At 62.9% G+C, this 53,838-nt stretch carries 63 protein-coding genes and 1 pseudogene (2 of these 64 running past the window's edge); 33 read left to right on the forward strand and 31 right to left on the reverse strand.

Going from position 1 to position 53,838, the window contains the following annotated elements:
* Positions 1-77, reverse strand: the 5' end (the start) of a protein-coding gene (gene cbiB / locus GBJ34_RS00800; RefSeq protein WP_151717352.1) for an adenosylcobinamide-phosphate synthase CbiB. 835 nt of this gene lie to the left of the window's left edge; 77 of the gene's 912 nt are visible here — the first part of the coding sequence; its start codon is at positions 75-77; the stop codon falls past the left edge of the window.
* Positions 74-1,033 carry an aminotransferase class I/II-fold pyridoxal phosphate-dependent enzyme gene (locus GBJ34_RS00805; RefSeq protein WP_151717353.1) on the reverse strand — a complete coding sequence of 320 codons (960 nt, stop codon included), beginning with the start codon at positions 1,031-1,033 and terminating at the stop codon, positions 74-76. The genes cbiB and GBJ34_RS00805 overlap by 4 nt, the downstream gene beginning before the upstream one ends.
* A 185-nt stretch (positions 1,034-1,218) precedes the next feature.
* Here GBJ34_RS00805 and GBJ34_RS00810 point away from each other — a divergent pair, with 185 nt between their 5' ends.
* Positions 1,219-1,566 (forward strand): hypothetical protein, encoded by a 348-nt coding sequence (locus tag GBJ34_RS00810; protein ID WP_151717354.1) that lies wholly within the window; start codon positions 1,219-1,221, stop codon positions 1,564-1,566.
* Positions 1,567-1,569: 3 nt separating this feature from the next.
* Here GBJ34_RS00810 and GBJ34_RS00815 read toward each other — a convergent pair whose 3' ends face one another.
* Both GBJ34_RS00815 and GBJ34_RS00820 read right to left on the reverse strand, forming a co-directional pair.
* Entirely contained in the window at positions 1,570-2,160 is a 591-nt protein-coding gene (locus tag GBJ34_RS00815) for a L,D-transpeptidase family protein (protein ID WP_151717355.1), read from the reverse strand.
* Positions 2,157-3,338, reverse strand: coding sequence for a MalY/PatB family protein (locus tag GBJ34_RS00820; protein WP_151717356.1), 1,182 nt, complete (start codon positions 3,336-3,338; stop codon positions 2,157-2,159). The genes GBJ34_RS00815 and GBJ34_RS00820 overlap by 4 nt, the downstream gene beginning before the upstream one ends.
* Before the next feature lie 277 nt (positions 3,339-3,615).
* Between GBJ34_RS00820 and def (GBJ34_RS00825) the strand changes: the two genes are divergently transcribed.
* From def (GBJ34_RS00825) to GBJ34_RS00845, 5 genes are all read left to right on the forward strand, one after another.
* Entirely contained in the window at positions 3,616-4,134 is a 519-nt protein-coding gene (def, locus tag GBJ34_RS00825; RefSeq protein WP_151717357.1) for a peptide deformylase, read from the forward strand.
* Between the two features lies 1 nt (position 4,135).
* Complete coding sequence (gene def / locus GBJ34_RS00830) at positions 4,136-4,630, forward strand: peptide deformylase (protein WP_151717358.1); 495 nt, start codon at positions 4,136-4,138, stop codon at positions 4,628-4,630.
* Positions 4,627-5,130 (forward strand): peptide deformylase, encoded by a 504-nt coding sequence (def, locus tag GBJ34_RS00835; RefSeq protein WP_151717359.1) that lies wholly within the window; start codon positions 4,627-4,629, stop codon positions 5,128-5,130. The genes def (GBJ34_RS00830) and def (GBJ34_RS00835) overlap by 4 nt, the downstream gene beginning before the upstream one ends.
* Positions 5,131-5,171: 41 nt before the next feature.
* Positions 5,172-6,068, forward strand: a complete 897-nt coding sequence (gene fmt, locus GBJ34_RS00840; protein WP_151717430.1) for a methionyl-tRNA formyltransferase — start codon at positions 5,172-5,174, stop codon at positions 6,066-6,068.
* A 110-nt stretch (positions 6,069-6,178) separates the two neighbouring features.
* Positions 6,179-6,415 (forward strand): GlsB/YeaQ/YmgE family stress response membrane protein, encoded by a 237-nt coding sequence (locus GBJ34_RS00845; protein ID WP_151717360.1) that lies wholly within the window; start codon positions 6,179-6,181, stop codon positions 6,413-6,415.
* Here GBJ34_RS00845 and GBJ34_RS00850 read toward each other — a convergent pair.
* From GBJ34_RS00850 to GBJ34_RS00880, 7 genes are all read right to left on the reverse strand, one after another.
* On the reverse strand, positions 6,405-6,923 hold the full coding sequence (locus GBJ34_RS00850; protein ID WP_151717361.1) for a TetR family transcriptional regulator: 519 nt from the start codon (positions 6,921-6,923) through the stop codon (positions 6,405-6,407). The two genes, GBJ34_RS00845 and GBJ34_RS00850, sit on opposite strands and share 11 nt — an antisense overlap.
* A gap of 39 nt (positions 6,924-6,962) precedes the next feature.
* The gene (locus tag GBJ34_RS00855; protein ID WP_151717362.1) at positions 6,963-7,589 is read right to left on the reverse strand and encodes a trimeric intracellular cation channel family protein; all 627 of its coding nucleotides are present in this window, start codon (positions 7,587-7,589) and stop codon (positions 6,963-6,965) included.
* On the reverse strand, positions 7,586-8,050 hold the full coding sequence (gene rnhA / locus GBJ34_RS00860; protein ID WP_151717363.1) for a ribonuclease HI: 465 nt from the start codon (positions 8,048-8,050) through the stop codon (positions 7,586-7,588). Before rnhA ends, GBJ34_RS00855 begins: the two co-directional genes overlap by 4 nt.
* Positions 8,051-8,091: 41 nt before the next feature.
* Complete coding sequence (locus GBJ34_RS00865; protein WP_151717364.1) at positions 8,092-8,520, reverse strand: DUF3429 domain-containing protein; 429 nt, start codon at positions 8,518-8,520, stop codon at positions 8,092-8,094.
* Positions 8,521-8,720: 200 nt separating this feature from the next.
* On the reverse strand, positions 8,721-9,674 hold the full coding sequence (ispH, locus tag GBJ34_RS00870; RefSeq protein WP_151717365.1) for a 4-hydroxy-3-methylbut-2-enyl diphosphate reductase: 954 nt from the start codon (positions 9,672-9,674) through the stop codon (positions 8,721-8,723).
* 46 nt (positions 9,675-9,720) lie between these two features.
* Complete coding sequence (locus GBJ34_RS00875; RefSeq protein ID WP_151717366.1) at positions 9,721-10,158, reverse strand: YqaA family protein; 438 nt, start codon at positions 10,156-10,158, stop codon at positions 9,721-9,723.
* 120 nt (positions 10,159-10,278) lie between these two features.
* Positions 10,279-10,857 carry a LabA-like NYN domain-containing protein gene (locus GBJ34_RS00880; protein ID WP_151717367.1) on the reverse strand — a complete coding sequence of 193 codons (579 nt, stop codon included), beginning with the start codon at positions 10,855-10,857 and terminating at the stop codon, positions 10,279-10,281.
* Positions 10,858-10,994: 137 nt separating this feature from the next.
* On the opposite strand from GBJ34_RS00880, the gene folK reads away from it, so the two are divergent.
* From folK to GBJ34_RS00940, 12 genes and pseudogenes are all read left to right on the forward strand, one after another.
* Complete coding sequence (gene folK / locus GBJ34_RS00885; RefSeq protein ID WP_151717368.1) at positions 10,995-11,576, forward strand: 2-amino-4-hydroxy-6-hydroxymethyldihydropteridine diphosphokinase; 582 nt, start codon at positions 10,995-10,997, stop codon at positions 11,574-11,576.
* 98 nt (positions 11,577-11,674) lie between these two features.
* Positions 11,675-12,034, forward strand: a complete 360-nt coding sequence (rpoZ, locus tag GBJ34_RS00890) for a DNA-directed RNA polymerase subunit omega (protein WP_151717369.1) — start codon at positions 11,675-11,677, stop codon at positions 12,032-12,034.
* A gap of 18 nt (positions 12,035-12,052) precedes the next feature.
* Positions 12,053-14,170 (forward strand): RelA/SpoT family protein, encoded by a 2,118-nt coding sequence (locus GBJ34_RS00895; RefSeq protein WP_151717370.1) that lies wholly within the window; start codon positions 12,053-12,055, stop codon positions 14,168-14,170.
* 30 nt (positions 14,171-14,200) lie between these two features.
* Positions 14,201-14,914, forward strand: coding sequence for a DUF2062 domain-containing protein (locus GBJ34_RS00900; RefSeq protein WP_151717371.1), 714 nt, complete (start codon positions 14,201-14,203; stop codon positions 14,912-14,914).
* A 28-nt stretch (positions 14,915-14,942) separates the two neighbouring features.
* The gene (locus GBJ34_RS00905; RefSeq protein WP_151717372.1) at positions 14,943-15,683 is read left to right on the forward strand and encodes a pyridoxine 5'-phosphate synthase; all 741 of its coding nucleotides are present in this window, start codon (positions 14,943-14,945) and stop codon (positions 15,681-15,683) included.
* 10 nt (positions 15,684-15,693) lie between these two features.
* Positions 15,694-16,116 carry a holo-ACP synthase gene (acpS, locus tag GBJ34_RS00910; protein ID WP_151717373.1) on the forward strand — a complete coding sequence of 141 codons (423 nt, stop codon included), beginning with the start codon at positions 15,694-15,696 and terminating at the stop codon, positions 16,114-16,116.
* Positions 16,117-16,167: 51 nt separating this feature from the next.
* Positions 16,168-16,956: a signal peptidase I gene (gene lepB / locus GBJ34_RS00915; protein WP_151717374.1), complete on the forward strand. Its 789-nt coding sequence runs from the start codon at positions 16,168-16,170 to the stop codon at positions 16,954-16,956.
* On the forward strand, positions 16,953-17,642 hold the full coding sequence (gene rnc, locus GBJ34_RS00920; protein WP_151717375.1) for a ribonuclease III: 690 nt from the start codon (positions 16,953-16,955) through the stop codon (positions 17,640-17,642). The genes lepB and rnc overlap by 4 nt, the downstream gene beginning before the upstream one ends.
* A pseudogene (era, locus tag GBJ34_RS00925) lies at positions 17,635-18,542 on the forward strand (GTPase Era). Before rnc ends, era begins: the two are co-directional and overlap by 8 nt.
* A 3-nt stretch (positions 18,543-18,545) precedes the next feature.
* Positions 18,546-18,878, forward strand: a complete 333-nt coding sequence (locus GBJ34_RS00930) for a DUF1491 family protein (RefSeq protein WP_151717376.1) — start codon at positions 18,546-18,548, stop codon at positions 18,876-18,878.
* Between the two features lie 58 nt (positions 18,879-18,936).
* A complete protein-coding gene (recO, locus tag GBJ34_RS00935; protein WP_151717377.1) occupies positions 18,937-19,659 on the forward strand; it encodes a DNA repair protein RecO in 723 nt (240 codons plus the stop codon).
* Between the two features lie 139 nt (positions 19,660-19,798).
* Entirely contained in the window at positions 19,799-21,010 is a 1,212-nt protein-coding gene (locus GBJ34_RS00940) for an MFS transporter (RefSeq protein WP_151717378.1), read from the forward strand.
* Positions 21,011-21,055: 45 nt separating this feature from the next.
* Here the strand turns inward: GBJ34_RS00940 and GBJ34_RS00945 are convergent, their stop codons facing one another.
* The gene (locus GBJ34_RS00945; protein WP_151717379.1) at positions 21,056-22,720 is read right to left on the reverse strand and encodes an acyl-CoA dehydrogenase family protein; all 1,665 of its coding nucleotides are present in this window, start codon (positions 22,718-22,720) and stop codon (positions 21,056-21,058) included.
* 225 nt (positions 22,721-22,945) lie between these two features.
* On the reverse strand, positions 22,946-24,544 hold the full coding sequence (locus tag GBJ34_RS00950; protein WP_151717380.1) for a phosphoenolpyruvate carboxykinase: 1,599 nt from the start codon (positions 24,542-24,544) through the stop codon (positions 22,946-22,948).
* 370 nt (positions 24,545-24,914) lie between these two features.
* On the opposite strand from GBJ34_RS00950, the gene GBJ34_RS00955 reads away from it, so the two are divergent.
* From GBJ34_RS00955 to GBJ34_RS00985, 7 genes are read left to right on the forward strand one after another with little or no spacing between them, the layout of a single operon-like run.
* Positions 24,915-25,616: a response regulator transcription factor gene (locus GBJ34_RS00955; protein WP_151717381.1), complete on the forward strand. Its 702-nt coding sequence runs from the start codon at positions 24,915-24,917 to the stop codon at positions 25,614-25,616.
* A gap of 10 nt (positions 25,617-25,626) precedes the next feature.
* Positions 25,627-27,318 (forward strand): sensor histidine kinase, encoded by a 1,692-nt coding sequence (locus GBJ34_RS00960; protein ID WP_151717382.1) that lies wholly within the window; start codon positions 25,627-25,629, stop codon positions 27,316-27,318.
* Positions 27,315-27,746, forward strand: a complete 432-nt coding sequence (locus GBJ34_RS00965) for an HPr kinase/phosphorylase (RefSeq protein WP_318843215.1) — start codon at positions 27,315-27,317, stop codon at positions 27,744-27,746. Before GBJ34_RS00960 ends, GBJ34_RS00965 begins: the two co-directional genes overlap by 4 nt.
* A 6-nt stretch (positions 27,747-27,752) precedes the next feature.
* Positions 27,753-28,658: an RNase adapter RapZ gene (gene rapZ, locus GBJ34_RS00970; protein WP_151717383.1), complete on the forward strand. Its 906-nt coding sequence runs from the start codon at positions 27,753-27,755 to the stop codon at positions 28,656-28,658.
* A 7-nt stretch (positions 28,659-28,665) separates the two neighbouring features.
* Positions 28,666-29,085: a PTS sugar transporter subunit IIA gene (locus tag GBJ34_RS00975; protein ID WP_151717384.1), complete on the forward strand. Its 420-nt coding sequence runs from the start codon at positions 28,666-28,668 to the stop codon at positions 29,083-29,085.
* Complete coding sequence (locus tag GBJ34_RS00980) at positions 29,082-29,351, forward strand: HPr family phosphocarrier protein (protein ID WP_151717385.1); 270 nt, start codon at positions 29,082-29,084, stop codon at positions 29,349-29,351. Before GBJ34_RS00975 ends, GBJ34_RS00980 begins: the two co-directional genes overlap by 4 nt.
* 49 nt (positions 29,352-29,400) lie before the next feature.
* On the forward strand, positions 29,401-30,210 hold the full coding sequence (locus tag GBJ34_RS00985) for a lysophospholipid acyltransferase family protein (protein WP_151717386.1): 810 nt from the start codon (positions 29,401-29,403) through the stop codon (positions 30,208-30,210).
* On the opposite strand, the gene GBJ34_RS00990 is transcribed toward GBJ34_RS00985, so the two are convergent.
* On the reverse strand, positions 30,207-31,082 hold the full coding sequence (locus GBJ34_RS00990; protein WP_151717387.1) for a 3-hydroxybutyryl-CoA dehydrogenase: 876 nt from the start codon (positions 31,080-31,082) through the stop codon (positions 30,207-30,209). The genes GBJ34_RS00985 and GBJ34_RS00990 overlap by 4 nt on opposite strands.
* 167 nt (positions 31,083-31,249) lie before the next feature.
* On the opposite strand from GBJ34_RS00990, the gene GBJ34_RS00995 reads away from it, so the two are divergent.
* The gene (locus GBJ34_RS00995) at positions 31,250-32,071 is read left to right on the forward strand and encodes a DUF6473 family protein (protein WP_151717388.1); all 822 of its coding nucleotides are present in this window, start codon (positions 31,250-31,252) and stop codon (positions 32,069-32,071) included.
* A gap of 64 nt (positions 32,072-32,135) precedes the next feature.
* On the opposite strand, the gene GBJ34_RS01000 is transcribed toward GBJ34_RS00995, so the two are convergent.
* The 6 genes from GBJ34_RS01000 to GBJ34_RS01025 all read right to left on the reverse strand — a co-directional run bounded on the left by GBJ34_RS01000 (position 32,136) and on the right by GBJ34_RS01025 (position 36,195).
* Entirely contained in the window at positions 32,136-33,047 is a 912-nt protein-coding gene (locus GBJ34_RS01000; protein WP_151717389.1) for an electron transfer flavoprotein subunit alpha/FixB family protein, read from the reverse strand.
* A complete protein-coding gene (locus GBJ34_RS01005; protein ID WP_151717390.1) occupies positions 33,047-33,808 on the reverse strand; it encodes an electron transfer flavoprotein subunit beta/FixA family protein in 762 nt (253 codons plus the stop codon). The genes GBJ34_RS01000 and GBJ34_RS01005 overlap by 1 nt, the downstream gene beginning before the upstream one ends.
* A 140-nt stretch (positions 33,809-33,948) precedes the next feature.
* Positions 33,949-34,527 carry a cob(I)yrinic acid a,c-diamide adenosyltransferase gene (locus tag GBJ34_RS01010; protein WP_151717391.1) on the reverse strand — a complete coding sequence of 193 codons (579 nt, stop codon included), beginning with the start codon at positions 34,525-34,527 and terminating at the stop codon, positions 33,949-33,951.
* Positions 34,527-34,739, reverse strand: coding sequence for a twin transmembrane helix small protein (locus GBJ34_RS01015; protein ID WP_151717392.1), 213 nt, complete (start codon positions 34,737-34,739; stop codon positions 34,527-34,529). The genes GBJ34_RS01010 and GBJ34_RS01015 overlap by 1 nt, the downstream gene beginning before the upstream one ends.
* A gap of 90 nt (positions 34,740-34,829) precedes the next feature.
* The gene (locus GBJ34_RS01020; RefSeq protein ID WP_151717393.1) at positions 34,830-35,663 is read right to left on the reverse strand and encodes an SDR family NAD(P)-dependent oxidoreductase; all 834 of its coding nucleotides are present in this window, start codon (positions 35,661-35,663) and stop codon (positions 34,830-34,832) included.
* A gap of 76 nt (positions 35,664-35,739) precedes the next feature.
* Positions 35,740-36,195 (reverse strand): SH3 domain-containing protein, encoded by a 456-nt coding sequence (locus GBJ34_RS01025; RefSeq protein WP_151717394.1) that lies wholly within the window; start codon positions 36,193-36,195, stop codon positions 35,740-35,742.
* Between the two features lie 147 nt (positions 36,196-36,342).
* Here GBJ34_RS01025 and parC point away from each other — a divergent pair, with 147 nt between their 5' ends.
* Together parC and GBJ34_RS01035 are read left to right on the forward strand one after the other, a co-directional pair.
* Positions 36,343-38,664 (forward strand): DNA topoisomerase IV subunit A, encoded by a 2,322-nt coding sequence (gene parC, locus GBJ34_RS01030; RefSeq protein ID WP_151717395.1) that lies wholly within the window; start codon positions 36,343-36,345, stop codon positions 38,662-38,664.
* Between the two features lie 61 nt (positions 38,665-38,725).
* Positions 38,726-39,667, forward strand: a complete 942-nt coding sequence (locus tag GBJ34_RS01035) for a calcium-binding protein (protein ID WP_151717396.1) — start codon at positions 38,726-38,728, stop codon at positions 39,665-39,667.
* Positions 39,668-39,732: 65 nt separating this feature from the next.
* Here GBJ34_RS01035 and pheS read toward each other — a convergent pair whose 3' ends face one another.
* The 6 genes from pheS to pyk all read right to left on the reverse strand — a co-directional run bounded on the left by pheS (position 39,733) and on the right by pyk (position 44,516).
* Positions 39,733-40,812 (reverse strand): phenylalanine--tRNA ligase subunit alpha, encoded by a 1,080-nt coding sequence (gene pheS / locus GBJ34_RS01040; RefSeq protein WP_151717397.1) that lies wholly within the window; start codon positions 40,810-40,812, stop codon positions 39,733-39,735.
* A 67-nt stretch (positions 40,813-40,879) separates the two neighbouring features.
* Positions 40,880-41,932 (reverse strand): calcium-binding protein, encoded by a 1,053-nt coding sequence (locus GBJ34_RS01045; protein ID WP_192931066.1) that lies wholly within the window; start codon positions 41,930-41,932, stop codon positions 40,880-40,882.
* A gap of 131 nt (positions 41,933-42,063) precedes the next feature.
* Positions 42,064-42,429, reverse strand: coding sequence for a 50S ribosomal protein L20 (gene rplT, locus GBJ34_RS01050; protein ID WP_151717399.1), 366 nt, complete (start codon positions 42,427-42,429; stop codon positions 42,064-42,066).
* A gap of 12 nt (positions 42,430-42,441) precedes the next feature.
* Positions 42,442-42,642: a 50S ribosomal protein L35 gene (gene rpmI, locus GBJ34_RS01055; protein WP_151717400.1), complete on the reverse strand. Its 201-nt coding sequence runs from the start codon at positions 42,640-42,642 to the stop codon at positions 42,442-42,444.
* A gap of 162 nt (positions 42,643-42,804) precedes the next feature.
* The gene (locus GBJ34_RS01060) at positions 42,805-43,038 is read right to left on the reverse strand and encodes a hypothetical protein (protein ID WP_151717401.1); all 234 of its coding nucleotides are present in this window, start codon (positions 43,036-43,038) and stop codon (positions 42,805-42,807) included.
* A 32-nt stretch (positions 43,039-43,070) separates the two neighbouring features.
* On the reverse strand, positions 43,071-44,516 hold the full coding sequence (gene pyk, locus GBJ34_RS01065; RefSeq protein WP_151717402.1) for a pyruvate kinase: 1,446 nt from the start codon (positions 44,514-44,516) through the stop codon (positions 43,071-43,073).
* Between the two features lie 248 nt (positions 44,517-44,764).
* Here pyk and GBJ34_RS01070 point away from each other — a divergent pair, with 248 nt between their 5' ends.
* Complete coding sequence (locus tag GBJ34_RS01070) at positions 44,765-45,544, forward strand: N-formylglutamate amidohydrolase (protein WP_151717403.1); 780 nt, start codon at positions 44,765-44,767, stop codon at positions 45,542-45,544.
* A gap of 78 nt (positions 45,545-45,622) precedes the next feature.
* Here GBJ34_RS01070 and GBJ34_RS01075 read toward each other — a convergent pair whose 3' ends face one another.
* Positions 45,623-46,483, reverse strand: a complete 861-nt coding sequence (locus tag GBJ34_RS01075; protein WP_151717404.1) for a D-amino-acid transaminase — start codon at positions 46,481-46,483, stop codon at positions 45,623-45,625.
* 193 nt (positions 46,484-46,676) lie between these two features.
* Between GBJ34_RS01075 and GBJ34_RS01080 the strand changes: the two genes are divergently transcribed.
* The 3 genes from GBJ34_RS01080 to GBJ34_RS01090 all read left to right on the forward strand — a co-directional run bounded on the left by GBJ34_RS01080 (position 46,677) and on the right by GBJ34_RS01090 (position 49,342).
* Positions 46,677-47,639, forward strand: a complete 963-nt coding sequence (locus GBJ34_RS01080; RefSeq protein ID WP_151717405.1) for an L-malyl-CoA/beta-methylmalyl-CoA lyase — start codon at positions 46,677-46,679, stop codon at positions 47,637-47,639.
* 432 nt (positions 47,640-48,071) lie between these two features.
* Entirely contained in the window at positions 48,072-49,031 is a 960-nt protein-coding gene (locus tag GBJ34_RS01085) for an acetyl-CoA carboxylase carboxyltransferase subunit alpha (RefSeq protein ID WP_151717406.1), read from the forward strand.
* Positions 49,028-49,342, forward strand: a complete 315-nt coding sequence (locus tag GBJ34_RS01090) for a DMT family transporter (RefSeq protein WP_151717407.1) — start codon at positions 49,028-49,030, stop codon at positions 49,340-49,342. Before GBJ34_RS01085 ends, GBJ34_RS01090 begins: the two co-directional genes overlap by 4 nt.
* A gap of 40 nt (positions 49,343-49,382) precedes the next feature.
* Here the strand turns inward: GBJ34_RS01090 and GBJ34_RS01095 are convergent, their stop codons facing one another.
* From GBJ34_RS01095 to GBJ34_RS01105, 3 genes are read right to left on the reverse strand one after another with little or no spacing between them, the layout of a single operon-like run.
* The gene (locus tag GBJ34_RS01095; protein WP_226341001.1) at positions 49,383-50,114 is read right to left on the reverse strand and encodes a lysophospholipid acyltransferase family protein; all 732 of its coding nucleotides are present in this window, start codon (positions 50,112-50,114) and stop codon (positions 49,383-49,385) included.
* On the reverse strand, positions 50,114-51,010 hold the full coding sequence (locus tag GBJ34_RS01100) for a cell division protein FtsX (RefSeq protein ID WP_226341002.1): 897 nt from the start codon (positions 51,008-51,010) through the stop codon (positions 50,114-50,116). Before GBJ34_RS01100 ends, GBJ34_RS01095 begins: the two co-directional genes overlap by 1 nt.
* Before the next feature lie 2 nt (positions 51,011-51,012).
* Positions 51,013-51,684 (reverse strand): cell division ATP-binding protein FtsE, encoded by a 672-nt coding sequence (locus GBJ34_RS01105; protein ID WP_151717409.1) that lies wholly within the window; start codon positions 51,682-51,684, stop codon positions 51,013-51,015.
* A gap of 192 nt (positions 51,685-51,876) precedes the next feature.
* Between GBJ34_RS01105 and GBJ34_RS01110 the strand changes: the two genes are divergently transcribed.
* Positions 51,877-52,716 carry a zinc-ribbon domain-containing protein gene (locus tag GBJ34_RS01110; protein WP_192931067.1) on the forward strand — a complete coding sequence of 280 codons (840 nt, stop codon included), beginning with the start codon at positions 51,877-51,879 and terminating at the stop codon, positions 52,714-52,716.
* Positions 52,717-52,843: 127 nt separating this feature from the next.
* On the opposite strand, the gene GBJ34_RS01115 is transcribed toward GBJ34_RS01110, so the two are convergent.
* Positions 52,844-53,838: the 3' portion of a DUF4175 domain-containing protein gene (locus tag GBJ34_RS01115; RefSeq protein WP_151717411.1), read on the reverse strand. Its footprint extends 1,468 nt past the window's final position; only the last 995 of its 2,463 coding nucleotides appear in the window; its start codon lies off the right edge, out of view; it ends in the stop codon at positions 52,844-52,846.

Below are 53,838 nucleotides of genomic sequence, written 5' to 3' on the forward strand. Positions count from 1 at the left end.
CAACGCGTCCAGAGCCATTTCGGCTCGCCAAGCGCCGCATCCAGCAGCATCGCGGGCAGAAGCAGCGCCGCACTCATGCCAGGCCCTCCAACGCGGTGCTGAGCCGGTTCCAGCCGTGATCCGGTGGCAATCCGAGGCGGATCAGGCTGCCAGACCATGGGAAGGTCCGGCTCCAGATCCGGTGGCGGGCGAGGTGATCCTGCCATGATGAGGCTGAGCCAACCTCATAAAGCCGGAACAGCGTGGTGCCGCCAACTAGACGTGCCCCGCGCGCAGAAGCCAACCCATCCAGCCGCGCGGCAGATGCCGCCAGATTCTGACGTGTGGTTGCAGCCCAATTCCGGTCCTGCAAGGCCACCGCGCCAATCGTCATCGCCGGGCCGGAGACCGCCCATGGGCCCAGCAGATCGCGCAGATGCCCGCTCGGGCCGGTCAATGTCTCACGCAGCCCGATGGCAAAGCCGAGCCTCAGACCGGCCAGCCCCCAGAATTTACCGAAACTTTTCAAGATCACGACCCCCGGCTCTGCTGCGCGCGCGATCTGGCTTGCCTTGGGCATGGTGTCGCAAAAGCTCTCGTCGATCACGGTCAGGCTTTCGCCAGCCGTGGTGACTGGCCAAAGCCGCCCATCGGGGTTGTTGGGATGGACGACCACCCGCACCGGCGCCGAGGCATCCTCGGAAACCGCAAGCCCCGCGGCGCGAAAGGCGCGCGCGTGTTCATTATAGGTCGGGCCGGGGATCGCCGCAGCAGCGGGGCAGAGCGCGGGCATTCGGGCGATCAGGGCCGAGGCACCGGGGGCTGCGACGATCTCGGCCGCATCGGGGACTTGCCAGAAGGCGCGCGCGGCACGCAGCAGGCGATCCAGCGCCGCCTGATCGGGCAGCGCGGTCCAGGCATCGGCGGGGAGGGGCGGGACCGGATAGGGATCCGGGTTGATCCCGGTGGAAAGATCAAGCCAGTCGCCGCGCGCGCCGCCAAAGCGCGCCGCCGCCGCATCGATCCCGCCGCCATGATCCGCCTGGTCCGACATGCCACCCTCCGCCTCTGCGCCGCCAGATTGCCGATCCGTGGCGCAAAGGCAACGCGGCGTGCAGGCCACAGTGCTGTTGCTGTCATGCATCTGTCGTGAAAACGATAGATCCTGTCGCTTGGTTGACTTGATTTTAACCCGTTCTGGCGGAGACTTGGAACAAGCTGGACGAAGGAGGAGCGGCCATGCTGGAACATTTGCCCGAAGAACTGCGCGAGGGGCTGCGCCTTGCCCGGACACGCTCTGCCCGGCGGTCGCGTCTGCGGGTGCAGATCGGCGATGCAGTTTTTCCCGTCGTCGGTCTGACCGACAGTATGCTGAGCTTTGACGCCGAAAAAGCACCGCGTCTGCGCGGGCTGGTGGATGTCTATGATGGCGCACGCCATATCCTGCAGGCGCTGATCGTGGCCAGTCGTGTCGAGGGCGGGCTGCTTTTGTGCAGTTTCAAGCGGGTGACGGTGGTGACCGATCGCCCGGCGCTGGATTATGTGCGCGACCCGGATGCGCCGGTGGGCTACCTGCCCAGGCATTAAGCCTCAGGGACGAACCTCGACGGTGGTGCCGATCTCGACCGCGGCCCAAAGTTCCTGAATTTCGCTATCAGAAACCGCGATGCAGCCGGCGGTCCAGTCCTGCATCAATGTGGGTTGGCCCTTGCGACTGTTGGGCTGGCCATGAATGAAGATATCGCCACCCGGGCTGTAGCCGCCTGCGCGGGCGCGGCTTATATCCTTGGGTTGCGGATAATCGAGGCCAAGCGACAGGTGATAGGCACTGGCCCCGTTGCGCCGGTCGATGCGAAAGCGCCCTTCGGGTGTGCGGCCATCGCCTTCGCGGTCCTTGTCGCCGATGGGGGCAAAGCCAAGCGCAATACGATAGGTTTTCAGTGGATCCCCATCCCGAAACACCGTCATCCGGCGCGCGGATTTCTCGATCAGGATGTGATCGACCTTGCCGTCGAGCGGGCCTTGAGCCATCGGAGGCAGAGGAATGGGCGGCGTGACGGGGGGCAGATCGTGGCGGAGCCAGATCAGCCCCGCCACGATCAGAAAGATCAGCGCCAGCAGGGAAAACGCGCGGGCGAACCGCTGGCCCCGGCGCGGGCGCCTGTCGTCACTTTGCCTCATTGCAGGTCTTTGAACGCCTCTTGCAAACGGCGCACGGCCTCCTGGACCTGGGCGCGGGGCGCGGCCAGATTGAAGCGCAGGCTGTTTTCGCCACCCATGCCGAAGCTCGCGCCGTGGTTCACGGCGATTTTCGCCGTTTTCTGAACGCGATCAATGGCCTCTTGTGCGGGCATTCCCGTGGCCGAAAAATCAACCCAGGCCAGATAGGTCGCCTCCAGCGGCATGGAGCGCAGGCCGGGAATGGCATTCACCCCCTCATCAAACAGACGCCGATTGCCATCCAGATAGGCGACCAGTTGATCGACCCAGGCCGCACCTTCGGGGCTATAGGCGGCGGTTGCCATGAACAGGCCAAAGGAATTGGCCGAAATGCCAAGGGCATTCATCCGCTGGGCAAAACGCGCCCGCAAGGCCGCATCGGGAATGATGACATTGCCGGAATGGCTGCCTGCGATGTTGAAGGTCTTGGTCGTGGCCGTCATCATCACCAGTCGGTCGAGAATGCCAGGCGCGGCCAGCGGCATCACGGTATGTTTGTGGCCGGGGAAGACCAGATCGTGATGGATCTCGTCCGAGACCAGGATCAGGTCATGCTTGCGACAGAACTCGGCAATGGCCCGCAACTCGGCCAGCGACCAGACCCGTCCGCCCGGATTGTGCGGCGAACAGAGGATCAGCATCCGTGTCGTGGGCGTCAGCTTGGCTTCCCAGTCGGCGGTGTCAAAGCTGTAGCGGCCATCGGTCTGCGACAGCGGGCATTCGATCACCTCGCGCCCCGCCGCGCGGATCACGCGGGCAAAGGCGTGATAGACCGGCGTCATCAGAATGACTCCATCCCCCGGCTTGGTGAAACTGTCTACGCAAAGTGCTGTGCCGTTCACCAGCCCATGGGTGGTGAAGATCGCCTCTGGTGCCACATCCCAGCCGTGGCGTGTCTTCATCCACCAGCGAATCGCCGCCAGATATTCTGCCTCGTCGCCGTAATAGCCGTAGAGGCCATGGGCGGCCATTTTCTCGACGGCTGCCTGCACGCAGGCTGGTGGCCGGAATTCCATATCCGCCACCCACATCGCGATCCCGTCTTGCGGCGAGACGCCATAAAGCGTCTCCATCATGTCCCATTTCACCGAATGGGTGCCGATGCGGTCGATCTGTTCGTCAAAATCCGGGCTGGTCATGGTCGTCCTTCCTGTTCGGGCCGAGCCTAGCGCGCTTGGCGGCGGGCGCAAGATCTGGGCAGCAGGCTAGTTTGCCCGCAGTTGCGGTGCAATTTTTTATGCCTGTGAGAAATTTCATCCATTATTTATGTGTTATGTTGGGATCTCATCCCACCATTAAGGAAAGTTTCGGGAGAACATGTCGAACTTCCTGCGCCGCGCTGATGGGGGGTGGCAAGGCTCCACCGGGCTGGTGCTTGGCATTGCGTGAAAAGGCTCAAGCGCGTAAATCAGGGCCATGATACGCCCGATCCTGATCCATCCCGACCCGCGTCTGAAGAAGCTGTGCGACCCCGTGACCGAGATCACGGCAGAGATTGCGCGGCTTGCGGAAGACATGCTGGAAACCATGTATGACGCACCCGGCATTGGCCTGGCCGCGCCGCAGATCGGCGTGATGAAACGGGTGATCGTGCTGGATTGCGCGAAAGAACCCGAGGCGCATCGCCCCATCGCGATGATCAACCCTGAGATCATCTGGTCGTCCGAGGATCTGTCGTCCTATGAGGAGGGCTGCCTGTCGATCCCCGATCAATATGCCGAAGTCGAGCGCCCGGCAGAGGTGCGCGTGCGCTGGCTGGCATTGGATGGACATGCGCAAGAGGAACAGTTTGCGGGCCTTTGGGCGACCTGTATCCAGCACGAGATCGACCATCTGAACGGCAAGCTGTTCATCGATTTTCTGGGGCCGCTGAAGCGGCAGATGATTACCCGCAAGATGGAAAAGCTGAAGCGTGAACGCGCACGGCAGGCCTGATATGGCCGTGCTTCCCGTTCTGCACTGGCCCGATAGTCGCCTGTCGACGCGCTGCGCCGAGGTGACAGAAGTGACCGATGAGCTGCGTCAGCTGGTCGCCGATATGCTGGACACCATGTATGCGGCCCCCGGGCGGGGGTTGGCTGCGCCGCAAGTGGGGGCAATGCTGCGGGTTTTCGTGATGGATTGCGGCTGGAAGACCGGGCCGCGCAATCCGCGCATCTGCCTTAATCCCGATATTCTCTGGATGTCGAAAACCCGGGTCAGCGGGCCAGAGGGATGCCTGTCCATTCCCGGCGTGACAGCCGAGGTCAGCCGGGCGCGGGCGATCCAGCTGCGCTGGATGGATCTGGAGGGCGAAACCCATCAGGCCGATCTGACCGAATTTGACGCGATCTGCGCCCAGCATGAATTCGATCATCTGGACGGGGTCGTGACCTTCAACCGCCTGTCGCCTGAAGCGCGCGCCCGGGCCGAAGCAGAGTATCTGGCATGACGGCACGCGCTTGCCTGCAATGGCCCGACAAGCGGCTACACAGCGCCGCCGCCCCGGTGGAGGCGATCACCGATGAGGTGCGCGCCATCTGGAAGGATATGGTCGACACGATGGAGGCGATGCCGGGCTATGGCCTTGGCGCGCCGCAGATCGGCGTCATGCAGCGGCTGGCGGTGGTCGATTGCTCGACGGAGCGCGGGCAGGCGGTATTGATGGCCAATCCCGAGATTCTCCATGCCTCGATCCAGTTCCGCGAGCATGAAGAGGCCAGCCCCAATCTGCCCGGTGTCTCTGCGGTAATCAGCCGCCCGCGTGCGGTGACGGTCCGGTTCCTGAACGCCGAAGGTGTGGTGGAAGAGCGGGATTTCGTCGGCCTCTGGGCGACCTCGGTCCAGCATCAGATCGACCATATCAACGGCAAGATGTATTTCGACCATCTGGGCCCAGTGAAGCGCAAGATGTTGATCGCCAAATCGGAAAAGCTGCGGAGACGCGGATGAAGGCGGCGGAGATGAAGGCACCGGAGGTGAAGACGGCGGGGATGAAGATCGTCTTCATGGGCACGCCGGACTTTTCCGTGCCAGTGCTGGAGGCTTTGGCGCGCGATCACGAGGTGGTCTGCGTCTATAGCCAACCGCCCCGCCCCGCCGGGCGCGGCAAGAAGGATCGCCCCTCGCCGGTGCAGATGAAGGCCGAGGAACTGGGTCTGCCTGTGCGCCATCCGACCAGCCTGAAATCGCCCGAGGCGCAGGCGGAATTTGCGGCCCTTGGCGCGGATCTTGCGGTGGTGGTGGCCTATGGCCTGATCTTGCCGCAGGCGGTGCTGGATGCGCCGCGCCATGGCTGTCTGAACATCCATGCCTCGCTCTTGCCGCGTTGGCGTGGGGCGGCACCGATCCATCGCGCGATCATGGCGGGCGATGCGGAGACCGGCATCTGCATCATGCAGATGGAGGCGGGACTGGATACCGGGCCGGTGCTGCTGCGCGAGGCGACCGCGATCGGCGTGGAGGAAACCACCGGCGCGCTGCATGACCGCCTGAGCGACATGGGCGCGCGGCTGATCCTTGATGCGCTGGCCGACCTGCCGCAATTGCAGCCCGTGCCGCAGCCGGACGCCGGCGTGACCTATGCCGCCAAGATCGACAAAGCCGAGGCGCGGCTGGACTGGACGCGCCCCGCGCATGAGGTGGATCGGCTGATCCGTGGCCTGGCACCCTTTCCCGGGGCCTGGTGTGATGTGGCGGGCGAGCGGGTGAAACTGCTGGGCAGCCGCGTTGTGCAAGGTGAAGGTGCGCCCGGCGCGGTGCTGCACGGTGTCATCATTGCCTGTGGTGTGGATGCGGTGGAAATCACCCTGTTGCAACGCGAAGGCAAGCGCGCAATGACCCCGGATGAGGCGTTGCGTGGCTTTGCATTGCCTGCGGTGCTCGGGTAACGCGCTGTCTGCTGTGATGAACCGCCTGCGGAAATTGCGCCCGTGCAGCGATGATGGACAGCGCGCGGGCCTTGCGTCAGACTGCACGCATCCAACCCTGTGAGGCCCGCATGAATTTTGTCATGATCCTGATCGTCGGTGCCGCCGCGGGCTTTCTGGCCACGCGATTCATGCGGGTGCAGCTGGACGTGGTGACGACCGTTCTGATCGGCGTGGTTGGCGCGGGCGTGTCGTGGTTCGTTCTGCGGCTGATCTATCGGCTGATGGGGTCGGGCGTCATGTTGATCGGGGCCATTGCCGGGGCGATGGCGCTGATCTGGCTTTGGCAGAAATATTTCAATCGCTGAGACGCTTCAGCACGTCCTTTAGCCGCACCGGCTTGCCGCTGGCCTCTTGCCACAGCAATTGCCCTTGCCACAGCGCAAACAGGGCCGCTGCGGCCTCCCGGCCTTTTGGCCCGCCGCCGATCCGCAGCGCCAATGCGGTTTCGACCTGCGCCCGCCAGCTTTCGGCCTGGGCCCGCAACCCCGGATCGTCATCGGCGGTGAGCAGCAACATGGGCGAGATGGAAAGATCGCCGCCAAGCGCCTTGAGCAGCGCAAGCGCGCCCTTGCCATTCAGCGGGCAGGCGCTTTCGAATTGGGTGGTCTCGGTCTCCAGCTGCTGCCAGCCCTGGCTGATCGCCGCGCGCAACATGGCGTCGCGGGTGGTGAAACGCTGCACCAGTGTCGGAGCGGCGAGGCCGGTTGCCTGCGCGACGGTTGCAAAGGACACGCCCCGCGCGCCTGTGTCGGTCAGCAGGCGGAGAGTCGCGGTCAGCACGGCGCTGTCGGAAATGAGCTTCTTACGGGGCATGGCCCTTTGTAACCGGCTTGTGTGACAAGCAAAGCGGAATTAGCGCAATCCGTCACGCGGCGGGCGCGGGCGATAAACCGGCAGGCGCCAGCCAAAGGCGATGGAACCCGCGCGCAAGGCGAAGGTGACCACCGCGCAGGCCAGTAGCGCCCCGTCCATGTCGATCCAGGTCAGCACAACGGCGGCAAGTGCCCCGGCAAAGGCGGCGGTCACATAGATCTCGCCCGCCTTCAGGACCATCGGCACCTCGTTGCAGACCACATCGCGCATCAGCCCGCCCAAGCACCCGGTGGCGATGCCCATGACGACGGTGACCGCCGGCGACAGGCCGGCGGCAAGCGCCACACCCACGCCCGCTGGCACCGCGACCGCCAGCGCGCAGGCATCGAGCCAGCGCAAGACACGGTAGCGGCTTTCCAGCCGGTGAGCGGCGAAAAACACCAGCACCGCCGCGGCGGCTGCAACGCCCAAATAGATCGGCTGGCCGATCCAGAACACCGGGTCGCGGTTGATCAGCACATCGCGCACCGTGCCGCCGCCGACGGCGGTCAGGCAGGCGATGAAGATGAACCCCACCAGATCAAGCTGTGCCCGACTGGCCACCAAAGCCCCGGTCAGGGCAAAGACCGCGACGGAGGCAAAATCGAGCGCGGCCAGCACCGTCATGCCGCGCCCTTTTTCTTGAACGGCGCCATGCCTTCGCGGGCCAGTTCATCGGCACGCTCGTTCTCGGCATGTCCCGCATGGCCCTTGATCCATTTCCAGGTGACCTGATGGCGCGCCTGCGCCGCGTCCAGCCGCTGCCACAGATCGACATTCTTCACCGGCTTGCGGTCAGCGGTCTTCCAACCATTGCGCTTCCAGCCGAAGATCCAGCCGGTGACCCCGTTCTTCACATAGGCGCTGTCGGTGACCACGGTGATCACCGAGGCGCGGCTGAGCGCCTCCAATGCGGAGATCGCGGCCAGAAGCTCCATCCGGTTATTGGTCGTATCAGGCTCGCCGCCATTCAGCGTGCGCTCCTTCACCACCACCTCGCCCTCGCGCGCGAGCATCAGCACGCCCCAGCCTCCGGGGCCGGGATTGCCGGAGCAGGCACCATCGGTATAGGCGAAAAGGTCGGGCATCGGGGCAAGGATCCTGCGGTAGCGGCGGCGTTCGGCGTGGCTTACAGCGCCGAGGTCAGCGAAGCCAGCACCACCACGGTCAGAATGGCGCGGAAGCGCATCCACCACATGGGGGCGATGCCTTCGTTCCAGAACCAGAAATCGATCAGCAGGGTCGCGGTATAGCCAAGGATCATCGCCTCGACCCGGTAGGGGTGCAGCGGCAGCAGGGCGGTTGCGGCAAAGATCGCGGGCAGCACCGCGAATGTATAGGCAAAGCCCGCCTCACGCCCCTCGGTGCGGGTAGCAAAGCCCCAGAGCACCCCGCTGAGGAAGCAAAGGATCACTGTGCCGTAATGCAGCAGCAGCCAATCATCCTTGGCCAGCGCGGTCAATGTCGGGTTGACGATGGGCCAGCGCGCAAGAGATGCACCGGCCAGAAAGGGCACGATGCCGATAATGCCGAAAATGGCGGCGCCACGCGGGATCATGCCCGGCGACCCCGCACAGCTTTCACGGATTGCGATGCAGCCACCGGCCGCGCCACCCAAAGCAGGGCCGGGGCGAGGCAGAGAGCGGCGAATGTCAAAAGCAAGTCGGGTGTCATGGCAACCTCCGGTTAGACCCGCAGACTAGGGGTTTGGGTGGCTGAGGCAAGGCCTTGGCAAACGGACAGGTGCCGCATCCGGCGTCATTCCGCAACGCGCAAGATGCGCGGCACCTTGAATTCCACGTTTTCCTGCGCGGTTTCGACCGGCACGACGGTGGTTTCAAAGCGGTTGCGGAAAGAATCGATCACCTCGTTGACCAGCACCTCCGGGGCGCTGGCCCCGGCGGTGATGCCGATGGCGCGAATCCCGGTCAGGGCGCGCCAGTCGATATCCGTGGCGCGCTGCACCAGTTGCGAATAGCTGCAGCCATTGGCGCGGCCCACCTCGACAAGGCGCCGCGAGTTAGAGGAATTTGGCGCGCCGATCACCAGAAGCGCGTCGATCTTATGGGCGATCGCCTTCACCGCCGCCTGACGGTTGGTGGTGGCGTAGCAGATATCTTCCTTATGCGGCCCGATAATGGCCGGGAAACGCGCCTTCAGCGCGGCCACGATCTCCACCGTATCATCGACCGACAGGGTGGTCTGGGTGATGAAGGCCAGTCGTTCGGGATCGCGGGGGGTGACATGGGCCACATCGGCGACCGTTTCCACCAACAAAACCTCGCCCGGCGGCAGTTGCCCCATGGTGCCGATGGTTTCGGGGTGGCCGGCATGGCCGATCATCACCATCTGCAGGCCGTTTTCATGATGGCGCTCGGCCTCGATATGCACCTTGGAGACCAAGGGGCAAGTCGCATCGACAAAGACCATCTGGCGCGCCTGTGCGGCCTGTGGCACCGATTTCGGCACGCCATGCGCCGAGAAGATGACCGGGCGATCATCGGGCACTTCGTCCAATTCCTCGACGAAGATCGCGCCAAGCGCCTTCAGCCCGTCGACGACAAACTTGTTGTGCACGATTTCGTGCCGCACATAGACCGGGGCGCCCCATTTCTGCAGCGCCATTTCCACGATCTTGATCGCGCGGTCCACACCTGCGCAAAAGCCGCGCGGGGCAGCCAGATAAAGCGTCAATGGGGGGGCTTGGGTCATGTCCGGGGCCTCGTTCGCGTGGGCCAGAGGTAGGCGTTCCGACGGCTCACGTCCAGAGCCAAGCGGTCATTCCGGCAGTTGCGGCGGCGACAAGGGCATAGCGGGCAGTCTTGACCAGGCCGACGACAAGCCCGAATTGCCAGAGCGGGACGCGCAGCGCGCCCGCGATGAAACAGATCACATCGCCGCCGGGTGCCCAACTCAGCAGCAATGTCCAAAGTCCCCAGCGACGGTAGAAGGTTTCGGCGCGCGCCAGCTGCGCTTGCGGGATGCGGAGCCTGCCCTCCATCGCGCGCAGGCCACGTCCGCTTGCCCATGTCACGACCGAACCTGCGGTATTGGCGAGGCCCGCACATAGGATCATCAGCCCGACCGGCGCGGTGCCAGCCAGTTGCAGGGCGATGAACACCGCCTCGGATTGCATGGGGATCGGGGTCGCGGCCAGAAAGGCTGCAAGCATCAGCCCGCCAAGGGATGCCAGCATCAGGTGAACTGGGCCATGGGCAGGGCGGTTGGGTGATTCGACTTGGCTGCGATCCGAAAGGGTCTGGCCGGGCGGCGCGTCATGCAGACAGTGCCCGGCCTGATCCTGACCGACCGGATCTCACTTTGCATGAACCGGCGGCATCGTCTCATCACGCTCCAGCCGTGGCTCGCGCGGCGGGCGGCCGATCACTTCGCGCAGCTCGTCCAGTTCGATGAAGTTGTCGGCCTGACGGCGCAGTTCATCCGCGATCATCGGCGGCTGGCTACGGATGGTCGATACAACCGAAACGCGAACGCCCTGACGTTGCAGGCTTTCGACCAGCGGGCGGAAATCGCCGTCGCCCGAGAACAGCACGATATGATCGAGGCGCGGCGCGAGTTCCATCGCGTTCACGGTCAGCTCGATATCCATGTTGCCCTTCACCTTCCGGCGACCCTGGCTGTCGGTATATTCCTTGGCGGGCTTTGTCACCATGGTGAAACCGTTGTAATGAAGCCAATCAACCAGAGGGCGAATCGGCGAATACTCATCATTTTCAAGCAAAGCCGTATAGTAGAAGGCGCGCAGCAGCTTGCCGCGACGCATGAACTCCTGGCGGAGAAGTTTGTAGTCGATATCGAACCCGAGTGCCTTCGCGGCCGCGTAAAGGTTTGATCCGTCTATGAACAACGCAAGGCGCTCGTCCTTGTAAAACATTCCATGTCCCCTCAAAATACGCCCCGCGCCGTGCATTCAGGGGGTGGTGGAACCCTGAAAAAACGCCTGCGGAACGCGATTGGATAGCAATCCACTGTCAAACTGCGCAACCCATACTTAAGAGAGTGCCACCGGCAATGCTGTCTGAAAATCCCGTTATTGTCGCTTTTGGCGCGAATTTGTCATTTGGTGATGTCTCTGTGCGCAATCGATTGCAGATGGCCACAGATGACCTTGCCGCCGAGGGGTTGGGTGTCCTGCGGCACAGCCGCTATTACGCAACGCCGTGCTTTCCGGCGGGGGCCGGCCCAGACTATGTGAATGCAGCCGCCGTCCTGTCGGCCGATGGCATGTCGGCCGAGGCCGTTCTCAGCGCACTGCATCGGATCGAGGCCAGGCATGGCCGCGCGCGGCAAAGTCGCTGGGCCGGGCGCAGCTTGGATATCGATCTGATCGCGATGGGGAGCACGGTGCTGCCGGATGCCGAAACGCATCGGCAATGGCGCGAGCTCGCCGCTGCGGATCAGGCGCGGCTTGCCCCCGATCAACTGATCCTGCCACATCCGCGCCTGCAGGATCGTGCGTTCGTTCTGGTGCCGTTGGCAGAGGTTGCACCGGATTGGCGGCACCCCCTTCTTCACCGCAGCGTGGTCGAGATGCTGGCGGATCTGCCGCCGGAGGCGGTGGACGAGGTGAAGCCCCTGGTCAAAGCCGCGTGACATTGCCTGTTTGGCGGGCAAGGATGGGATTCCGGCCTTGTCAATAGTCTTGTCGGGCGGTATGGAGGCGTTTCCATGCCATCCGCTAGGAGAACTCCATGGCCCGTGTGACGGTCGAAGATTGCGTTGACAAGGTTCCCAACCGGTTCGAGCTGGTGATGGTTGCTGCCCATCGGGCGCGCGAGATCCAGGCTGGATCGCCGCTGTCGGTTGATCGTGACAACGACAAGAACCCGGTCGTCGCCCTGCGCGAGATCGCGGAAGAAACCCAGTCCGCCGACCATCTGCGCGAGCGCATGATCGAAAGCTATCAGACCCAGATCGAGGTCGATGAGCCCGAAGACGATCAGATGGCGCTGCTGATGGGCAATGGCGATGCCGTTGACCGTCCGGCCACCGATGACATGTCGGAAGAAAAGCTGTTGCGCGCCCTTATGGAAGCGAATGGCGAACGCTGATAGGGCAGGCGGCGGGGCATGATTGATGTCGAGGACCTCGTCGCGCTCGTTCGCAACTACAACCCGCGCACCAATGCCGATCTGATCCGCCGGGCCTATGCCTACGGGATGCAGATGCATGAAGGGCAGTTCCGCAAATCGGGCGAGCCCTATTTCACGCATCCCGTGGCGGTCGCGGCGATCCTGACCGAACAGCGGCTGGATGATGCAACGCTCATCACAGCGTTGTTGCATGACACTATCGAAGACACCAAGGCCAGCTATACCGATGTCGCCCGCGAATTCGGCGAGGAGGTGGCGGAACTGGTCGATGGTGTCACCAAGCTGACCAATTTGCAGCTGACCTCCACCGAATCGAAGCAGGCGGAAAATTTCCGCAAGCTGTTTGTTGCCATGTCGAAAGACCTGCGCGTGATTCTGGTGAAGCTGGCAGACCGGCTGCACAATATGCGCACCATCAAGTCGATGCGCCCCGACAAGCAGGCCCAGAAAGCGCGCGAGACGATGGAGATCTTCGCACCGCTCGCGGGTCGCATGGGGATGCAATGGATGCGCGATGAGCTGGAAGACCTTGCCTTCCGGGTGCTCAATCCCGATGCGCGCAATTCGATCATCCGCCGCTTCATCACGCTGCAACGCGAGGCGGGCGATGTGGTGCACAAGATCACCGCAGATATCCGCCACGAGCTGGAGAAGGCAGGGATCGAGGCCGATGTCTACGGCCGTGCGAAAAAGCCCTATAGCGTCTGGCGCAAGATGCAGGAGAAGGATCTGGCCTTCTCGCGCCTGTCCGACATCTATGGTTTTCGTGTCATCACCACGAATGTGGCCGATTGCTATCGCATTCTGGGCGTCATTCATGCGCGCTGGCGCGCGGTGCCGGGGCGGTTCAAGGATTACATCAGCCAGCCGAAATCGAATGGCTATCGCTCGATCCATACCACGGTGTCCGGACGTGACGGCAAGCGGGTGGAGGTGCAGATCCGCACCCGGCAGATGCATGAGGTCAACGAATCCGGCGTGGCCGCGCATTGGTCTTACCGTGAAGGCGTGCGGGTGCAGAACCCTTTCGCGGTGGATCCTGTCAAATGGGTCGCCAGTCTGAACGAGCGGCTTAGCGCGGAAGACACCGACGATTTCATGGAGAATGTGAAGCTGGAAATGTACACCGATCAGGTGTTCTGCTTCACCCCCAAGGGCGATGTGATGCAATTGCCGCGCGGCGCGACGCCGCTGGATTTCGCCTATGCGATCCATACCCGCATCGGCAATTCCACTGTTTCTGCCAAGGTGGACGGCATTCGCGTGCCGCTCTGGACCCGGCTGAAGAACGGCCAGTCGGTCGAGATCCTGACCGCCGAAGGTCAGCGCCCGCAGGCCAGCTGGATCGATATCGTGGCGACAGGGCGCGCGAAATCCGCGATCCGCCGCAGCCTGCGCGAAGAGGATCGTGGACGATTCATTAAGCTGGGGCAGGAACTGGCCCGTGCGGCCTTCGACCATGCAGGCAAGAAAGCCACCGACAAGGCGTTGCGCACGGCAGCGCGGATGCTGGCCCTGCCCGATGAGATGGAGCTGCTGGCGCAGCTTGGTTCCGCCGAACTTGCCGCGCGCAAGGTGATCGAGGTGCTTTATCCCGAGCTTCAGGTGTCCAAACCCGAGGTGGTGGATGCGCAACGCCCGGTTCTGGGGCTTTCTGCGGATCAGCATTTCAGCCGGGCGCGTTGCTGTCAGCCTGTGCCGGGTGAACGGATCGTGGGCATCACCTATCGCGGCCAGGGCGTTGTGGCCCATGCCATCGATTGCCCCGCGCTTGCGGAGTATGAGGAACAGCCGGAACGCTGGGTCGATCTGCGCTGGCAGGCCGGGCGCCACGCGGCGGTCAATACCGTCAGCCTGGAACTGACCATTGCGAATGACGCGGGCGTGCTTGGCCGGATCTGCACCTTGATCGGCGAGCAGAAGGCCAATATCTCGGATCTGAATTTCATTGATCGTAAACCGGACTTTTACCGACTTGTGATCGATGTCGATTTGCGTGATCTGGAACATCTCCATATGGTGATGACAGCTTTGGAGGCGGAAACCGATGTGGCGCAGATCGCGCGGCATCGAGATCGAAACCGCCAGTCCTAAGGGACGCATGGACGGGCAGGGACCAAGAACGTGGTATTCAAACGGCGCGACAGGCGCACATATGCGCAGCTGGCGCGCGACCTCATCTATCCCAAGGGCGGGATCCGTCGCGCGGTGCAATATGTGTTGCACAGGATGCGCAGACTACCGGATCAGCCGCATCGCATCGCGCGCGGTGTGGCTGCGGGCACTTTCGTAAACTTTCCGCCGGTCTATATGGTGCAGATGCTGTCGGCGGCGGGCCTTGCCTGGGTCATGCGCGGCAATATCATCGCGGCGCTTCTGGCGACCTTCATCTCCAACCCGCTGACCACCCCATTCCTTGCCATGGGATGCCTCAAGCTTGGGCACTGGATGCTGGGGATCGAGCGGCCGCTGACCTTCACCGAGGTGCTGAACGCCTTCACCGATGCGGGCTGGCAGCTTTGGAACAATTTCCTGTCCATCTTAACCCATGATGTGGCGCAATGGGACAAGCTGATCGATTTCTTCTGGTATCTGTTCTGGCCCTATACGGTCGGGTCGATCATTCCGGGGGTTCTGGCCAGCATCGCCACCTATTACATGACCATTCCGCTGGTTCATGCCTATCAGAAACTGCGCGCCGCGAAGTTCAACGAACGGTCCGAGCGGCGGCGTGCCTTGCGGGCCCGGCTGCAGGCGCGTGAGGAGGCGGCAGCGGCTGCATCAACCCCCGCATCAGGGTCTTCATCAGGGGGTGACGAGCCGCCCGCCGCACCGTAAGGTCGGGCCGATTGACAGGAGATCGGCAATGCAGAAGCAGCGGCTTGGGGTGAATATCGACCATGTGGCGACCGTGCGGAACGCGCGGGGATCGGTCTGGCCAGATCCGCTGCGCGCGGCCCTTCTGGCCGAGGCCGCCGGGGCAGATGGCATCACCGCACATCTGCGTGAGGATCGCCGCCATATCCGTGATGCCGATATGGAGGCGCTGAAGGCCGGGATCGGCATTCCGCTGAATTTTGAATGCGCGGCCACCGCCGAGATGCAGGCGATTGTGCTGCGGCTGCGCCCCCATGCCGTCTGCCTGGTGCCTGAGCGGCGCGAGGAGCGCACGACCGAAGGTGGCCTTGACGTCGCGGGCGACGAGGCGCGACTGCGCGATTATCTGGTGCCGCTGCGCGAGGCCGGGTGCCGCGTCAGCATGTTCATCGGCCATGACGCCCGCCAGATCGAGGCCTCGGCCCGGATCGGCGCGGCGGTGGTGGAACTGCATACCGGCCACTATTCCGATCTTCATGCCGAAGGGCGCGCGGCCGAGGCGGATGCGGAACTTGCCGCCCTGCGCGCGGGTGCCACGCTGGCCGCAAGCCTCGGGCTGGAAGTCCATGCCGGCCATGGCCTGACCTATGAGAATGTGGCGCCTGTTGCTGCGATCCCCGAGGTGCAGGAACTGAATATCGGGCATTTCCTGATCGGTGAGGCGATCTATCTGGGTCTTGGCCCCGCCATCGAGGAAATGCGCCGCCGTATGGATGCAGCGCGGGCATAGGGCGGGCGCGATGATCCTTGGCATTGGCAGCGATCTGGCCAATATCGAACGGATCGCCGCCGTTCTGGACCGGCATGGCGACCGTTTCCGCAATCGCGTCTTCACACCCACAGAGCAGCGTCGGGCCGAGGCGCGGCCGCCGCTGATCGCGGCCACCTATGCCAAACGCTGGGCCGCGAAAGAGGCCTGTTCCAAGGCGCTTGGCACTGGGTTGCGGATGGGGATCAGCTGGCGCGACATGGCGGTGACCAATCTGGCTACCGGCCAGCCGGTGATGCATGTGACCGGCTGGGCGGCGGCGCGTCTGGCATCAATGACCCCGCCGGGGCATGAGGCGATCATTCACGTCACCCTGACCGATGATCACCCTTGGGCGCAGGCTTTCGTGGTGATCGAGGCGCGCCCGGTGCCGCAGCCCCCCTTCCAAACTTGACTCCGCGCGCCCCCGCGCGCATGTAGCCGCAAAACCGGCTGAGAGGCGAAAATGGCGAGCAAGGACAAGCAGGGCGACAGCATCCTCGATTGGGGCAAGACGATTGCATGGGCGCTGGTCATCGCCGGTGTCTTCCGCACCTTGCTGTTCCAGCCGTTCTGGATTCCGTCGGAATCGATGAAGGATACGCTGCTCATCGGCGACTTCCTGTTCGTGAACAAGATGGCCTATGGCTATTCGAAATATTCCTGCCCCTTCGCGGCCTGCCCGATCACCGGGCGCATCTTCTCCACCGAGCCGGAGCGCGGCGATGTCGTGGTGTTCCGCCATCCGGTGAACAATTCCGATTTCATCAAGCGCCTGATCGGCCTGCCGGGCGATACCGTGCAGATGAAGAACGGGGTGCTCTGGCTGAACGGGCAGGAAGTGCCGCAGACCCCGGACGGGCAATTCGAGGAAGTCTACGAGCCGCAGGGCCCGATGGGCAGCTTGCCGCGATGCGAGAACGGCCCGGTGGGGCAGGGCGGTATCTGCACCCGCTCGCGCTTTATCGAGACCTTGCCGGGCGGGCGTCAGCATGACGTGTTGAACATCGATACCAACGGCTATGGGGACAATACCGATGTCTTCACCGTGCCGCCGGGGCATTACTTCTTCATGGGGGACAACCGCGACAACTCTACCGACAGCCGCTACAGTCAGGCCGTGGGCGGGGTGGGGATGCTACCTGCCGAATACCTGATCGGCCGTGCGGATCGTATCATTTTCTCCTCTGCCGGGCGATCCATGCTGTTCTTCTGGACCTGGCGGTCGGATCGTTTCTTCAAGGCGATCGAGTGAAACTCTCTGCCGATCTCCAGGCCTTTCAGCGCCAGTTGGGGCATGAATTTGCCAATCCTGAACTGCTTGTCCAGGCGCTGACCCATGCCTCGCTGTCGTCGCCGACCCGGCCCGATAATCAGCGGCTGGAATTCCTTGGGGACCGGGTTCTGGGCCTCGTCATGTCGGAGACGCTGCTTGGTGCGGATACATCTGCGGCGGAAGGCCAGCTTGCGCCCCGCTTCAATGCGTTGGTGCGCAAGGAAACCTGTGCCGATGTCGCGCGCGGCATCGGGCTGGGCGAGGTGTTGAAGCTGGGGCGATCCGAAATGTTGTCGGGTGGGCGTCGCAAGGAAGCCCTGTTGGGCGATGCGATGGAGGCGGTGATTGCCGCCGTCTATGTCGATGCCGGCTTGGAGGCCGCGCGGCGAATGATCCTTTCGCTGTGGGGCAAACGGATCGGTGCGGTTGAATCTGATGCCCGCGACGCCAAGACCGCCTTGCAGGAATGGGCGCAGGCGCGCGGCCAGACCCCGCCGACTTATACCGCGCTTGGGCGTGAGGGCCCGGATCATCAGCCCGTTTTCACGGTTGAAGTGCGGCTGGATAGCGGCGAGGCGGAACAAGCGCGCGCCGGAACGAAACGGGCGGCGGAGCAAGCCGCGGCCAAGGCGCTGCTGGCGCGGATGGAGGGTCTTGATGGCTGAACAACGCGCGGGCTTCGTGGCCCTGATCGGAGAGCCGAATGCAGGCAAGTCCACCCTGTTGAACCGCATGGTCGGGGCCAAGGTCTCCATCGTCACGCACAAGGTGCAAACGACGCGCGCGCGTATTCGCGGCGTCTGTCTGGAGGGCGACGCGCAGATCGTCTTTGTTGATACGCCCGGTCTTTTTCGGCCACGTCGTCGTCTCGATCGTGCGATGGTCGCGGCGGCCGGGGGGGGGCGGCAGACGCCGATATCGTTGTGCTGATGATCGAGGCGCATCGTGGCCTGACCGAAGGTGTCCAGAACATTCTGGACGCGCTGAAGGAACGTGCGACCAACCAGAAGGTGGCGCTGGCCATCAACAAGATCGACCGGATCAAGGCCGAAAACCTGCTGGCATTGGCGCAAGAGCTGAACACGGCCTATCCTTTTGTTGAAACCTTCATGATCTCCGCCGAGCGAGGCTATGGGGTCGACAAGCTGCGCGCCTGGCTGGCCGGAGAACTGCCTGTGGGGCCGTGGCTTTACCCCGAGGATCAGATCGCCGATCTGCCGATGCGCATCATTGCCGCCGAGATTACGCGCGAGAAGTTGACGCTTCGTTTACACGAGGAATTGCCCTATCAGCTGACCGTCGAGACCGAGAAATGGGAGGATCGCCCAGACGGCTCCACCCGGATCGACCAGATCATCTATGTCGCGCGCGATGGGCATAAGGGCATCGTTCTGGGCCATAAGGGAGAGACAGTGAAGGCCGTGGGCTTGGCTGCGCGGGTTGATCTGAGCGAGTTTCTGGATCGCCCTGTGCATCTGTTTCTCCAGGTCAAGGTGCGCCCGAACTGGTTGGAAGAGCCCGACCGCTATTCCGAAATGGGACTTGATTTCAAGGATGGCGACTGAGCCGTGGCGCGACTCGCGAGCGGGCTTTGGGTCGACGCCTATCTGACGCGGCTGCGGCTTGCGGATATCGCTGTCTATATCACGGCGAAGGGCGATGCGACGGCGGGGGCCGTGCTGGTGAAATGCGCGACCCTTGACGGTCGGGCGCGTGCCTTTCAGCGCAGCTATGATCTGCTGGAGGATCGCCGGATCTGGCTGCCCTTTGCCGAAGGGGCCGAGGCCGAGGTCGATCAGGCCGTGGCGCGCGCGCGTCGCTCTGACCCCGATCTTTGGGTGATCGAGTTGGAGGATCGCGCCGGACGCACGCTTCTGGATCAACCTGGCCTGAGCGATTGATCCTGTTAACGCTTTGTTCTTCTCTTGCCCGCAGACTGGTCGCATCGGATAATGCGGTATGGAGTGGCAAGATGAAGGCACATTGATCGCAAGCCGTCCCTTGGGCGAGACCTCGGCGCGGATCGAGGTGTTTACTCCATTCCATGGTCGTCATGCGGGCGCGGTTCGGGGCGGAGCCTCTCGCAAGATGGCAGCGACCTTGCAGCCGGGAAGTCAGCTTGCCGTCACATGGCGGGCGCGTATGGACGACCAGCTGGGCAGCTTCGTGGTGGAGCCGCTGCACAGTCGGGCGTCGGTTCTGGAAAGCCATCTGCGTCTGGCCGGGCTCAATGCCATCTGTGCCATGCTGCGTTTCACGCTGCCCGAGCGCGCAGCCTATCCGCAGCTTTACCGACAGACGCAGGCCCTGTTGCAGCAGGTTGAAGTCGCCGAGGGCTGGGCCGCCGATTATCTGCGTTGGGAGATGCTCCTGCTGGAAGAGACCGGCTTTGGTCTGGACCTGAGCCGTTGTGCGGTGACTGGGCTCCGCGATGATCTGGCCTATGTCAGCCCGCGAAGTGGCCGGGCCGTCAGTCGCACGGGGGCGGGGGAGTGGGCGGACAAGCTGTTGCCTCTGCCACCCGCGCTGCTCGGGCAGGGGCCGCTGATCGGGTCGGAATTACAGCAGGGCCTTGCGATCACCGGACATTTCTTGCGCCGCGAACTGGCAGAGGAAGGGCGGCCATTTCCCGAGGCGCGAGCTCGACTTCTGACGCTGTTGAAGGCGGATCACGCGGGCTGACCGTGCCGACCGGCCAGTGATGGGCAAGCCATTGGGCAGGCGTTTGGATCGGCTGGCCGAAAGACGACGCCGGATGTCGGCCATGATGCAGCGCCGATGGCCGCCATCGCGATGATGGCGGCAGGGAGACTGCGACATCATGGTTTATCCGTTACCGGAGGTGCATCGCACCAGCGTGCCGAAGATTGAGGCCTTTGCGACCTTGGCCGGTCTCGAGGCGGCGGTGCGGGGGCTTTTGATATCCGTCATGCCTTTGGCGATGTATGAGGTTCTGCAAGACCCGGGTCTGGTCAGTCTCGCCTATTTTGTGGTGGGACTGGTCTCCATGGTCTGGGGGTTCCTCGTGCCCGGCATGACGCGACTGGTGCCGCGCCGCTGGATGTATAGTCTCGGCTGCGGCTTCTATCTGCTCGCCATGGGCCTGGCCCTGATTGGGGGAACTGTGCCCACCCTGATCGCGCTGCTGTCCATGATCTTTGCGACTGCCACCTGCTTTGTCTGCTTCAACGCTTATGTGCTCGACTATGTCGCGCGTGGCAATCTTGGGCGGTTGCAAAGTATGCAGATGTTCTATGCCGCCGCTCCTTGGGCGATTGGTCCGATGGCCGGGGTCTGGCTGCGCGATCTGTGGTGGCCGCTGCCCTTCGTGCTGGCGGCGGCCTTCGCGGTCGCGCTTTTGGCGGCATTCTGGCATTTCCGGTTGGGCAATGGGCGCCAGATTGCCAGGGCACGGGCCCCGGCAATCAACCCGCTGGTCTATCTGAGCCGCTTCTTGCATCAGCCTCGGCTGATCGCAGGCTGGATGTTCGCGGTGGTGCGCAGCAGCGGCTGGTGGGTCTATATCGTCTATCTGCCGATCTTTTGCATCGAGGCGGGATTGGGCGACAAGGTCGGGGGGATCGCCCTTTCGATCTCCAATGCCTTGCTGTTCTTCACACCCTTCATCCTGAAACTGTCGCAACGCGCCTCGGTGCGGCGGGCGGTGCGTGCGGCGCTTGCCGGTTGCGCCTTGCTGTTCCTGAGCGCGGCTGCTTTTTCGGGCTGGCCCTGGATGACGGTGGCCTGCCTGATGCTCGGCTCGCTGGGACTTGTGCTTCTGGACGCGATCGGGGGCCTGCCCTTCATGCTGGCGGTCAAGCCGTCAGAGCGGGTGGAGATGGCGGCGGTGTTCTCCAGTTTCCGTGATGTCTCCGGCATGGTGTCCCCGGGCGTCGCTTGGGTCGTTCTGCTGGTGACGCCGGTTGCCGGGATCTTTGCCGCCAGCGGCTTGGCCTTTGCCGCGGCCTATACGGTCGCAGGGCGTCTGCATCCCCGCCTCGGTGCGGCGCGGCCATCCCGAGGCGGGGCGTGAGATCCGCCGGGGGCCATCCGGCGGATCACTCTCGACCCAGGTTGATCAGTCCAGCAGGCGGCGGGCGATGACCTGTGCCTGAATTTCAGCGGCACCTTCAAAGATGTTGAGGATGCGTGCATCGCACAGGATGCGGCTGATCCGGTATTCCAGTGCGAAGCCATTGCCACCATGGATCTGCAATGCATTGTCGGCACAGGCCCAGGCAACGCGCGCGCCCAGCAGCTTGGCCATGCCAGCCTCCAGATCGCAGCGCTTGTCGTGGTCCTTCTGCCAGGCGCTGAAATAGGTCAGCTGCCGCGCGATCATCACCTCGACCGCCATCATAGCCAGCTTGCCCGCGATGCGGGGAAACTCGATCAGCGCCTTGCCGAACTGCTGGCGATCCTCGGCATATTGCATTCCGGTTTCCAGCGCTGATTGCGCGACACCAATGGCCCGGGCACCTGTCTGGATGCGGGCCGATTCAAAGGTTTGCATCAACTGCTTGAACCCTTGCCCCGGCACGCCGCCCAGAAGGTTCGCGCCCTTGACCTTGAACCCGTCAAATCCCAGCTCGTATTCCTTCATTCCTCGATAGCCCAGCACCTCGATCTCGCCGCCGGTCATGCCCGGTGTCGGGAAGGGGTCGGTATCTGTGCCGGGAGTCTTTTCCGCCAGAAACATCGACAGCCCGCGCCAGTCGGTGGTGTCCGCCTCGGTGCGCGCCAGCAGGGTCATCACATGGGTGCGCGCGGCATGGGTGATCCAGGTCTTGTTGCCGGTCACTTCCCAATCTTCGCCAACCCGCACCGCGCGGGTGCGCAGGCTGCCAAGATCGGATCCGGTATTGGGTTCGGTGAAGACGGCGGTCGGCAGGATCTCGCCGCTGGCGAGTTTGGGCAGCCATTCTGCCTTCTGCGCATCGGTGCCGCCACACAGGATCAGTTCGGCCGCGATCTCGCTGCGGGTGCCAAGGCTGCCCACACCGATATAACCGCGCGACAGTTCTTCCGACACCACCACCATCGATGCTTTGGAAAGGCCAAAGCCGCCGAACTCTTCGGGGATGGTCAGGCCGAAGACCCCCATTTCGGCAAGCGATTCAATTATCTCCATCGGAATCAGCTCATCCTTGAGGTGCCAGTCATGCGCAAAGGGAATGACACGCTCATCCGCAAAGCGACGGAACTGATCGCGGATCATTTCCAGCTCTGCGTCCAATCCTGTGGCCCCAAAGGTGGCGCGGCCATGATTGTCGCGCATCCGCGCCACCAGCGCCGCGCGGGCATCTGGCGTGTTGCCGCCCGCAATCAGCGCCGCAGCTTCCGGCCCCGGGGCCCAGGTCTGATCCAGATCGGCCAGCCGCGCAGTCTCGTTCTGTGACATCGGAATGCCACCCGCGATCTGGGCCAGATACTCGCCAAAACCGATCTGCAGGATCAGCGCCTCCATCGCGCCAAAGCTGCCTGCCGCTTGCAGCCGATCGGCCCAGGCGGAAAGCTGACGCAGACTTTCGGTATAGGTCGCAAGCCAGCTGAGCGTATGCGCCGCAAACTGATGCTGCTCCAGCAGCCCGGCGGAAATCTTGCCGTCGCGGCTGACCTTTGCGCGCAGTGCCTCACGGGCGGAGATGAACAGGGCGTCAATCTCGGGAAGCGCGGCCTTGGTCAGCGCCTCCAGATCGGCCAGCAGGGGGGAGGCGGGCATGGCTTGACCATCATGCGGCATGGCGATTCCTCGAATTCTGCAACTGCAAAATTGCTAATCCCTTCGCAACTGCAGCGCAAGAAAAATTCAATATGTTGCGATAAATCTTTCCATAAATGACCTGCCTGAGTGGCGATTAGCCTTCCAATCCTGCAGACAAGAAAAATGCCCCGGGCCGAAACCCGAGGCATCCTCATCTGTTCCCAAATATCCTGGGGATCCGGGGGCAAAGCCCCCGGGGGCTTATCAACCGATCGCCGCCGCTTTCACATCGGCGTCGATATGGGGCACATATTGACCGAAATTCTCGGCGAACATATTCACCAGCTTCTGCGCCTGCGCGTCATAGGCCGCCTTGTCGGCCCAGGTTTCGCGCGGGTTCAGCAGGGTCGCATCGACGCCCGGCACCGCGACCGGCACTTCAAAGCCGAAATTCGGGTCCTTACGGAACTCGACCTTCGAGAGCGAGCCGTCGAGGGCCGCAGTCAGCAGCGCGCGCGTTGCCTTGATCGGCATCCGCTTGCCCACGCCATGTTTGCCACCAGTCCAGCCGGTATTCACCAGCCAGCATTCGGCGCCGGTTTGCGCGATCTTTTCCTGCAGCAGCTTGCCATAAACTTCGGGGCGGCGCGGCATGAAGGGCGCGCCGAAGCAGGTGGAGAAGGTCGGGGTCGGCTCGGTCACGCCACGTTCAGTGCCCGGGGTCTTGGAGGTGAAGCCGGACAGGAAGTGATACATTGCCTGCGCGGGCGTCAGACGTGCGATGGGCGGCAGCACGCCGAATGCGTCGCAGGTCAGCATGATCACATTCTTGGGCTGACCACCAAGGCCGGTCGCCGAGGCGTTGGAGATGTAATCGAGCGGGTAGGCGCAACGCATGTTCTGCGTCAGGCTGGCATCGTCGAAGTCCAGCTCCAGCGTTTCGGGGTTATAGACCATGTTTTCGATCACGGTGCCGAAACGCGAGGTGGTGCCATAGATCTCCGGCTCGGCCTCGGCCGACAGGTTGATCGTCTTGGCGTAGCAGCCACCCTCGAAGTTGAAGCTGCCCTTGTCGGACCAGCCATGTTCGTCATCGCCGATCAGGATGCGCGACGGGTCGGCGGAAAGCGTGGTCTTGCCGGTGCCCGACAGGCCGAAGAACACCGCCGCGTCGTCGGGATTTCCGATGGCGTGGTTGGCGGAACAATGCATCGGCATCACGCCCTTGGCGGGCAGGATGTAGTTCAGCAGTGTGAAGACCGACTTCTTGTTCTCGCCCGCATATTCGGTATTGGCGATCAGGATGACCTTCTTGTCGAAGTTCAGCGCGATAACTGTCTCGGTGCGGCAGCCATGCTTGGCCGGATCAGCCTTGAAGCTGGGGCAGTTGATGATGGTGAATTCCGGAGCAAAGCTGTCCAGCTCCTCGCGCGCCGGGCGGCGCAGCAGATGGCGGATGAACAGGCCGTGCCATGCCAGTTCGGTCACGACGCGCACATCCAGGCGGTGCTCCGGATCGGCACCGGCATAGAGATCCTGCACGAAATAGTCGCGGCCCTTCATATGTGTCAGCATGTCGGCATGAAGCAGATCAAAGGCTTCGGACGACATGGGCGCATTGTTTTCCCACCAGATCGAATCTTCGACGGCAGGGGTGCGGACCACGAATTTGTCCTTTGGCGACCGGCCGGTAAACTGGCCGGTGGTGCAGAGGAACGCCCCGCCGCGACCAAGACGCCCCTCGCCACGACGAACGGCCGCTTCGACAAGCGCGGGTTCGATATCGTTGTAATAGACGTTGCCCAGACCGCTGATGCCCTGGGTTTCGAGGGTGTGGCGGGGGTTCACGCGTCCGTGCGTCATGTGCTTGCTCTCCGGTGCCGCGTCAGGCGCAGCGTCTTACGGTTCAAGTCGGCAGTCGGGGGCCAAAAAACTACCGGCCGGACTCCAGACGATGGAGCCGACACAGCGCCTATAACACGCCATTTTCGTGTAGGAACAGCGCCGTTTTGAAAGGTTAGCGCAACCAGAGAAGGTTTAGCGCAATCATGTTGCGCGGGCATGTCGATGTGCCGGTGCAGTGAGACAAATTAGTCATTTCTTGGCAAATTTTGCACCTGATGGTGCGGGCCTGCCTAGGTGATTCGCAGTTAGCTGTTGATATTTCAACGAGGAACCCGGAATATGTTCGAAAAATACAATATTGAGCAGTAGCAGCACAGGAAAATCGGAAATGTCCAGGATCGCCCTTGTGGACGACGACAGGAATATTCTGACGTCAGTTTCGATCACGCTCGAGGCCGAGGGGTTCGAGGTGGATACCTATAACGACGGCCAGTCCGCTTTGGATGCCTTCAATCGCCGCCTGCCCGATATGGCCGTGCTCGACATCAAGATGCCCCGCATGGACGGCATGGATTTGTTGCAACGCCTGCGCCAGAAGACCTCGATGCCGGTGATCTTCCTGACCTCCAAGGATGATGAGATCGACGAGGTGCTTGGCCTGCGGATGGGTGCCGACGATTATGTGAAGAAGCCGTTCAGCCAACGCCTGCTGGTCGAGAGAATCCGGGCGCTGCTGCGCCGCCAGGAGGCTGTGACCTCGGGCGAGACGGCGGTGACCGAAGAAACCAAGATCATGGAGCGCGGTCAGCTGCGCATGGATCCGCTGCGCCATTCGGTCAGCTGGAAAGGGGTCGATGTCTCGCTCACCGTGACCGAGTTCCTGCTGCTGCAGGCCCTCGCGCAGCGTCCGGGCATCGTGAAAAGCCGCGACCAGTTGATGGATGTGGCCTATGATGATCAGGTCTATGTCGATGACCGCACCATTGACAGCCATATCAAGCGGTTGCGCAAGAAGATGCGGACGGCGGACGAGGATTTCTCGGCCATCGAGACGCTGTATGGCATTGGCTATCGCTACAACGAAGAGTGATAACGGCTGAATGACCGTGGCGCAGCGCATCAGACCGGACTCTGCCGAGCCTGCCCGCAGGGGCGAGGTGGTTCTTGGCGAGGATTGGGTCAGCCCCGAGGCGCTGGCCGAGCAGGAGCTGCGTTCCGGGCAGTCCCGTCGCGGCCTTGTGGCGTTGAACCATTCGCCGCTGGCGCGCAAGATCGTCATCTTCAACATGATGGCCATCGTCGTCATGGTGGCCGGGGTGCTGTTCCTGAACCCGTTCCGAGACAGCCTGGTCCTGCAGCGCGAGCAGGGGCTGATCACCGAGGCAGAACTGGTGGCCGGCATTTTCGAGGCGCAACTGGATGAGACCGGCGGCGTCGCCGATGCGGTGACAACGTTGCAAACGGCTGCCCTTGGCCCGGGCGTTGAAGTGCGGGTGTTTGATCTGGGCGGGCAGATGCTAGCCATGGCGCAGGGGGCTGCGCGCCCGGCTTTGCAAGATGAGCGCGCCACGCTGATCACCGATTTCCTCAATGCGATATGGGATGGCGTTTCGAGCATTCTGTCTGGCGGGCAGGGCGGCGAAGTGGCCCATCCCGATGGTGAGCGGCTGGCCCGCAATATCCTGCCCCGCGCCCAGGGCGGCGAGACCGCGATCGCCACGGCGCGTGATACCGAGGGCCGCACGGTATTCTCTGTCGCGACCCCGATCCGTGATGGTGATCGGGTCGTCGGCGTGATCGCCATGACCTCTGCCGAGGGCGAGATTGATCGGCTGGTGCGTTATGAGCGCGAACAGGTCTTGCAGATGTTCGTGATCGCGCTGCTTGTCTCGATCGGGCTGAGCCTTGTCTTGGCATCGACTATTGCCAATCCGCTCAGCGATCTGGCGGCAGCGGCCGAGCTTGGGCGCGACCGCGATGCCCGCAAGCTTGCACCGGGCCGGGTGCGGATCCCGGATCTGACGGCGCGCCCCGATGAGATCGGCCGCCTGTCGGTCGCGATGCGCGGCATGGTCGCGGCTCTTTACGACCGCATTGATGCCAATGAACAATTCGCGGCCGATGTCGCGCATGAGATCAAGAACCCGCTTGCCTCGTTGCGTTCGGCCGTGGCCTCGCTGCATCTCGCCAAGCGTGACGATCAGCGCACGCGGCTTCTGGAAGTGATCGATCACGATGTGCGGCGTCTGGACCGGCTGGTCAGTGACATCTCCAACGCCTCGCGTCTCGACAGTGAACTGGTGAAGGAGGAGGAGGAGGAGTTCAATCTTCTCAAGACCCTCGCCAATCTGTCGGAATATCTGGGCCAGCAGGCCGCCGAACAGGGCGTCGATTTCGTGACCGATCTGCCCCAGGATCCAATCGTCATCCGGGGGCTGGAGGGCCGACTGGCACAAGTCTTCGTCAATCTGATCACCAACGCGATTTCCTTCTGTGAAGAGGGCGATGCCGTCCGGGTCTGGGCGCGGCGGCGTGAGAATCGCGTGCTGATCGTGGTGGAAGATACCGGCCCCGGCATCCCGGAACAGGCTTTGACCAAGGTGTTCAAGCGCTTCTACTCCGAACGCCCGCAGGTCGATTTCGGCAATCATTCCGGCCTGGGCCTTGCGATTTCAAAACAGATCGTCGAGGCGCATGGCGGCGTGATCTGGGCCGAAAACATCCGTCCGACCCATGCCGATATCACCTCGGAACCGCTGGGCGCACGCTTCATCGTTGGCCTGCCGGTGTGACAGCCGACAGCGCATCGTTGATCCTTCATGGCAGCTGTGTCGCGCTGAATGGGAACGGCCTGTTGATCCTGGGATCGTCTGGCGCGGGCAAGTCAACGCTGGCGCTTGCCCTGATGGCCATGGGCGCGCAGCTTGTGGCGGATGACCGGGTGGTGGTGGCGCGCGACGGCGACGCGCTGATCGCCTGCGCGCCTGCAGCGCTCAGCGGGATGGTCGAAGCGCGCGGCATCGGCCTGTTGGGGGCGACGCCTCTGCCACAGGCACGCCTGCATCTGGTGGTCGATCTGGACCAGACCGAACCCGACCGCTTGCCGCCGCGGCGTGAAATCAGTCTGCTTGCCTGCCGCTTGCCCCTTGTTCTTGGCAAGTCGCTGCCGCATCTTTCCATTGGGCTTGCGCAATATCTGCGCGGCGGTCGGCGGGATTGATCGGGGATGGCAAGCATATCCATCGTCAGGACGCAGGAACTTGTTCTGGTCACCGGACCTTCGGGGGCCGGTCGCTCCACCTCCATTCAGGCGCTGGAGGATCTTGGCTATGAGACCATCGACAATCTGCCGCTCAGCCTGATCGGCCACCTGGTGAACGGACCGCCTTTGGGCCGCCCGATTGCACTTGGCCTGGACGTGCGCAACCGCGATTTCAGCGCGAATGGCTTGATTGAACTGGTGGACCTGCTGACACTGGACCCCCGCATCTCGCTGTCACTGCTGTATCTGGATTGCGCGGCAGATGAGCTGATCCGGCGTTTCAATGAAACCCGGAGGCGTCACCCTCTGGCCGTGGAGGAATCGCCCGCCGAGGCCATCGCGCGCGAGATCGATCTTCTGGCACCGATCCGGGTGCGGGCCGACCATCTGGTCGACACGACCGAGATGTCGCCCCATGATCTGACCGCGCAGATTGCCGAATGGTTCGGGCAAGAGGCCGGGCCCGGCCTGTCAGTCTCGATCCAAAGCTTCAGCTTCAAGCGTGGCGTGCCGCGTGGCCTAGATATGACCTTCGATTGCCGCTTTCTGAACAACCCGCATTGGGTGCCCGATCTGCGCAACCTGGATGGTCGCGATTCGGCGGTTTCGGATTATGTCACTGGCGATCCGCGCTTTGCGGAGTTCTCGCAAAGGTTGCGAGGGCTTCTGCTTTTTCTGCTTCCGGCCCATAAGGCCGAGGGGAAATCACACCTCTCCATCGGGTTCGGCTGCACAGGGGGGCAACATCGCTCTGTCGCAGTTGCAGAAATTATCGGCAATGCGCTTGCAGAAGCGGGCTGGTCGGTGTCAAAACGGCATAGGGAACTTGAACGCAGGTCGGCCGCAAACCGACCTTCTGCAACTGGGTGATCAGGGTTTGATCGGCATCGTGATCGTTGCGCATGGCGGTTTGGCGCGGGAATATATGTCCGCTGTCGAACATGTGGTCGGTCGTCAGGAGACGATGTCCGCGATCTCGATCGAGGACGAACATGACCGCGCCGCCAAATCGGCCGAGATCGCTGCCGCTGCGGATGCGGTGGATCGCGGACAGGGTGTGGTCGTGGTGACCGATATGTTTGGCGGCTCGCCCTCCAATCTGTCGCTGCCCGCCTGCGCCTCGCGCAACCGGCGCATTCTTTACGGCGCCAATTTGCCGATGCTGATCAAACTGGCCAAATCCCGCGATTTGCCGCTGGCAGAGGCCGTCGGTCTCGCGTTGGATGCAGGGCGGAAATACATCAACAGCCTTGACCTTGGCGGCGACGCGCCGCCGGACGAGGAGGAGGCGAAATGACGACGCGTCGTCTGCAGATCGTGAATGAAAAGGGGCTGCACGCCCGGGCATCGGCGAAGTTCGTCGAATGCGTTGAGGGCTTTGATGCCTCGGCCGAGGTGGAAAAGGATGGTATGACCGTGTCCGGCGATTCCATCATGGGCCTTCTGATGCTGGGGGCCTCGCGCGGGACCCATATCGATGTGAGCGTGAGCGGCACGCAGGCGACGGAGCTGGCTGAGGCGCTGGCACAACTGGTTGCCAACCGTTTTGGCGAAGAACAGTAGGCCGATTGTGGAGGATACACCGCCGCCGATCCCGGCCCGCGCATATGACATGCGCCGTCTCTCCTATGCTGGCACCTTCACCAATCCGTTCAAGGCAGGCACCATTCGTGCCATCGAATGGCTGACCGCCAAGATCACGCTGCTGCGGCTGATCCGTAAATTCGAGAAATCCGGTGCCCCTTTCGGTGTGCCGTTTTGGCCCAAAGCGATCCGCACCATGGGGATCGACATCCAGACCCCGGCGGAAGAGATCGCGCGCATTCCTGCAACCGGGCCGGTGGTCGTGGTGGCCAACCACCCCCATGGCCTGGTGGACGGCATGGTGATGGCCGAGATCGTCGCCCGCGTGCGTCCCGACTTCAAGATCCTGACCCGATCGCTGCTGACCGGCATCCCGGAAATCGAAGAGTTCATGATCCCGGTGCCGTTCCCGCATGAGGACAATGCCCGCGAATTGGGCCTGCGTATGCGCAATGACACCATGGCGCATCTGAAGCGCGGCGGGCTGATCATCCTGTTCCCGGCGGGTAAGGTCGCGATGTCAGAGAGCTGGTTCGGCCCGGCGATCGAGGCAGAGTGGAACGTGTTCACCCACAAGATTGTCCGCACCTCGGGCGCGACCATCGTGCCGATGCGCTTTCCTGGCCAGAACAGTCGCGCTTTCCTGATCGCGAATAAACTGTCCGATACGCTGCGGCAGGGCCTGCTGCTGTTCGAGATCCGTCGGGCACTGTTCAAGCCGCAGCGCCCCTTTATCGGCCAGCCGATTGCCGTCAGTGATCTGGACAAATGGGAAGGGAACCCGCGCGGCTTTCTGGCCTGGCTGCGCGCGCATACCCTTTCGCTTGGACGCGATTAACGCGTCGGCACCGGCACCTCGCCGCGGTAATCATAGAAGCCGCGGCCGCTTTTGCGGCCCAGCCACCCTGCCTCGACATATTTGGTCAACAAGGGGCAGGGGCGATATTTGGTATCTGCCAGCCCATCATAGAGCACATTCATGATGGCAAGGCAGGTATCGAGGCCGATGAAATCCGCAAGCTCCAGCGGCCCCATCGGATGATTGGCACCAAGTTTCAGCGATTCATCGATACTTTTTACCGAACCCACCCCTTCATAGAGGGTATAGACCGCCTCATTGATCATCGGAATCAGGATGCGGTTCACGATGAATGCCGGAAAATCCTCGGCGGAGGCGGCGGTCTTGCCAAGGCGCTTCACCACCTCATGCAGCGCGTCATAGGTGTCCTTGTCGGTGGCGATCCCCCGGATCAACTCCACCAATTGCATCACCGGCACAGGGTTCATGAAGTGGAAGCCCATGAACTTTTCCGGTCGGTCGGTGCGCGAGGCGAGCCGGGTGATTGAGATCGACGAGGTATTCGATGTCAGGATCGTGGTCGGTTTCAGATGCGGCTGAACCGCGGCGAAGATTTTCTGCTTCACCGTCTCGTTTTCGGTCGCAGCCTCGATCACCAGATCGGTCTGGCCGATTTCCTCGATGGAGAGGGTGGTGCGGATCCGGGCAAGGGCCGCAGCCTTGATCTCTGCGGCGATCTTGCCGCGGCTGACCTGCCGTTCCAGATTGCGGTCAATGACCTCGATCGCATGATTCAGGCTGGCTTCGCTGATATCGTTCAACAGCACATCATAGCCCGCCAAAGCGAAGACATGTGCAATACCGTTGCCCATCTGGCCCGCGCCGACCACACCCACCGTTTCGATCGCCATGATGCTCTCCCAACCCGACACCCGAGAATATGCGGCGGCTCACGTCATTTGCAAGCGCAGAAGACTCTGCCGCAGGGCCAGAAGTTTTAAGAAAATGCAGCAGTTAGCGAATTGGCAAGGGGTTTGGCCGACAGTGAGTCGTGGGTGTCAATACATGGGTGGGGAAAATGGCCTATGTCTATTCGGGGGGCGCATTGGATTATGCGCCCTGTCATTACGGTATGTCGCGCGTAGCATTCAGGGGGCCGGCACATGACCTGCGCAAGCCCTATCTTGCCGTTCTTGGCGGGACGGAAACCTATGGCAAATTCGTTCCAGAGCCCTATCCGACGCTTGTCGCTGCGGAGGAGGGTTTGGGCGTGGTCAATCTGGGCGCGGTGAATGCCGGGGTCGACCTCTATCTGAATGAGCCGGATCTTTTACGCATCGCCCGAGGCGCAGAGGCGGTGATCCTTCAGGTTGTTGGGGCGCACAACCTTTCCAACCGATTCTATCGGGTCCACAGGCGCAGAAATGACCGTTTCCTGGGGGCGAGCCCGGCGCTGCGGTCACTTTACCCCGAGGTCGATTTTACAGAATTCAGCTTTACCCGGCATATGTTGCAGGCCTTGCAGCAAACCTCACCAGAGCGGTTTTGTGATGTTGTGGCGGAGCTGCGCATGGTCTGGTTGCAGCGGATGCAGCATTTGATCCGGCAATTGCCGCCGCGCCTGCTGTTGTTGTGGTTTGCAGCGCGCCGCCCCTGTCGTTTCGCGACCGCGGTCGAGGTCACGCTTGATCCGATGCTGGTGGATAGTGAAATGATCGCGGCGCTGACGCCGCATGTCGCGGCCTATATCGAGGTCATAACGGCACCGACTGCGCGTGTTGGCAATGGGGATTGCGTCGCCTTCTCCGCCATGGAGGAACCCGCAGCGCATGGGGTTCCGGGGCCTGCTGCGCATCGTGAGGCGGCGAACAGGCTGGCGCGCGCGCTGCGTCATTCTTAGCAGAAAAGCCCGCGCCGAGGCGCGGGCTTTTGTTCAATTGTCCATGTGCGGATTTCGGTTCTGCTCAGAGTTTGGAGGTCAGTTCCGGCACTGCGGTGAACAGGTCTGCGACCAGGCCGTAATCGGCGACCTGGAAGATCGGTGCCTCTTCATCCTTGTTGATCGCGACGATGACCTTGCTGTCTTTCATGCCGGCAAGGTGTTGGATCGCGCCAGAGATGCCGATCGCGACATAGAGCGCGGGTGCCACGACCTTGCCAGTCTGGCCAACCTGCCAGTCGTTCGGCGCGTAGCCCGAATCCACCGCCGCGCGCGATGCGCCGACCGCGGCCCCGAATTTGTCGGCCAAAGCCTCGATCAGCGCGAAATCGGCCTCAGATCCCACGCCGCGACCGCCCGAGACCACGATCTTGGCCGAGGTCAGTTCGGGCCGATCCGAGGCCGCGACCTTGTCTTCCACCCAGGAGGAAAGGGCAGATGCCTTCGCTCCAACGGGCTCGATCGCTGCGGAGCCGCCGGTAGATGCTGCCGCGAAAGCTGCGGTCCGCACCGAGAAGACCTTGATCTTGTCGGACGATTTCACCGTCTGGATCGCGTTCCCGGCATAGATTGGCCGTTCAAAGGTTTCGGAATCGACCACTGCGGTCACATCGGAAAGCACCATCACGTCGAGAAGTGCTGCCACACGCGGCAGGACGTTCTTGGCATAGGCTGTCGCCGCTGCTGCGATATGGCTATAGCCTCCTGCAAGATCAATGACTTGATCTGCCAGGGCTTCGGCCAGGCCATGGCCTGCATCCTCGGCATGTAGCACCTTCGCGACACCTGCCAGGCTCGCAGCCTCAGCCGCCGCCGCGGCGGGGCCGGCCACCAGCACATGCACATCCCCCAGCGACTGCACCGCCGTTAGGGTTTTGGCAACCGAATCGGTGGCAAGCTGCCCACCATTCACATCCGCCAGAAGGAGAACAGCCATCAGATCACCCCCGCTTCGTCTTTCAGTTTCGCGATCAGCTCGTCGACAGAGGCGACCTTCACCCCGGCCTTCCGTCCGGCCGGTTCAGAGGTTTTCACCACTGTCAGACGCGGCGTGACATCGACGCCGTAATCGGCGGCGGTCTTCTCATCGAGAGGCTTTTTCTTCGCCTTCATGATGTTGGGCAGCGATGCATAGCGCGGCTCGTTCAGACGCAGGTCGACCGTGACGACGGCGGGCAAGCCCACCTTGATCGTCTGCAGGCCGCCATCAACTTCGCGCGTTACCGTGGCGCTGTCGCCTTCGATCGACAGGGCGCTCGCGAAGGTTGCCTGGCCCCAACCCAGAAGGGCAGCCAGCATCTGGCCGGTCGCGTTCAGGTCGTTGTCGATTGCCTGCTTGCCCGCAAGCACAAGGCCCGGGGCCTCGTCCTTGACTACGGCCGCGAGGATCTTCGCGACCGCAAGCGGTTCGATATCGGTATGCACATCGGACGCCGCCTCGACCAGAATGGCACGGTCAGCGCCCATTGCCAGGGCTGTGCGCAGCGTCTCCTGGGCCTGCTTCACGCCGATCGACACCACCACGATCTCCGACACGATCCCCTTTTCCTTCAAGCGGATCGCTTCTTCCACCGCGATCTCGTCAAAGGGGTTCATCGACATCTTCACATTCGCCAGATCGACACCCGTGCCATCCGATTTCACCCGGACTTTCACGTTGTAATCGATCACCCGTTTGACAGGCACCAAGACCTTCATCGGCGCAATCTCCTCAGGTTCCGGGCCGCATCGCGGCCGCATTCCAAGCTCTCCGCAGTGTTGTTAGCCCGGTCAGTGGCGGGAGAACAATCCAAAAGCGACGCGAAGCGGCGCTGCGACGCCGCGTCATTGACCCAAGGTCAGCTATCGCGGGTCAGGCCGGGAACCCATAGCACATCGGCGCGGCCTTCCTCATTGGCGATGCGGGCCGCAACGAACAGCCAGTCCGACAAACGGTTGAGATATTTCACCGCCTCGGGGTTCACGTCTTCTTCGGTGGCAAGCAGCACGGTCTCGCGTTCGGCACGGCGCGCGACGGTGCGACACAGGTGCAGATGCGCCGCCAAAGCCGAACCGCCAGGCAGGATGAAGCTGCGCAACGGTTGAAGCCGGGCATTCATCGCGTCGATCTCGGCCTCTAGCCGGGCAACCTGCGGGGCGATCATACGCAAAGGCGGATACTTCGCCTCATGATCACGCGCCATGTCGGGGGTGCAAAGATCGGCACCAAGGTCGAAAAGGTCATTCTGGATGCGGGCAAGTGCCTGATCCATCTCGCCTTGGGCATTCAGGCGGGCAAGGCCAAGTGTCGAATTGGCCTCGTCCACCGTGCCATAGGCGGTGACACGCGGCGAGAACTTGGCGACGCGCTGCCCATTGCCAAGCGCAGTATCGCCCTTGTCGCCGGTGCGGGTATAGATCTTCGACAGGACGACCATCAGTTGCCTCCGCGCTGATGCAGATAGGCAAAGACCACGATCAGGACCACGGCGATGGCCTGACCTATGATACGATAGCGCATCAGCCGATTGGCGTTGCGGCGGTTGAATTCGCCACCCTTGCCGAAGGCGCCGATCCCGATAGTGAGGATGATCAGCACGACGAAACAGGCCATCACGGCCAGGATGAACAGCGGGTCTTTCTGCAGCATGGGCATCTCCGGGCTTTGTGCGAGACATAGCGCCTTGGTCACGAAAGGCGAGGAGAAAAGCCGTCGCAGGGGGCCGGACGGTGCCTGTGCTCAGGACCGGGCGATCAGCCAATCCAGCGCGGCAGTTGGCAGGATCCGGCGGGCAAGGCCCATCAGATGCGTCGCGTTGGTCACATAGTAACGCCCGCGCGGCCGCCTGCTTTCCAGCGCGTGGATCAGCTTTTTCGTGACGGCCGAACAGGGCAGTTCGAACGGGTCAGGCCCTTGTTTGGGTTCATAAAGCCGGTGCAGCAGGCTGCGGTATTCGTCGACGCGGGGCGAGTTCTGCCAGTCGATCCATTTCTCGAAATGCGGGATGGAGTTTTCGCGGATTCGGGTCGGGATCGGGCCGGGCTCGATCAGGCTGATCTGGATGCCGGTGCCGCGCATCTCCACGCGCAGCACATCGGTCAAGCCTTCCAGCGCGAATTTCGTGCTGACATAGGCGGCCCGCCAACGCATTCCGACCAATCCGAGAACCGAGGAACAGTTGACGATTCGCCCATGGCCTTGCGCCCGCATCACCGGGATCACCCGCCGTGTCAGATCGTGATAGCCAAACAGGTTGACCTCGAAAATTTCGCGCAGGGCCCCGCGCGGCAGATCTTCGGCCGCACCCGGACAGGCGAAGGCCCCGTTGTTGTAAAGCGCATCCAGCGTGCCGCCTGTGCGGGCCAGCACCTCGGCCAGCGCGTCCGCGATGCTGTCTTCATCTGCATAATCCAGGCGGAAACTTTCCAGGCCTTCCGCACGCAGCCTTTCGCAATCGGCCTCTTGCCGGCAGGTTGCAAAGACGCGCCAGCCGCGCGCCGCCAGGCTGCGGGCGGCATCCAGGCCGATCCCGGAGGAACAGCCGGTGATCAGAACGCTGCGGGGGGTGGTCATCGGGGCTGCTCCGGTTTTCTTTCCGGCTTAGCAGAAAGCGGGCGTTGCGCAATGCGCGGCCAAGGTGTCCGGGCAATCAGGGGGCGATGGCGGAAAGAAACTCGCCCGAGACAAAGCCGGTGATGCCATCGCCCTCAAGTGTGATGCGGGCCCAGCCGTTTTCTTCGGTCCAGAGCAGGCGCGCGGCCTCGCCCCGGCTGAGCCGCCCGACCACCGGAAACTCGGTCGAGGGGCCTTCGCGGACATTGACCGATTGCGCGGTAATGTAACGGATCAGGGATTCGGACAGGTCGGGGTCGGGTTCCGTCCGCGCCGCACCGGGCTGCACCAATGGCAGGACGGTGGGCACCAAGACGCTTTCGGTGCCAGTATAGGCAACCGGGGTGATGCCGCGGGAATTGGTGGCAGGCGCGGCGCGTTCCGGGGGCGCGTGCCGCATTGTTGCTGTGGCCCGTGGTTCATCAGCGCCCCGTCCCCAGAACATCATGGCCGCGAGAAGAGACAGGCACAGCAACAGCAACAGACGGATCATCACACCCTCGGCGACTCGTGGTCGGATACTCGGAACGGGATCCCCATATCACGGATTCTTGTGCGCGCCTGAGGAAAAGTTGCGCAGATTTCCCCCTGACCGGAAAACCGGCTGGACCGGCGCAGGGGCAGGGATTACACCAGATCCATGACCGAAAGCACCGAAGACCCCAAGATCGGGCCCGACACGACAGGGCCTGCCACGCATTCCGAACCGCTGCGCCGCGCCATTGGTGAGCGTTATCTGACCTATGCGCTGTCGACTATCATGCACCGTGCGTTGCCCGATGCCCGCGACGGGCTGAAGCCGGTGCATCGGCGCATCATGTATGCAATGCGCGAGCTGCGGCTGAGCCCGACGGGGGGCTTCCGCAAGTCTGCCAAGATCTCGGGCGATGTGATGGGCAACTATCACCCGCATGGTGATGCCGCGATCTATGATGCGATGGCGCGTTTGGCGCAGGATTTCAACGTGCGCTACCCGCTGGTCGACGGGCAGGGCAATTTCGGCAATATCGACGGCGATAACCCGGCTGCCAGCAGATATACCGAGGCGCGGCTGACCGCGATTGCCGAACTGCTGATGCAGGGGCTGACCGAGAACGCGGTGGATTTCCGGCCCAATTACGACGGCACGCTGGAAGAGCCGGTGGTGATGCCTGCGGCATTCCCGAACCTCTTGGCCAATGGCTCCAGCGGAATCGCGGTCGGGATGGCCACGAATATCCCGCCGCATAACCTGCATGAGTTGATCGATGCCTGTCAGGCGCTGATCGAGGACCCGGAGGTCACCGACGAGGAGCTGGTGCGACATGTCCCCGGCCCCGATTTCCCGACCGGGGGCGTGATCGTTGAGCCGCGCGAGAACATCCTGGAGGCTTATCGCACCGGGCGCGGTGCCTTTCGCCTGCGTGCCCGCTGGGCGGTGGAAGATCTGGGGCGTGGCCAATGGCAGATCGTCGTGACCGAGATCCCTTACCAGGTGCAGAAATCCAAGCTGATCGAACGCTTGGCCGAGGTGATCCAGACCAAGAAAGTGCCGGCGCTGGCCGATGTGCGCGACGAATCCGCCGAGGATGTCCGCATCGTGCTGGAGCCGCGGGTGCGCACGGTCGATCCCGATATGCTGATGGGGATGCTGTTCAAGAATTCGGATCTGGAGATCCGGTTCAGCCTGAACATGAACGTGCTGATCGATGGCAAGGTGCCGAAGGTCTGCAGTCTGAAAGAGGTTCTGCGCGCCTTCCTTGACCATCGTCGCGATGTGCTTGGCCGCCGCACCACCCACCGGATCGAAAAGATTGATCACCGGCTGGAAATTCTGGACGGCTTCATCCTGACCTTCCTGAACCTTGACCGTGTGATCGACATCATCCGCTATGATGCCGATCCCAAGGCCGCGCTGATGGCCGAGGTCTGGGGCAAGAAGCACAAGCGCGCCCAAAGCGAGGAAGATTACATAGGCCCGAAGCCGCGCGATCCGGGCGATCTGTCGGAAGTGCAGGCCGAGGCCATTCTCAATATGCGGCTGCGGTCCTTGCGCAAGCTGGAAGAGATGGAACTGATTGCCGAACGTGACGCGCTGCGGGACGAACGCGCCGATCTTGCCGCGCTGATGGGCGATGCGGGCCTGCAATGGGCGCGCATCGGCCGCGATCTGGCCGAGGTGCAGCTGCAATTCGGCAAGGCGACCGCCATGGGCAAGCGCCGGACCGATTTTGCCGATATGGCCGATGTCGAGGACGTGCCGCTGGAGGCGATGATCGAGCGCGAACCGATCACGGTGATCTGCTCCAAAATGGGCTGGATCCGCGCCATGAAGGGGCATGTCGCGCTGGATACCGAGGTGAAGTTCAAGGATGGCGATGAGGGGCGTTTCATCTTCCATGCCGAAACCACTGACCGCATTCTGGTGATCGGTGCCAATGGCCGCTTTTACACGCTGGTTGGGGCGAACCTGCCCGGTGGGCGCGGCATGGGCGAGCCGGTGCGCCTGATGATCGACCTGCCCAATGATGCCGAAATCACCGATCTGATGATCTGGCGTCCGGGCGAAAAATGGCTGGTGGCCTCCTCTGCGGGGGATGGGTTCATCGTGCCGTCGGAAGAGGTGGTGGCGCAGACGCGTGCGGGCAAGCAAGTGCTGACCTTCCGCGAGGGGCTGCGCATGGCGCTATGCCGTCGCATCAATGGCGATCATGTCGCGGTGGTGGGCGAGAACCGCAAGCTGCTGGTCTTCCCGGTCGCGGAGCTGCCGGAAATGGCCAAGGGCAAGGGGGTGCGGTTGCAGAAATACAAGGATGGCGGTTTGTCGGATGCCACCACCTTCAATCTGGCCGATGGTCTGAGCTGGAAAGATCCTGCCGGGCGCACCCGGCTGGAAACCGATCTGGCGCAATGGCAGGGCGCGCGTGCGGCGACCGGCGCCATGGCACCACGCGGATTTCCGCGCGACAACCGGTTCAACTGATGTCATGCTGACCGCGATTGCAGCCCCCTGAGGGGGCTGCGTATTCTGCGGAGACGTGTTTATGCCGACGATTACCTATAATCGTAACCTGCCCGGTCAGGTCTTGGTGTCGACTGATATTTTCGAAGACATTCTGGATCTTGATGTGATGCAGGCCACCTCCACCCGCCTCGTTCTGCGTGATGGCGGCGATCAGGTCACCTTCGCCGGATCGGGCTTCGGCATTGTGCTGCGCGGTGGCGAGATTGTCGATGTGACCGGGGGCACTGTGACGTCGATCTCGGCCAGGGTTGGCGGGCAAACTCTGCTGGATTGGACCGGGCTGAAGGTTTCCGCGCAGGATCTGGCCTTTTCGATTTTTTCGGGCAACTGGACCGCGCTGAATACGCTGATGCTGGGCAAGGCCGATACGATCAAGGCTACCAATGGCAATGATCGGATCAACGGTTTTGGCGGCAATGACACGATCTACGGCTATAAGAGCAATGACGTTCTGGGCGGCGGTGCGGGCAATGACCAGTTGATCGGCGGGGACGGGCGCGACACGCTGAATGGCGATGCAGGCAATGACAAGCTGTTTGGCGATGATCCCAATGCAAGGTCCAAGGGGGCTGCGGATCGATTGAACGGTGGCGCAGGCAATGACACGCTGATGGGCGGTGCAGGGATCGACACGCTGACCGGCGGGTCTGGGTCTGATGTGTTTGTCTTCAATGTCACGGGGGCCAAGAACCGCGACATCATCACCGATTTCAACAGCAAGCAGGACGATCTGCATTTCGACAATGATGCCTTCACAGCCTTTTCTTACACCGGCAAGCTGCGGGCTGCGGATTTCGTGTTGGGCACGGCAGCCAAGGATGCCGCGGATCGGTTCATCTATGAGAAATCGACCGGCAATCTCTGGTATGATGCAGATGGCTCCAAAGGCGGTGCGAAGGTTCTGGTGGCAGAGCTGAAAGACGGCACCACCCTGACCGCAGGCGATATCTTTATCATCTAAGGGGGGCGGCCCCTGATCTGTTCCAGAATGCAAAAGGGCACCCGAAGGGGTGCCCTTTTCGATGTTCAGCGGCTGAGGCCGCCGGGCAGATCCGGCAGATCCAGCGCGGCAAAGCCGTAATGACGCAGCCAGCGCAGATCGGACTCAAAGAAGGCGCGCAGGTCGGGGATGCCGTATTTCAGCATGGCGATACGGTCGATCCCCATGCCGAAGGCAAAGCCCTGCCATTCGTCGGGGTCGACGCCTGCGGCTTGCAGCACCTTGGGATGCACCATGCCGGAGCCGAGGATTTCCATCCACTTGTCGCCCTCGCCGATCTTCAACTGGCCGCCGACATTGGAATAGCGGATATCGACCTCGGCCGAGGGTTCGGTGAAGGGGAAGTGGCTGGCGCGGAAGCGCAGCTCCACCTTGTCGACCTCAAAGAAGGCGCGGCAGAATTCTTCCAGCGTCCATTTGAGATTGGCCATGGAGATGTCGCGGTCAATCGCCAGACCCTCGACCTGATGGAACATCGGGGTATGGGTCTGGTCCATGTCCATGCGATAGACGCGGCCCGGTGCGATGACGCGGATCGGCGCGCCCTGTTCGGTCATGGCGCGGATCTGCACCGGCGAAGTATGGGTGCGCAGCACATGCGGCGGGCGGTTGTCGCCCTCGGCGCGGTGCATGAAGAAGGTGTCATGCTCCTGCCGCGCCGGATGCTCCGGCGGGATGTTCAGCGCATCGAAATTATACCAGTCGCTTTCGACCTGCGGGCCTTCTGCCACGGCAAAGCCCATATCGGCGAAGATCGCGGTCAGTTCGTCCATCACTTGGCTGACCGGGTGAATGGTCCCCATGCGGCGCGGGCGGCCGGGCATGGTCACGTCCAGCCATTCCGATTTCAGGCGCTCGTCCAGCGCCGCGTCGCCAAGCGCCACCTTGCGGGCGCGCAGGGCGGTGTCGATCTCGTCCTTCAGCACATTCATCGCGGCCCCGGCGGCCTTGCGGGCCTCCGGATCCATTTTGCCAAGGCCCGACATCAGCGCGGAAATCTCGCCCTTCTTGCCAAGGGCGGCGATGCGCACCTCTTCCAAGGCAGCCTCATCGGCCGCCTTGGCCACGGCCTCGATATATTTGCCACGAAGTTCGGTCAGGTCCATCTGCGCCTCCGGTCTCTTGGCCCCGGTAGCTAGCGGGGCAGGGCCGGATTTGCAAGGGCAGCGCGGGTCAGAGGAAGTCCGCGGCAGAGAAATCCGCCTTGGTCAGCGCCTCGCCCATGCCGGAGATGACCAGAACATCCTTGCCATGCAGCACCTCCACCGTGCCGGCCTTGCTGCCGTTGCGAATGGTGATCTGGCTGAACTTCACATCGAGGTCGATGCGGTCGATGCCATCCTGGAAATCGGTGATGGTATCGCGCGCGCCATCGCGGTTCAGCACAAAGACATCCGCGCCCTGGCCGCCGGTCAGGCGGTCCTTCCCCGCACCATCGAGCAGCCGGTCACTTCCCGCCCCGCCGATCAGCGTGTCATTGCCACTGTCGCCCTGCAATGTGTCATTGCCCGCCCCGCCGGTCAGCGCGTCATTGCCGCCGCCGCCGGATTGCCTGTCATTGCCAAGCCCGCCATTCAGCGTGTCATTGCCACTGTCGCCGAACAGCGTGTCATGGCCGTCATTGCCAAACAGTTTGTCGGCGTGATTGCCACCGCGCAGCATATCGCGCCCGGTGCCGCCCGCCAGCAGGTCGAACCCGTCACCGCCAAGGATGGTGTCGTTGCCTTCCATCCCGGTCACATAGTCATGGCCTTTGCCCGCATCGATGCGGTTGTTGCCCTCATTCCCGGCAAGAATGTCGTTGCCCGCGCTGCCCTTGGATTTGGTCGGATAGAGGGCTTGCTGCGCGTAGCGCACGCCATAGACGAACTCGTTCACTGCGGCATTGTCGTTCACATATTGAACCAGCCCGATATCCTGGGCGGGAAACTCGAAGTTGGGCAGATAATAGGTCACGCCCTCGCGCAGAAACGAGAAGTTGGCGATGGTCTCCCAGTCTTTGGTGGAAAAGACATAGGCATTCATCAATTGCAGCGGGCGCACCAGCTGGGCATTGAAGGCTTCACCATCAATGGTCGCGACGGGGGCCTTGCCGGGCTCCTTGCCTTTGATGCCGAACTGGTCGTCATCATCCCGGATCGCCACAATATGGCGGGTCATGTCCAACTCGCCCTTGGCATTTTCTTTCAAACTGATTGCGATCGCGACATAGGTCTTCTTGGCCATGGACGCCTCCTGAAATATCGATGGCGGCACCATGCCACAGTTCGGCCATATTTCGAAGGATTTGCTTTCGCTGAGATGCAGAAGGCCCCGCGCGTGAAGCGCAGGGCCTTTGCGTTACCTGTGCAGCCAGATCAGGCGGCGAGAGCAGCCTTGGCCTGAGCGGCGATGGCGTTGAACGCCTCCGGCTCATGCACGGCCAGATCGGCCAGAACCTTGCGGTCCACTTCGATCCCGGCTTTGGCCAGACCGTTGATGAAACGCGAATAGGTCAGTTCAAGGTCGAACAGACGCACAGCCGCGTTGATGCGCTGGATCCACAGGGCGCGGAAGTTGCGCTTGCGGGTCTTGCGGTCGCGGGTTGCGTACTGGTTGGCCTTGTCGACGGCCTGGGTGGCCGTGCGGAAGTTCGTGGAGCGCGCGGCGTAATAGCCTTTCGCTGCCTTGATAACTTTGCGGTGACGGGCGTGGGTCACCTTACCGGATTTGACGCGGGACATGTATCAGGCTCCTCAGCGGTCGTAGGGCATGTATTTTTTGACGATTTTCGCATCGCTCTCGCACAGGATCATGGTCCCGGATGCGTCGCGAATGAACTTCGTCGTGCGCTTGATCATGCCGTGGCGTTTGCCCGCCACACCGGCCTTCACACGGCCCGAGGCGGTGAAGCTGAAGCGCTTCTTGGCCGCCGATTTGGTCTTCATCTTGGGCATTTCCATCTCCTGGTTCAGAGTGAACGTGCGACTCGGCAATGCCACACCGGCCGGCCGCACGAGGATAGAGCGGGCCGTATAGGGCCCATCGGGGGAAAGCGCAAGTCCGGATCTGCCGGGCCCCGTATCTGTGGGGTCTTGTTTTTGCGGGCCCAGTGGCGGTCAGCGCCAGCGCATCAGGATATCCCCGGCCACATGGTAGAATGCCTCGGGAATGTCACGCAGCGCATATCCACCCGGACGATTGCCGATGGCGATGCTCACCAGCCCCAGCCCGATCATCGCGGTGATGGCCGCCGCGCGGGGCGGGCGACCATCGACAAGGGCAGACAGCAGGGAAGGGACCGCCAACAGGCAGAGCACAAGGCCCATGACCATATAAAGGTCGGTATTCACCCGCAAATGCCCCCGCCAAACAGCGGGAAAGCTTACTCCGCTTCGGCGCGGTGGATCAATCGCTCATCACAGGGAGCCACGCGCAGGATATTGGTGGTGCCGGTCACGTTGAACGGCACGCCCGCGGTGACCACGATCTGGTCTTTTTCCTCGGCAAAACCATGCGCGCGCGCAGCCCGCACCGCCGAGATCACGGCACCCTTGAAGCGGTCCTGTTCTTCGGTGATGGCGCAATGCGCGCCCCAGGTCAGGCAAAGACGGCGCGCGGTGGAGACCAGCGGCGTCAGGCCGATGATCGGCACGCGCGGACGCTCGCGGGCCACCAGGCTGATCGTGGTGCCCGACTGGCTGAAGCAGCAGATCGCCTTGATATCGGCAGCCTCGGCGATCTCACGCGCGGCGGCCACGATCCCGTCTGCCACGCTGGTGCGCACCACGCGGCGGCTGGCCTCGATCACATCGCGATAGGTCGGGTCGCTTTCGACGCTGATCGCCACATTGTTCATCGTAGTGACTGCCTCGATGGGGAAGCGGCCGGCGGCGCTTTCTGCCGACAGCATCACCGCATCGGCACCTTCATAGATCGCGGTTGCCACATCCGACACCTCGGCGCGGGTCGGCACCGGGCTTTCAATCATCGATTCGAGCATCTGGGTCGCGACGATCACCGGCTTGGCGGCGGCGCGGGCCTTGCGGACCAGTTGCTTCTGGATCGGCGGCACGGCATGGACCGGCAGCTCCACCCCCAGATCGCCGCGCGCAACCATGATGCCGTCGGCGACTGCCAGGATGGCCTCGTAGGATTTGACCGCTTGCGGTTTCTCGATCTTGGCAAGAATCGCCGCGCGGCCATTGGCCAAGGCGCGCGCCTCGATCACATCTTCGGGGCGCTGCACAAAGGAAAGGGCCAGCCAGTCTACGCCCAGCTGGCAGGCAAACTCCAGATCCACCCGGTCTTTCTGGGACAGCGCCGCCAGCGGCAGCATCACGTCGGGCACGTTCACGCCCTTGCGGTTGGAGATCGTGCCGCCCACCACCACGGTGCAATCGGCGAAATCCTTGCCGCAGGCATCGACATGCATCCGCAGCTTGCCGTCATTGACCAGCAGGGTCGATCCGGCCTCGAGGGCTGCGAAAATCTCAGGATGCGGCAGGTTCACGCGGGTCGCATCACCCGGGGCTGCGTCCAGATCAAAGCGGAAGGGCTTGCCCTCTTCCAGCTCGGCCGAGCCATCGGCAAAGGTGCCGACGCGCAGTTTCGGCCCTTGCAGATCGGCCAGAATGGCGATCGGGCGGCCCAGATCGGTTTCGACCTGACGGATGATCTCGTGCCGGGCACGGATATCCTCATGGGTGCCATGGCTCATGTTCAGGCGGAACACATCGGCCCCGGCTTCGAACAGCCCCCGGATCATCGCGTAATCCGAGGAGGAGGGGCCAAGCGTGGCCACGATCTTGACGTTGCGGGTCCGTTTCATGGGGACGGTTCCTTCTGGCATCCGGCGGCGGTCACGGCCCGTTATGGATCATATCGTCCCGAGCGGCAATCTGCCTGCGTTAGCGTTAACTGTGTTAGCGGTAACATATCGGGTTTTCCTGCTGCCCGGCAAGGCTGGTTCTGCGCAGGCTGTGCCGAAATGATGCGCATTCGGCAGTCTTGCCGAGCTTTGCTGATTCCTCTGGCGGGCGTCATGGCGTAACACAAGGGGCAAGAGGTGACGTGACGATGACATTTTCTCCCCAAGCTGCCCCTTCGGTGACGACCGAGGCACCCGCCTTCCATATCGAAGGGGCTACACGGCCCGGCCGCTGGCTGGTGACCTGCGATCATGCGACCAATCGGGTGCCGCCCGAGGTGGGCGGCGGCACGCTGAGCATCGCGCCCGAGGATATGGCGCGCCATATCGCCTGGGACCCGGGGGCGGCTGGCGTTGCCCGCGCGCTTGGTGTCGCGCTGGACAGCCCGGTGATCTGTTCGGATTTTTCACGTCTGGTGATCGACCCGAACCGGGGCGAGGATGATCCGACATTGGTGATGCGGCTCTATGATGGCACCATCATTCCCGGCAACCGCCATGTGACCGAGGCCGAGATCGCCCGGCGCAAGGCGACGCTTTATGACCCCTATCACACCGCATTGGCCGAACTCGCGGCGCGGCGGCCGGATACGGTGATCCTGTCAATCCACAGCTTCACCCCCTGCCTGCGCGGTCGTCCTCCGCGGCCATGGCAGATCGGCATTCTTTACAGCCATCTCGATCCACGCCTGTCGGTGCCGCTGGTGAATCGCCTGCGGGCGGAACCCGATCTCTGCGTTGGCGATAACCAGCCCTATAGCGGTCATCTGCCCGGCGATGCGGTGGATCGCCACGCTTTGTTGCCGGGGCGGCACAATACGCTGATCGAGCTGCGCAACGACCTGATCGCCGACGCGGCGGGCCAGCAGGCCTGGGCCACGCGCCTCGCGCCGATCTTGACCGAGGTTCTGGCGAGCCTGCCGGAATGAGAAAAGGGGCCTTGCGGCCCCTTTCGCTGTAAGATTGCGCCGGTGTCAGCCCGGAGTTTGGCCGGAATTTTGCCGGTATCAGACGGCGGCCTTGCGGACCTCGTCCAGATAGATCTCGCGGAGCCGGGTGGCCACGGGGCCGACCTTGCCATTCCCAATCGGCGCGCCGTCCAGTTCCACCACGGGCATCACGAAGGCAGAGGCCGAGGTTGCAAAGGCCTCATCGGCGGTCTTGGCCTCTTCAACTGAGAAGTTGCGCTCCTCGATCTCCATCTGCGCCTCGGCGGCAAAGCGCAGCACGGCGGCGCGGGTGATGCCGTGCAGGATGTCGCTCGACAGCGCGCGGGTGACGATCTTGCCGCCTTTCACGATATAGGTGTTGTTGGAGCTGCCCTCGGTCACGAAGCCGTCTTCCACAAACCAGGCATCATCGACATGCGCGGCCTTGGCCATCATCTTGGCCATGGAAGGGTAAAGCAGTTGCACGGTCTTGATGTCGCGGCGGCCCCAGCGAATATCGGGCACCGAAATGACCTTCCAGCCCGTCTTGGCGACCGGGCTTTCGGCAAGGCCGGGCTTCGACTGGGTGAACAGCACCACGGTCGGTGCCAGATCGGCGGGCGGATAGGCGAAGTCGCGATCCCCCGGATTGCCGCGCGTCACCTGCAGATAGACCATGCCATCGGTGATGTCGTTCTTCGCCACGATCTCGCGATGGATCGCCAGCCATTCGGCCTCGTCATGCGGGTTGCGGATCTCCAGCTCGGCCAGCGAGCGGGCAAGGCGCTTGGCGTGGCCCGCAAAGTCGATCAGCTTGCCGCCAAGCACGCTGGTCACCTCATAGACGCCATCGGCCATCAGAAAGCCGCGATCAAACACCGAGACCTTGGCCTCGGCTTCCGGCAGATAGTCTCCATTCACATAGACGGTGCGGCTCATCGCATTTCCCTTCCGCGTTGGCCCATAAATCAAAGGCGGTGTGCGGCAGGCGCGGCGGCAGGTCAAGCATGAAACCCGCCTTGCTGCCGTGCAGCAGCCATGCTGCGGGCGCAAATCTCGCTTGATTTTTCGCGCGCAAGAATATAACCAAATTTGCAATCCAGTAGAAATATACTTGCCGAGAGACTGTCGCATGAGCTTCCGCCTTCAGCCTGCCGCCCCTGCACGCCCGAACCGTTGCCAGTTGTTCGGACCCGGCTCCCGCCCCGCCCTGTTCGAAAAGATGGCAGCATCGGCGGCGGATGTGATCAATCTTGATCTGGAAGACTCCGTGGCCCCGACCGACAAGGATCAGGCGCGCGCCAATATCATCGCCGCGATCAATACGCTGGACTGGGGTCGGAAACATCTGTCCGTCCGTATCAACGGGCTGGATACGCCGTGGTGGTATCGCGATGTGGTTGATCTGCTGGAACAGGCGGGTGATCGGCTGGATCAGATCATGATCCCGAAGGTCGGCTGCGCGGCCGATGTTTATGCGGTGGATGCGCTGGTCACGGCGATCGAGCGTGCCAAGGGACGTCGCAAGCCGATCAGCTTTGAAGTCATCATCGAATCGGCAGCAGGTATCGCCCATGTCGAAGATATCGCGGCCTCCTCGCCGCGCCTGCAAGCCATGAGCCTTGGGGCGGCCGATTTTGCCGCCTCGATGGGGATGCAAACCACGGGCATCGGGGGCACGCAGGAAAATTACTATATGTTGCGCGATGGCGTGAAGCACTGGTCTGACCCTTGGCATTGGGCTCAGGCGGCCATTGTTGCGGCCTGCCGGACCCATGGCATCCTGCCGGTTGACGGCCCGTTTGGCGATTTCAGCGATGATGAAGGATATCGCGCGCAGGCCCGGCGCTCTGCCACGCTGGGCATGGTTGGCAAATGGGCGATCCATCCCAAACAGATTGCGCTGGCAAATGAAGTCTTTACCCCTTCCGAGGCCGCCGTGGCCGAGGCGCGCGAGATCCTGTCCGCGATGGAGGCCGCCAAAGCCCGGGGCGAGGGGGCGACCGTCTATAAGGGCCGTCTGGTCGATATTGCCTCGATCAAACAGGCCGAAGTCATCGTTCGTCAGGCCGAGATGATTGCGTCAGGCGTGTAAATATTCGTTGACAGACTGCCCCTGACGGGCGCAGGCTGCCACCGCGATAGCATAAAATTTGATCGTTCTTGAAACGATACCCGCGCCGCCAGCGGGGAGAGGAGGCCCCCGGCGGCATCACGGGAGGAGCACGCCCCGCAGCAAGCTCTGCGGGGCGTTGCCATTTCAGGGCCCGCAGCTTGCACGAAATGGAGGGGCGCTGCCCCTCTTGCGCTGCGCGCAATTCACCCCGGGATATTTCTGAACAGATGAATAGGGGCAGAATGTGCCGTCCGATCACCTGTTCTCAAATATCCTCGGGGGTGCGGGGGCGAAGCGCCCCGCTGCAACGTCAGCCCCCGGCGCGGTTGCGTCCGTTGACGCGGTTGCATCTTTGCCCCGCTACGGCCATATAGAAACCGTTTCCGCGATGTCCCCCTTGAGGTGCGCCTGATGAACTATCTCGAATTCGAAAAGCCCCTCGCCGAGATCGAAGGCAAGGCCGAGGAGCTGCGGGCCTTGGCGCGGTCCAACAAGGAGATGGATGTCGAGAAAGAGGCGGCGGCGCTGGACCGCAAGGCAGAGGTGCTGCTGAAGGATCTTTACAAGGATCTGACGCCCTGGCGCAAATGTCTGGTGGCGCGCCACCCCGACCGCCCGCATTGCAAGGATTATGTGGACGCGCTGTTCACCGAATATACCCCGCTGGCCGGCGACCGTGCCTTTGCTGATGACCATGCGGTGATGGGTGGCCTTGCCCGCTTCAACGATCAGCCGGTGCTGGTGATCGGGCAGGAGAAGGGCAATGATACGAAATCGCGGATCGAGCGCAATTTCGGCATGGCCCGCCCCGAGGGCTATCGCAAGGCGATCCGTCTGATGGATATGGCGCATCGCTTCGGCCTTCCGGTGATCACGCTGGTCGACACGCCCGGGGCCTATCCGGGCAAGGGCGCCGAAGAGCGCGGTCAGGCCGAGGCCATTGCGCGGTCCACCGAGAAATGTCTGCAGATCGGCGTGCCGTTGATTTCGATCATCATCGGCGAGGGGGGCTCAGGCGGTGCTGTGGCCTTTGCGACCGCCAATCGCGTGGCCATGCTGGAACATTCGGTCTATTCGGTGATTACGCCAGAGGGCTGCGCCTCGATCCTTTGGAAAGATGCCGAAAAGATGCGCGAGGCTGCAGAACAGATGCGGCTGACGGCACAGGATCTGCAGAAGCTGGGCGTGGTGGACCGCATCATCAAAGAGCCCGTCGGGGGCGCGCAGCGCGGCCGTAAGGAAACGGTGGAGGCTGTCGGCAAGGCGATCGAGACCATGCTGAAAGAACTGGCCGGCAAGAAGCCCGAGACGCTGATCAAGGAGCGCCGTCAGAAATTCCTTGATATGGGCGGCAAGGGCCTCGCGGCATGAGCCCCTGGATTCTGGTGATCCTTGCAGGACTGCTGGAAACCGGCTGGGCGCTTGGCCTGAAATACTCCGAAGGCTTCACACGTCCCATACCGAGCGCGCTGACAGTGATCGGCGCGCTTGCCAGTTTTTGGCTGTTGAGCCGGGCAATGCAGGATCTGCCGGTGGGCACTGCCTATGCCGTCTGGGTCGGTATAGGCACGGTCGGAACCGCAATTGCCGCCGTCATCTTGATGAACGAACCTGTCAATCCGCTGCGAGTCTTTGGCATTCTTGCCATTCTGGGCGGGGTCGCGGCGCTGAAATTCGCCTGATAACTGCTTCTGACCGCCGCCAGATGCGGAGCGGTTGGCCTCAGCCGCGCATTGCGTCCTGCATCAGCCGGTCAGATGTGGTTTCCACCTCCCGCTCCAGCCGTGCCATGAAGCCTGCATTGTCAAGGCCCGGTGGGATGGCGGGCAGAAACTCCACTACCGCGGTGCCGGGGTGGCGCAGGATGCCACGTTTGGGCCAGAACAGGCCGACATTGGTGGCGACCGGGACGCAATCCTGCCCCAACTGCTGATACAACAGCGCGGTGCCGACTTTATAGGGGGCTTTCACCCCGGGTGCCACGCGCGTGCCTTGCGGATAGATGATCAACTGTCCCGGCAGGCTGGTGCCCGAGCGGACATCGGCCATCATCCGGGTAATGGCTGCCCCACGCTTGCCGCGATCCACCGGCACACAGCCGATGCGCAGCGCATACCAGCCAAGGATCGGTGCCCAGACCAGTTCCTTTTTCATGATGAATTTGCCGCGCGGCACCGCGCCGAAAATCATGATGATGTCGAGAAAGCTCTGGTGCTTGGCGGCGATCAAGACCTCGGATTGCGGCACCGGGCCGCGTATCTGCGTGTCCAGCCCGCACAGAACCCGGAGCGACAGCCGCACCCAGGCGCAGAAGCTGCGACAGGCGGTATGGGCGTAGCGGCGATTCAGCAAGGTCGGGATCAGCAGCGCGACACCGATCACCAACATGGCCAGATACATCTGGACGATGAAGATCAGCGAAAGCAGCCATTGCAGCGGCAGAATACGGCGCATCAGGTCAATCCCCGCAGTTTCTTGAGGGCGGCGCGCCGCGTGGCGAAGAAGGCCACGATGGCGGCAATCACCGGCAGCGCCAGCGGCAACAGCCAGCCAAAGCCGGTGAAGCCAAGCCCGGTCAGGAAGCCGCCCGCCGCCTCGGCCGAGGGCAGCAGCAAGACACACAGCATTCCGGCCACAGCCCCCGCCATCGCGCCGCCAAAGGCCCGGATGGTGAAACGGCGCACGAAGGCGCGGGCGATATAGCTGTCGCGCGCCCCGACCAGCCGCAGCACCTCGATCACCTGGGCATTGGCGGCAAGGGCAGCATTGGCGGCCAATGTGATCATGGCGGCGGTGGCACCACCGATCAGAACGATGGACATGATGCCGAGCAGCCGCAGCCGTCCCGCCGCACTGGCCAGCGGCCTGCGCCAGCGGGTGTGATCATCCAGCACCGCGCCGGGGGCCTCTGCCGCCAGTCGTTGGCGCAGGCCTTCGGCGTCATAGCCGTCGGTCGCCTCGGTCAGTTCGATCAGCCGCGGGATCGGCAGGGCCTCGACCGGAAGGTCAGGACCAAACCAAGGCTCCAGCAGCTTGCGCTGTTCTTCATCGCTCAGCGCACGGGCATTCTCGACGCCCGGCGTGGTGGCCAGCACATCCAGCACCACACGCGTCTGCAGGTCGAGCTGTTCCGGCGGGGCGGAGATGCGCACGGTCGCGGTGCGGGCCAGCGCCTCGGACCAGCGTTCCGCCATACGCCCTGCCGCGAGGGACAGCGCCAGGGCAAAGACCGCCAAGAAGGTCATCGCGCCCGCGGTGAACGAGGTCAGCCAGGCGGTATGGCCTGAGGGGGGCACCACGCGATCAGACTGGCGGTCACCACCCAGAAGGCGGGTGAAAACAGTTTTCACAATCACAGGTCTGCCCCCGCCAACTGGATCCGGCGATTGCGGATGCGCAGCACCCGCGCCGGAACCTGCGCCTTGGCCTGACGGATCAGGTTCAGGTCATGGGTGGCCACCACGATGGTCTTGCCCATGCGGTTCAACTCCACCAGCAGCGTCAGCAGGCGCAGCGACATTTCCCAGTCAAGGTTGCCGGTCGGTTCGTCGGCCAGGATCACCTCCGGGTCCACGATCACCGCCCGCGCAAGCGCCGCGCGCTGGCGTTCACCGCCTGAAAGCGACGGGGGGACAGCATCGGCCAGATGGCGCAGCCCGACCCAGGTCAGCAGGTCGCCCAGATCCTGGCCGCTGACCTCGCGGTTCGACACCGTCAAGGGCAGGGTGACATTGGCCGCAAGCGGCAAGTGATCCAGAAAGCGGCAATCCTGATGCACCACACCGATGCGGCGGCGCGATTGCGCAACCTCGTCACGGCTCAGGCTGTGAACCTCGCGGTCAAAGATGGTGACATGGCCCGCGGTCGGCAGCAGTTCAGCATAGCACAGCTTCAGAAAAGTGGATTTACCAGCGCCGGAAGGTCCGGTCAGGAAGTGGAAAGAGCCGGGTGCCAGACGCAGCGAGATTTCCGACAGCAACTCGCCGCCGCCATAGTTGTATGCCACGTTTTCGAATGAAATCACGGTTCGCTCCCTGACCTCCGATCCATCCCGGATCTCACTGGAGATGGCGGCCACAATCGCCCGGATGGAGGGGAGTTTCAACGCTTTGGCGGTGCGGATTGTGAAAATCCTGTAAGTGACGGGCTTGGAACGGAAACACATCGTTGCTAGAAAGGCAGTATTCACATGCCGGTGAACGGTGGGAGCGGTGCGATGCGTCTGATTTGCCCCAATTGCGATGCGCAATACGAGGTCGCCGATGACGCGATCCCGGAAGAAGGTCGCGATGTGCAATGCTCAAGCTGCGGCCATGCCTGGTATCAATTGTCGCCGGAAGTATTGGCCGCACAGGCCGCCGAGGCAGAGCTTTACGATGCCCCGCCGCGAGAAACGGCGGCCCCACCCGAAGTGAGCCTGCCGGCAGAGCCGGTTCCGCCGCCGCCGCCCGCCGCAGACCTGGTGCCACCTGCATCGCCCGCAGACCCTGCGCCGTCGGCACCGCCTGCTGCCGTGGGGCTGGGACGGGCGCTGGATGAAGGGCTGATGGCCGTCTTGCGCGAAGAGGCTGACCGCGAGGTTCAGGCCCGCGCGCGTGATGAGAACCGCCTGGAAACCCAGGGCGAACTGGGTTTGGCACCGGCACCGATCAGTGCCGCCGCCCGTCGGATCGCGCAGTTGAAAGGCGTCGATCCCGATGCGGTGGCCGAAACCGTCCCGGAGCCCGTGGTGACGCGCCCGCCCAAGGGCAAGGATCTTCTGCCCGATATCGAAGAAATCAACTCTACCCTCAGCCCGGCGCAGCAGGGCGAGGGGGATGCAGATCTTGGGCTGGAAGGTGCGGCGCGGGCGCGGCAAGGCGGGTTTCGTCTTGGCTTCGGTGTCATGCTATGCCTCGCCGTTCTGATCGTGGTGCTTTACCTCGCCGCGCCGGGGCTGGCGGAAAAGGTCCCGGCCTTGTCGGGCGTGCTACATGGTTATGTCGGCGCAATCGATGCCATCCGGCTGTGGCTGGATGACCGGATGCAGGCCGTAACCAGTGCCTTGCAGGGCTGACCTTTTCTGGTCAGCGCCTGCGGGCTTTCCCATGAAACTGTAGCCCCGGCAGCATCTGCGCAATCACGTCGCATGGATGCCTCGCGCGGAGTGACCCTATCGGCTATTGGCGCGGGCCGGATGCGTCCTAGAACAAATCGAGCAGGCGTTTGAGATAGTCCAGTTCGGTATCGGCGCGCTGCTGTTCACCGGCGCGGCGACGGATTTCATCCAGAAGGTCCTGCGCGCGACGTTGCGCCTCTTGCCCTTGCAAGAGGTTGCGATCGGATCCGATGCGGCCATTCTCGCCGCTTTCGCGCCCGAGCGGGTCGCGCTGGCCGCCGGGTTGGCCGCGCGGCCCCTGGCCTTGATCTTCGCCCGGCTGGCCCTGACGGTCGGCCTGGGCCTGCGCATCATTCAAGGCGCGCATTCCTTGGCGCAGGGCATCCATCGCCTCGGCCTGGCGGTCCAGCGCGCCGGACAGATCGCCTTCGCGCAGGGCGCGTTCGGCCTCGTCCATCTGGCGTTCTGCATCGCCAAGTGCCTCACGGCCTTCCTGACCGCGCTCGGTGCCAGCACCGGGCAACTGCCCCTGATTGAGCCGATCAAGCCGTTCGCGCAGAGCGCGCTGCCGTTCGGCAAGGCTTTGGCCATCCTGACCAGGCTGCGCCCCCTCATCGCCCTCAGAGGGGGTGCCCTGTTGCAGATTGCGGAATGCCTCATCCGACAGGCCCTGCTGATCGCGCAGCGTTTCTTGCAAGCCCTTCATGCCGGGAATGCGCGGCCCGCCCGAGCCGCCGCCACCCTCGGTCATTTGCAGGTTCTGCAACAATTGCTGGAGCATGGCCATGGCCTGCGCAGCTTCGGCCATCTTGCCTTCTTCCATCAGGCGCTGGATCTCGTCCATCATCTGCTGAATCTGGTCGCCGGTGACCTGCATCTGTTCACCTGCATCGGCCTGCGCGCCATCGGGGTTGCGCTCCATTTCTTCGGCCAGAAGGCGCATGTAATCATCGGTTGCAGCGCGCAACTCTTCCATCAGGTTCTGGATTTCTGCGGCATCAGCACCGTTGCGGATCGCCTCATTCAGACGTTCCTGCGCGCGGGCCAGCCGCTCACGGGCAGAGGCCAGATCGCCCTCTT

It is taken from the genome of Gemmobacter serpentinus (assembly GCF_008973825.1).
GTDB lineage: Bacteria > Pseudomonadota > Alphaproteobacteria > Rhodobacterales > Rhodobacteraceae > Gemmobacter > Gemmobacter serpentinus.

Excerpts from the sequence above, each read along its gene's own strand:
- GBJ34_RS00850 (WP_151717361.1), bottom strand. The coding sequence starts at position 6,923 with ATGCCCCGTAAGAAGCTCATTTCCGACAGCGCCGTGCTGACCGCGACT.
- GBJ34_RS00980 (WP_151717385.1), top strand. The coding sequence starts at position 29,082 with ATGACGACGCGTCGTCTGCAGATCGTGAATGAAAAGGGGCTGCACGCC.
- GBJ34_RS00950 (WP_151717380.1), bottom strand. The coding sequence starts at position 24,544 with ATGACGCACGGACGCGTGAACCCCCGCCACACCCTCGAAACCCAGGGC.
- GBJ34_RS00880 (WP_151717367.1), bottom strand. The coding sequence starts at position 10,857 with ATGTTTTACAAGGACGAGCGCCTTGCGTTGTTCATAGACGGATCAAAC.
- def (WP_151717359.1), top strand. The coding sequence starts at position 4,627 with ATGACGGCACGCGCTTGCCTGCAATGGCCCGACAAGCGGCTACACAGC.
- lepB (WP_151717374.1), top strand. The coding sequence starts at position 16,168 with ATGGCGAGCAAGGACAAGCAGGGCGACAGCATCCTCGATTGGGGCAAG.
- GBJ34_RS01095 (WP_226341001.1), bottom strand. The coding sequence starts at position 50,114 with ATGCGCCGTATTCTGCCGCTGCAATGGCTGCTTTCGCTGATCTTCATC.
- rpmI (WP_151717400.1), bottom strand. The coding sequence starts at position 42,642 with ATGCCCAAGATGAAGACCAAATCGGCGGCCAAGAAGCGCTTCAGCTTC.
- GBJ34_RS00810 (WP_151717354.1), top strand. The coding sequence starts at position 1,219 with ATGCTGGAACATTTGCCCGAAGAACTGCGCGAGGGGCTGCGCCTTGCC.
- GBJ34_RS00995 (WP_151717388.1), top strand. The coding sequence starts at position 31,250 with ATGGCCTATGTCTATTCGGGGGGCGCATTGGATTATGCGCCCTGTCAT.
- GBJ34_RS00990 (WP_151717387.1), bottom strand. The coding sequence starts at position 31,082 with ATGGCGATCGAAACGGTGGGTGTGGTCGGCGCGGGCCAGATGGGCAAC.
- GBJ34_RS00905 (WP_151717372.1), top strand. The coding sequence starts at position 14,943 with ATGCAGAAGCAGCGGCTTGGGGTGAATATCGACCATGTGGCGACCGTG.
- def (WP_151717357.1), top strand. The coding sequence starts at position 3,616 with ATGATACGCCCGATCCTGATCCATCCCGACCCGCGTCTGAAGAAGCTG.
- rnhA (WP_151717363.1), bottom strand. The coding sequence starts at position 8,050 with ATGCCCGACCTTTTCGCCTATACCGATGGTGCCTGCTCCGGCAATCCC.
- GBJ34_RS00820 (WP_151717356.1), bottom strand. The coding sequence starts at position 3,338 with ATGACCAGCCCGGATTTTGACGAACAGATCGACCGCATCGGCACCCAT.
- ispH (WP_151717365.1), bottom strand. The coding sequence starts at position 9,674 with ATGACCCAAGCCCCCCCATTGACGCTTTATCTGGCTGCCCCGCGCGGC.
- GBJ34_RS01110 (WP_192931067.1), top strand. The coding sequence starts at position 51,877 with ATGCGTCTGATTTGCCCCAATTGCGATGCGCAATACGAGGTCGCCGAT.
- rpoZ (WP_151717369.1), top strand. The coding sequence starts at position 11,675 with ATGGCCCGTGTGACGGTCGAAGATTGCGTTGACAAGGTTCCCAACCGG.
- GBJ34_RS01000 (WP_151717389.1), bottom strand. The coding sequence starts at position 33,047 with ATGGCTGTTCTCCTTCTGGCGGATGTGAATGGTGGGCAGCTTGCCACC.
- parC (WP_151717395.1), top strand. The coding sequence starts at position 36,343 with ATGACCGAAAGCACCGAAGACCCCAAGATCGGGCCCGACACGACAGGG.
- GBJ34_RS01045 (WP_192931066.1), bottom strand. The coding sequence starts at position 41,932 with ATGGCCAAGAAGACCTATGTCGCGATCGCAATCAGTTTGAAAGAAAAT.
- GBJ34_RS01005 (WP_151717390.1), bottom strand. The coding sequence starts at position 33,808 with ATGAAGGTCTTGGTGCCTGTCAAACGGGTGATCGATTACAACGTGAAA.
- fmt (WP_151717430.1), top strand. The coding sequence starts at position 5,172 with ATGAAGATCGTCTTCATGGGCACGCCGGACTTTTCCGTGCCAGTGCTG.
- GBJ34_RS01020 (WP_151717393.1), bottom strand. The coding sequence starts at position 35,663 with ATGACCACCCCCCGCAGCGTTCTGATCACCGGCTGTTCCTCCGGGATC.
- GBJ34_RS00940 (WP_151717378.1), top strand. The coding sequence starts at position 19,799 with ATGGTTTATCCGTTACCGGAGGTGCATCGCACCAGCGTGCCGAAGATT.
- recO (WP_151717377.1), top strand. The coding sequence starts at position 18,937 with ATGGAGTGGCAAGATGAAGGCACATTGATCGCAAGCCGTCCCTTGGGC.
- pheS (WP_151717397.1), bottom strand. The coding sequence starts at position 40,812 with ATGGACCTGACCGAACTTCGTGGCAAATATATCGAGGCCGTGGCCAAG.
- GBJ34_RS00985 (WP_151717386.1), top strand. The coding sequence starts at position 29,401 with ATGCGCCGTCTCTCCTATGCTGGCACCTTCACCAATCCGTTCAAGGCA.
- GBJ34_RS00805 (WP_151717353.1), bottom strand. The coding sequence starts at position 1,033 with ATGTCGGACCAGGCGGATCATGGCGGCGGGATCGATGCGGCGGCGGCG.
- GBJ34_RS01010 (WP_151717391.1), bottom strand. The coding sequence starts at position 34,527 with ATGGTCGTCCTGTCGAAGATCTATACCCGCACCGGCGACAAGGGCGAT.
- rapZ (WP_151717383.1), top strand. The coding sequence starts at position 27,753 with ATGGCAAGCATATCCATCGTCAGGACGCAGGAACTTGTTCTGGTCACC.
- folK (WP_151717368.1), top strand. The coding sequence starts at position 10,995 with ATGCTGTCTGAAAATCCCGTTATTGTCGCTTTTGGCGCGAATTTGTCA.
- GBJ34_RS00815 (WP_151717355.1), bottom strand. The coding sequence starts at position 2,160 with ATGAGGCAAAGTGACGACAGGCGCCCGCGCCGGGGCCAGCGGTTCGCC.
- pyk (WP_151717402.1), bottom strand. The coding sequence starts at position 44,516 with ATGAAACGGACCCGCAACGTCAAGATCGTGGCCACGCTTGGCCCCTCC.
- GBJ34_RS00865 (WP_151717364.1), bottom strand. The coding sequence starts at position 8,520 with ATGATCCCGCGTGGCGCCGCCATTTTCGGCATTATCGGCATCGTGCCC.
- GBJ34_RS01025 (WP_151717394.1), bottom strand. The coding sequence starts at position 36,195 with ATGATCCGTCTGTTGCTGTTGCTGTGCCTGTCTCTTCTCGCGGCCATG.
- GBJ34_RS00955 (WP_151717381.1), top strand. The coding sequence starts at position 24,915 with ATGTCCAGGATCGCCCTTGTGGACGACGACAGGAATATTCTGACGTCA.
- GBJ34_RS00895 (WP_151717370.1), top strand. The coding sequence starts at position 12,053 with ATGATTGATGTCGAGGACCTCGTCGCGCTCGTTCGCAACTACAACCCG.
- GBJ34_RS01085 (WP_151717406.1), top strand. The coding sequence starts at position 48,072 with ATGAACTATCTCGAATTCGAAAAGCCCCTCGCCGAGATCGAAGGCAAG.
- GBJ34_RS01080 (WP_151717405.1), top strand. The coding sequence starts at position 46,677 with ATGAGCTTCCGCCTTCAGCCTGCCGCCCCTGCACGCCCGAACCGTTGC.
- rplT (WP_151717399.1), bottom strand. The coding sequence starts at position 42,429 with ATGTCCCGCGTCAAATCCGGTAAGGTGACCCACGCCCGTCACCGCAAA.
- GBJ34_RS00875 (WP_151717366.1), bottom strand. The coding sequence starts at position 10,158 with ATGCTGGCATCCCTTGGCGGGCTGATGCTTGCAGCCTTTCTGGCCGCG.
- GBJ34_RS01035 (WP_151717396.1), top strand. The coding sequence starts at position 38,726 with ATGCCGACGATTACCTATAATCGTAACCTGCCCGGTCAGGTCTTGGTG.
- GBJ34_RS01015 (WP_151717392.1), bottom strand. The coding sequence starts at position 34,739 with ATGCTGCAGAAAGACCCGCTGTTCATCCTGGCCGTGATGGCCTGTTTC.
- GBJ34_RS00845 (WP_151717360.1), top strand. The coding sequence starts at position 6,179 with ATGAATTTTGTCATGATCCTGATCGTCGGTGCCGCCGCGGGCTTTCTG.
- GBJ34_RS00945 (WP_151717379.1), bottom strand. The coding sequence starts at position 22,720 with ATGCCGCATGATGGTCAAGCCATGCCCGCCTCCCCCCTGCTGGCCGAT.
- GBJ34_RS01070 (WP_151717403.1), top strand. The coding sequence starts at position 44,765 with ATGACATTTTCTCCCCAAGCTGCCCCTTCGGTGACGACCGAGGCACCC.
- GBJ34_RS00960 (WP_151717382.1), top strand. The coding sequence starts at position 25,627 with ATGACCGTGGCGCAGCGCATCAGACCGGACTCTGCCGAGCCTGCCCGC.
- GBJ34_RS00855 (WP_151717362.1), bottom strand. The coding sequence starts at position 7,589 with ATGACGGTGCTGGCCGCGCTCGATTTTGCCTCCGTCGCGGTCTTTGCC.
- GBJ34_RS01075 (WP_151717404.1), bottom strand. The coding sequence starts at position 46,483 with ATGAGCCGCACCGTCTATGTGAATGGAGACTATCTGCCGGAAGCCGAG.
- def (WP_151717358.1), top strand. The coding sequence starts at position 4,136 with ATGGCCGTGCTTCCCGTTCTGCACTGGCCCGATAGTCGCCTGTCGACG.
- GBJ34_RS01090 (WP_151717407.1), top strand. The coding sequence starts at position 49,028 with ATGAGCCCCTGGATTCTGGTGATCCTTGCAGGACTGCTGGAAACCGGC.
- acpS (WP_151717373.1), top strand. The coding sequence starts at position 15,694 with ATGATCCTTGGCATTGGCAGCGATCTGGCCAATATCGAACGGATCGCC.